The organism is Ensifer sp. Root142, assembly GCF_001426785.1.
GTDB lineage: Bacteria > Pseudomonadota > Alphaproteobacteria > Rhizobiales > Rhizobiaceae > Ensifer > Ensifer canadensis.
Genome location: NZ_LMFK01000004.1, coordinates 1 through 56317 on the forward strand (window position 1 = coordinate 1; position 56317 = coordinate 56317).

Genomic DNA, 56317 nt, shown 5'->3' on the forward strand with positions numbered 1-56317 from the left:
TCGCCCAGCACACCGTTCGAGCCGTGTTTGGTCGACAGCCGCCAGAGCCATTGCGATTCCGTCGCCCAGTCGCCCCACGCCTTGGAGACGAGCCAGCTCTGCAGRTAGGASGCYTCSAGRTGACGCAGKYTGCCGACGTCGCCGGCCAGCACCATCGCCCGCGCCTTCTGCAGCGGCGCGACATTGCGATAGGTCAGGTTGACCATGGTCACCAGCCCCGATCGCTCGGCGGCATCGGCCATTTCCGCCGCCTTGGCGTAGTTTTCCGCCAGCGGCTTTTCGCACAGCACGTGCTTGCCGGCGGCAAGCAATGCCAGTGTCGTCGGGTGATGCGCCTTATCGGGCGTCACATTCGTCGCCGCATCGAACTTGCCCCAGGCAATGGCGTCGTCGAGCGAGGTGAACGTMTTGGCTATGCCGTGTTTCTCGGCAAAGCCTTTGGCGCGCTTGGGGTCGACATCGACCGCTCCCACCATTTCCACGCCTTCGATCTGAGCGAAGGCTTGGGCATGGCTGTTGGCCATGCCGCCGGTTCCAACAACGAGAAGACGCATGATGCTCACCTGTAACCCGCTTCGCCGGCCTGATGTAGCCTGGGCCCACGCTCGACGATCGGCTCCAGCGCCTTTTCGACCGGCACGTTCGGCGCGTCATGGATCGCCGTGTAGCGATTGTCGACGTTGTAGGCCCACTTGACCGAATTGCGCAGCACCTTCTGCACGTTGGCGTCGTGATAGGTCGGATAGGTCTCGTGACCCGGGCGGAAATAGAAGATGTTGCCGGCGCCCCGACGCCAGGTCAGACCCGAACGGAACACCTCGCCGCCGGCAAACCAGGAGATGAACACGGTTTCGAGCGGTTCCGGCACGGAGAACTGCTCGCCRTACATCTCYTCGTTCTCGAGCACGAAGTTCTCGCCGATGCCCTCGGCGATCGGATGACGCGGGTTGATCGCCCAGAGCCGTTCACGCTCGCCGGCCTCGCGCCACTTCAATGCGCAGGGCGTGCCCATCAGCCGCTTGAAGATCTTGGAGAAATGGCCGGAATGCAGGACGATCAGGCCCATGCCTTCCCAGACGCGCTTGGCAACGCGCTCGACGACCTCGTCGCTGACGGCGCCGTGGTCCTTGTGCCCCCACCACAGAAGCACATCGGTCTTCGCCAGTCGCTCCTCGCTCAGGCCATGCTCCGGTTCCTGCAGCGTCGCCGTCGTTGCCTCGATCGAAACGTCCGTGTTCAGCGCCGCCGCGATGGTGTTGTGCATCCCGTTCGGATAGATGCTCCTGACCACCTCATTGGTCTGCTCATGGATATTCTCGCCCCATACGANCCGTGTTCAGCGCCGCCGCGATGGTGTTGTGCATCCCGTTCGGATAGATGCTCCTGACCACCTCATTGGTCTGCTCATGGATATTCTCGCCCCATACGACTGTTTTGATAGGCACGGTCATTCTCCCTGCGTGTTCGCCCGTCACGGGCATGTCGTCTTACGATTGATCGGGTCGCCATGAATTGGCGACCCCGAAGCTTAAGGCCGTCTCAGTGTTCACCAGGGCTTGTCAGGCGGCCCCTCTCATGGGCGCACGGCCCAGGGCCAGCCCCGACGCATCAAAGCGGTGAATGTTGTCGCCGACCGGCGAGATCTGTACGATCTCTCCCGGTTGGTGAAGCGAGGTGCCACCTTCCCGGACGATGACCGGTTCGGCGGAGCCGATATCGAGATAGATGTAGCTGTCGGACCCCAGCATCTCGGAATGCACCACCGTCCCGGACCATTTGCCGTCACCCGCCCTGATTTCCAGATGCTCGGCCCGGATGCCGATCGTGTGGGCGTCGTAGGGAGCAGCAAGAGCGCCCGAGAGGAAGTTCATCTTCGGCGAGCCGATAAAGCCGGCGACGAACACAGAATTCGGGCTCTCGTAGAGTTCGAGCGGCGTGCCGATCTGTTCGACCACGCCATCCCGTAGCACGCAAATGCGATCTGCCAATGTCATCGCCTCGACCTGATCATGCGTGACATAGACCATCGTCGTCTTGTGCATACTGCGATGCAGCTTGGCGATCTCGATCCGGGTCGCGACCCGAAGTGCCGCATCGAGATTGGAGAGCGGCTCGTCGAACAGGAAGACCTTGGGGTCGCGTACGATCGCGCGGCCGATCGCGACGCGCTGCCGCTGGCCACCGGAGAGCTGCCGGGGCAGTCGCTTGAGATAGGGGGTGAGCTGCAGCATCTCCGCCGCCGCTTCCACCCTCTTTTTGCAACTCTCCTTGTCCTTGCCCGCAAGCTGCATGCCGAAAGACATGTTCTCGAAGACCGTCATATGCGGGTAAAGCGCGTAGGACTGGAACACCATCGCAATGCCGCGCTTCGACGGCGTCAACTGGTTGACCACCTGCCCGTCGAAGGAAAGCGTGCCGGACGTGATTTCCTCGAGCCCGGCAATCAAGCGCAGCAGCGTGGACTTGCCGCAGCCGGACGGTCCGACGAAGACCATGAACTCGCCGGCCCGGATATCCATGCTGACGCCCTTGATCACCTCGAAGGCGCCGAAGGACTTGCGCACGTTGCGCAATTGAAGCTCTGCCATGTTTTTCTCCCCTATCCTTTGACGCCGCCGGCCGTGAGCCCGGAAATGATCCGCCGCTGAAAGATCAAAACGAGGATCACCAGCGGCACGGTGACGATGATCGATGCGGCCATGATGTTGCCCCACGGAATTTCGTACTGGCTGTTGCCCGAAAGAAGCGCGATCGCGACCGGCACGGTGCGCTGGCTGTCTGAGGACGTGAAGGTCAGCGCAAACAGGAACTCGTTCCAGGCGGCGATGAAGGCGAGCAGGCCCGTCGTCACCAGCGCCGGCCACATCAGCGGCAGGAACACCCGGGTGATGATCACCCAGGGTGTGGCGCCATCGACGATCGCCGCTTCCTCGATCTCGATCGGCAGATCCCGCATGAAGGTGGTGAGCACCCAGACCGTGAAGGGCAGCGTGAAGATCATGTAGGAAAAGATCAGCGCCAGCGGCGTGTTGAAAAGCCCGACCGAGCGGATGAGTTCGAACAGACCGGCAAGCACGGCGATCTGCGGAAACATCGACACCGACAGGATCGTCAGAAGCAAAAGCCCGCGTCCGCGAAACCGCACCCGTGCCAGCGCATAGGCAGCGGTGACCGCGAGCAGCAGCGACACCGCGACGACGACGGTTGCGACCAGCAGGGAGTTGGCGAGGTTGCGCAGGAAGCCACTGCTCGAGACGATCCCTGCGTAGTTCTCGAAGGAGATCTCAGTCGGCCAGTAATCGACCCGAAAGAGCGCGGTTCCGGATTTAAAGCTCGTCAGGACCGCGTAATAGAACGGGAAGACGGCCATGATGATAATGGCGGCGACGAGGGCATAGAACGCCGTGCGTCTGGTAAGAGTGGCGATCATCAGCGCTCTCCTTCGAGATTGACCCGGCCGAACCACATGTAGGCGACGGTGATCGCCGCAATGATCAGGAACAGCATCGTCGAGGCGGTGGCGCCATAGGCGAACTTGTCGAAGTCGAACAGGTTTTCGCGCGCCAGTACCGACATGGTCTTGGTCTGCGCATTGTTGGGCGTCAGCACATAGATGAGATCGAAGATGCGCAGCGCATCGAGCATGCGGAAGATCACGGCGACCATCAGAGCGGGCCGGATCAGGGGCAGCGTCAGCCGCCAGAAGACCTTGACGGGATGGACCCCGTCGATTTTGGCCGCCTCGTAGATATCCGACGGCACCATCTGCAACCCGGCGAGGATCAGCAGCGCCATGAACGGTGTCGTCTTCCAGACGTCGACGATCAAAACCGCGACCATCGCGGTCTCCGGATTGGCCGTCCAGGCGATCTTCTGGCTGATCAGACCAAGGCCGAGCAGCAGGTCGTTGAGAATACCGAACTGGTCGTTGAGCATCCACGCCCACATCTTGGCGGAAACGATCGTCGGAATGGCCCACGGGATCAGGATCGCCGCCCGCACCAGCCCGCGCCCCGGGAAATGGGCGTTCAGCACCAGCGCCACAACCAGTCCCAACACCGTCTCAATGGTGACGGATAGCGCCGAGAATTTCAGCGTGTTCCAGACGGCGTTCCACCAGGCGGGATCGGCAAGCAGGCCGTTATAGACCGTGCGCCCGCTCTTCAGCGTGATCCAGCTCAGATAGTTCTTGAAGCCTACGAACTCGGCGCCCTCAAGGTTGGTCAGCGACGCATTGGTGAAGCTGAAATAGATGGTGCGCAGCAGCGGCCAGCCCGCCACCAACGCCAACACCAGCAAGGTCGGCGCGAGAAAGACCCAGGCGGAACGAATGCGCTGAGCATTGAGGTCGGAGCCGATTCTGGCACCACTCTCGAGTGTTCCAGGAGGCTCTGCGAGGGAAAGGTCGGTCATGTCTATACTCACCCTTGCCATTCGGCGCACGGCCGAGCGGTTGGCCTGAGAGGAACGGCGCCGCCAAGGCAATTCCGGGGAAAGTGTGAAACTGTTCTCTGTCCGGAATTTCCTGTATTCCAGCGCGCCGGAGTGGCTCGGTGGAGCGAGGGAAGGCCCTGAAGCACTTCCCTCGCCCCCGGGAGGATTACCAGCTGTCGCCCTTCATCTCCGTGAGTTCGACTTCGAGCAGTTCCAGGTTTTCTGCCGCCGTGCCGTTGCCGGACAGCGTGTTGTGAACGGCATTCCAGAACTTGGCGGAAACCTCGTTGTATTTGACCTTGGTGACCGCCGACGGCCGCGGCACGGCACTTTCGAAGATCGGCTTCCAGGCCGGCATGAACGGCTGTGCCTTGGCAATCTCCGCATCGTCGTAAAGAGCAGCAACCGTCGGAAGGTTAGAGAGCTGGATGGCCCGCTGCTTCTGCACCTCAGGCGATGCGAGGAACTTGACGAGAGAAATCGCCGCTTCCTGATCGTCGGAATATTTGGAGACGGCAAGGTTCCAGCCACCGAGCGTCGAGGACGGTTGATCGCCATCAGTCGCCGTCGGCAGCGGCGTGACGGCGAACTTGGCCTTCACCGCGCTGTCGTCACCATTGCCAAGCGCATAGGCATAGGGCCAGTTGCGCATGAAGACGGCGTTGCCGGTCTGCCAGACACCGCGCGATTCTTCTTCCTGATAGGCAAGCGCGCCTTGCGGCGAAATCGTGCCGATCCATCCCTTGATGCGGTCGATGGCTGCCGCCGCCTTCTCGTTGTTGATCGAGATTGTGCCGTCCGGCTCGACGATCTGGCCGCCACCTGAAGATTTGACCCATTCGAGCGCATTGCAGGTCAATCCTTCATAGGCGTTGCCCTGGAAGACGTAGCCCCAGAGGTCTGCCTGGCCGGCGGCGCGTTCCTTCTCCTGGATTTCCTTGGCGGTCGCCGCCAGTTCGTCCCAGGTCTTCGGCGGCGCCTTGCCGTATTTTTCCAAGAGGTCCTTGCGATAGTAGAGCGCCGGCGCATCGGTAAAGGCCGGCAGGGCCACCAGGCGGCCGTTGACGGTCTGCGAGGCAATGATCGACGGGAAGTGCTGACCGACGACATCCTTGGTCGCTTCGGTCAAGTCGACGAACTGGTCGGCGAGCTGCGGCGCCCAGACGACGTCGGTCTGGTAGACGTCGACGTCCTTGTTTCCGGCGGCAAGCCACAGACGGTACTGGCTGAACTGCTCGCTGCTCGACGGCGGCATGGTGACCAGGCTCACCTTGTGCCCGGTTTGCTTCTCGAAGACGTCGAGTTGCTCGCGGATGAAATTGACGTTCTTCCCGGTCGTGTTGGCCGCCAGCGAAAGCTCGGCGGCTACGACGACATCGGCTGCGGCGATGGCCGTGCAAAAACTCAAGGCGCTGAGAATGGCTCTCATGTCGGTTGACTCCTCCTGGTTCCCCTATGCCGCTCGAAAACTCCTCAGTAATTCGAAAGCGGTTTGGTTGGAAAAAGCTGCCAGAAGCAGAAAAATCTGTCAACCCTTTCGAGAAACCCCCTGCAAATACATGGGTACTCAGAATTTTATTATTATGATTCAATATATTGCCGAGTGCATGATCGTTTATGATGGAGACAAGCGGCAAATATGGATTTACGCATGTTCGGTCAAAATTTAAAACGCTTTGGTTATTTGCTCGCGAGGAGATGCATGTGGGAACGCGCCGACAATTGGATTGTTACCGGCGGTGAAGGCGTATATTCCTGCAGGATAATGAGGGCTGAGGATACGAGTATCGCATGAAGCTAAGGGAGTTCGCGCAACAACTGGGCCTTTCGCCGACGACAGTCAGCCGTGCTCTGAGCGGCTATCCCGAGGTCAGCGAGAAAACGCGAACAAGGGTGGCCGAGGAAGCCGCCCGCCTCGGCTATCGTCCGAACATCAATGCTGTGCGGCTCGTCACCGGGCGCGCCGGCGCCATCGGCGTCGTCATGGGGCGGTCCGGTGAATTCCACTTCTCCGAGTTCATGAGTGGCATGGCGGAGAGATTGGGAACCCAGGACATCGACATCCTGGTCAGCCCAATGGACGAGAAAGCCACCAAGGGCGAGATCCAACTCTACAGCCGGCTGGCCGTAAGCGGCCGGGTGGACGCCGTGATTGTGCATTCGCCGGAACCGAATGATGAACGCATCACCTTGCTGCACAGGCTCGGCATGCCCTTCCTGGTCCATGGCCGTTCCGAAACCGACGTGCCCCATGCCTGGCTCGATATCGACAATGAGGGCGCCATTCACCGTGCAACATCACATCTGCTCGATCTCGGGCACCGACGCATCGCGATGATCAATGGGCGCGAGGGCCGAACGTTCTCGCTTCATCGCGACAAGGGATACAGAGATGCATTGCAACAGCGAGGCATCCCGTTTGACCCGCGTCTCGTCGCCCACGGCAACTTTACCGACGAGCTTGGCTTCCGCTTCGCACGTTCCTTCCTCGAGCAGACCCCCCGCCCGACGGCGTTCGTCGCCGGCTCAATGATGACGGCACTTGGAGTATACCGGGCAGCGCGCTCCATCGGGCTCGAAATCGGACGCGATATCTCCGTGATCGCCCATGACGACGTCTTTCCCTATCTGACACCCGAGACCATGGTCCCCTCGCTCTCCGCCACTCGTTCGTCCATGCGCGCCGCCGGCGCGCGCACCGCCGATCTCGTGCTGCAACTGCTCGCCGGCAGACCCGCATCCGAGATCCACGAACTCTGGCCGGTCGAGCTTATTCTTCGTGAATCGACCACGCCCCTCCGCCAAAGCTAACAAGGAACGCTGGCCATCGGCTGCTACAGGCCGGGCTTCGGCAGCTTCTTCGAAGGCTACATCTTGCAATCTTCGGCTATCCCTCCGCGGTTCGACCAGGCAAGAAGGCCGCCGCCCAAACAACGATTCGCAAACCTGGGACCAGGACCTCCAAGGCTCAGTCTCGTCCCTGCGCCAGACGGCAGTTATGCCTCCTTTCTTGCCGAGCTCCGAGCGCTCCGCAACAAACGATCACCGTAATACAGACTGTCCCACCGCCCCTTAAGCCACCTCAAGGTAACAATGCCGGCGCTGCCCTCATAGCCAAAAGCGGGTGGTCTTAGGGGTCGCTCGCATGCCGTCGTGCGCATAGAGACGACCGGGGGCTTCCGGGTGACGAAGGAAGTGGAGTTCCTTGCCGGCCGCGGCGTAGGAATGGGGCGAGAATTGTTCGAGGCACTCGGGGACCCGGTTGGCGGCGTTTGCGGCCTTGACGCCGAACCAGTTCAGAGCGTCCTGCGGGGAATAAGCCTCCGCGACGAGGAGGGCACCGCTCGGCTGAAGGGCCACGGTCAGCGTGATACCCCTCACCTTCCTGAGCTCGAAATTGCGGTTGGGCAGATCCAGCGTCCATTCCGGCGCAAAGCCGATGCCAAGACTGGCCGTCCTGATTGTCAACAAATCAGTTATAAATAGTACTCAACATTGTCGACAATTACGTTGACAAATGCTGTCTGTGTGCGATGGTCCCGGTTAGCAGGCACGAGCTAGGGAGGAGCAGTGTTGATGCAAGGTCCTTGGAAGACCGTCGCGACAGCGTATCCGCTGGGCTTTTTGCGAGTGGCGCACACCCAACACGCTCCGCTGAGCCGATCGGCGTGCATCTTCTCACTCTATCCCCATTCCGCATCGAACGTTCCTCAACCACGTCGATGGTGTTTGCGCTGGCTATCGACTGGCAGCTTATCGACAACAAGATTTGGCGTTTCAAGCGACGCAAGGTGGCGAGTTTGGCAACGATACGGATTTCAACGCTGACAACTTGATTACCTTGCTGGCTAAGGAGCTCGACCGCCAAAGCGTCTGGCGATCGAAACGGGGGCGCTCAGTTCAAGCACGCGTTGCTCATGTTCCCGCTGTAGCGGCAGCCGGTGGCCTCGGGCGATGACCGTCAGGATTGAGCAGATCGTGTCCGCGCCGACAACAAGCCGCGCCACTGGCTGACCCGGCGATCCGACGTATCGGCTGCGAGCCGTCCGTGCCTTTTACGAAAAAGATTCCCGTCAAGGGGATAGGTGACCTCAACCAGGGAGAACTGCAGAATGCTCAAGAAACTGACCCTCGCGGCCGTCATGTCGGCTGCGCTTTCCGCGGCTGGTCACGCGGAAACGCTCAAATGGGGCGCCTCGCGCGACATCTATTCGCTCGACCCTTATTCTTATGGCGACAGCTACACGCTGTCTTTTCTCAATCACGTCTATGAGGGGCTTGTCCGCTTTGACGCCGAACTGAAGATCGAGCCGGCGCTGGCGATATCCTGGGAGACCGTATCGGATACGGTCTGGCGGTTCCATCTGCGCGAGGGCGTGAAGTTCCATGATGGCGCCGACTTCACCGCGGACGACGTGATTGCCTCTCTTACTCGGGTCAGCGATCCGGTGTCCCCGCTCCGCGGCAACCTTCCGGCCTACAAGTCGGCGAAGAAGGTCGACGACCACACTGTCGATATCGAACTGGTCGGACCCTCCCCGCTGCTGCTGAACGACCTGACGAATATCCACATTTTCGACGCTACCTGGCTCACCGACAACAACTCGCTGAAGCCAACGGATGTCGGCAAAAGGATCGAAGGCTACGCCACTTACCACGCCAACGGCACTGGTCCGTTTGAGCTCGAGAGCCGCGCGCCCGACAGCAAAACCGTTCTCGTCAAGAACGCCGAGTGGTGGGACGCGTCGCAGTCCAACATCGATCGCATCGAGTTCACACCGATCATCTCGGCAGCGACGCGAGTAGCCGCGCTGTTGTCGGGCGAGATCAACTTCACCGAGAATGCGCCTGCACAGGATATCCCGCGCCTTGTCGCGCAGCCGGACCTGAAGGTCATGGAGCGCACCGACCTGCGCACCATCATGGTCGGTTTCAACCGCAAACCGAACCTGGCCAACGGCGTCGACAACAAGTTCAACGACCTGCGTGTCCGCCAGGCTGTCGCCCATGCGCTGGACAAGGACCTCATTCAGAAGCGGGTCATGCGCGGCAAGTCGAGGATCGCGGGGACGATCATTGCGCCTGAGATTCCCGGGTATGCCGAAGCACTGGACATGGTGGTGCCGTTCGATCCCGAATTGTCAAAAAAGCTGCTCGCCGAAGCCGGCGCCAGCGATCTCCCCTTCACCCTCGTCTGCACGAACGAGGCCTATATCAACGAGGAGGAGCTTTGCCAGAGTATCGTCAACATGCTGAGCCGCGCCGGTTTCAAGCCGCAGCTCGACATAGGCCCGACGGCTGCACAGGCGCCCAAGCGCACGGGGGGTCTATCTGATGTCTACCTCATCGGCTGGGCGAACGAGCCGATGCTCGACAGCTACTCGATCCTGCTCCAGATGATCGAGACGAGGAGCGACAAGGCGGGCGTTTTCAACTGGGGTGGCTGGAGCTATCCAGATATTGATAGGCTGATCATCCAGGCATCGACCGAAATGGATCGAACGAAGCGGCTCGAATTGCAGACCAAGGCACTCCAGATGGTCAAGGACGAAATGATCATGTTGCCGTTGCACCAGCAGCCAATGGCCTGGGCGATGAGCAATGAGATCGACCGGGTCGCTCAGCTGGCGGACAACAAGCCGCGCCACTGGCTGACTCATTTCGCCGAGTAACCGCCGTGAGGAGCTGGAACGACAGGCGTTCCAGCTCCTGCCCAACTTGCGTTTTCAGCGCGTCCCAATCGCGATCGTGGCGTCGCCAGCCTATTTCGAGCGGCATCCGCTTCCACAAACCCCGTATGGATCGTACGGCGGCTTCTGCCTTGAGCCCACTTCAGAATGTAAAACGTTAGGCAGATGTACGCGACAGGATTAAATGGCAAGATGAACGGCATTTTCACCAAGCTCTGTGCTCCCGATCACACCGCCGAGATACTGCCCATTTCCGAGGGCCTTCACGTCTTTACGGACGGCTCGTATGAACCGACCTCTGCCAAAGGCGGATGGGCATTCGTCGTCTATCGCAATGGCGCGGAAATAGCATCCGAGTTTGGCGGCGCCCGACCTTCCGCCGACAACACAATGGAGTTGACCGCGCTCTTCAAGGCAGCGCTGTGGGTCAACGGCAATGCCTCAGGCGAACGCGCAATCGTCTGGTCCGATTCCGTTTACGCGGTAAATGGCTGCAACAGCTGGCGCCAGATCTGGAAGAACAACGGCTGGAAAAAGATTGTCCCGAATGCGAAGGCCAGAAGCCGGACAATAGCCAATGCCGAGCTTTGGATGGCGATCGATCTTCAGCTGTCTCGCAATCCCCAACTGGCTATCGCGTGGTGCAAGGGCCATTCCGGGCTCGTTGGCAACGAGCGTGCGGATACCCTTGCGGGACTTGCGCGCCAATCTGCCCGGTGCAGCGACCGTTGAAACCGTCAGTGTCTTTCGCCAATTCGGCGATGCCAATGACGGCATTGCCAGGACGGCCAGAGCGTTTCCGCGAAACGCTCTAACGCCATGTTTTACCCATTTCCGGACGGAAAACCGCTTCGCGCTTTTCCTGGAAATCCTCTAATGGCAGGCTTCCGGTGTGTGGGTCATCACAGCAGCCACGGCAGCAGTTGATCTCGTCGAGGACAGATGCACGAGCGTAATCCCCAGCTCGAGAAGAAGCTCGGCAGATTTGAGATCCTGCGTTCCGAGGTTGTCGGCATATCCGCGGATCGTGCATGCAACACACTTCGAGTTGGCGGCAAAACGGGCGTCGCCCAGGTCTTCGGCCTCTTCGGCGACAGCATCGAGCGCACCGGCGACCGTTTCGAGCATGCAGCACCGTTCGCGCATGCTCATGTCTTCAAGCGTTTTTGGGATCCCGACCATGTTATCTCCTTCGCGCCCGGCAGGATGAGCCGCGGCGCTGGTATCACGTTCGAATTCTGGTGTTGCACCTCATATGGAAATCGCAGCGGCTATAAGCAAATCATGCCGGCCATGCGGCTGCTGCATGGCACGCGCAGCAATTCAAAGTGCTACAGCGACCTTTGCGCGTCTAATAAGACGCGCGGCGCTGTGGGGCTGCAGCGGTGTGTGCCACCGCGCGTCAGGTTCCGCCAGGTTTCATCATCACGTGCGTGTGGTATGACGTCTCACGGCCCCAACGTTTTGGGGTCAATCATCAGATTGGGATGCGGTAGCCGGCGAAGCAGAGACATGTTTGAATTGAGTGCTCATTTTACGCTACGCGTGTTGGATCAGGCCGAAGACATCGGCAGCAGACCAGCCACGTCATCTTTGACCCTGGTTGAGTTTGAGTGAGCAACACCCTCTTGAAGTCCTGGTTGTTCGGCGTGGCGTTGTGGCTCGCTGCGGTCTCGGCATTTGCGCTCTATTCCGTCGAAGCGTCGCGGCAGCGGCTGACCGATGAACTGGCGGTGACGGGCCGGACCCTGCACCGCTTGATATCCCAGCGTGCCGCGCAGCACGACGCCCACATGACCAGCCTGATCGCATTGACCAGCGACACGGACCCCACACGATTGGACGCCACCCGGCAGGTGATGGAAAGTGTTGCGCGTTTCTATCCGCGCATCGCCTGGCTCGCGCTTGTTTCGCTCGATGGCAAGGTCGGACTGCAAGGCGCCGCAACGGCGCAAAGTGGCGGTGCACCTAAACTGTTGCTCGAAGTCCCCTCCGGCGGGGGCGAAGATCTTTCCCCGTTGCGCGACGCAATCACGCGACAACAGCGCGGCAAGGGAGGGGCCTATGTCGGCAGTAATGGCCGGTATCTGCTGGCCAAGCGGGCACAGGCGCCTTCGGACACCGCGCTGGTGATTTCCATCGACGCGCGCCATCTGCTGGAGCAGGAGGAACAACCGCGATGGGCGCACGTCAGGCTTACGCTCAACGAGCAGCTGTTGCTCGACCTGCCGGCCGAGGATGCCGTCAGTGGCAACACATCTTTCGTCGCGCCCGCCCATTTCGAATCGACGATCGACAGTGAGAGCCAAAGGATCTCGCTGTCACTCGACCGGCCGATGCCGACTGAGGCGCTCCTGCCTTTGAGACCGTTGATCGGCTTTGCGGCAATGGCCGGACTGGCGTCGTTCGCGCTAGTGTTCGCATTGCGCCAGCGCGCCGCCGTCCAGAAATCCCAGAAGTCGACGCGAGAGGCCGAAGCCCGAGCGCTCTTGCAGGAGCGACAGGCGCTGCTTGCTCATGCTTCGCGTGTCAACGCCATGGGCGAACTGGCGTCAGGCATAGCGCATGAACTGACGCAGCCCTTGACGGCAATGCTCAGCCGCAGCCAGGCGGCGCTCAGATTGGCCGGCACGGACAAGCCCGATATCGGGCTGATCTCAGACGCGCTTGAAGTCAATGTCCGCGAGGCGAAGCGTGCGGGAGAGATGCTGCGGCGGATGCGCGACTACGCCTCCAACCGCACGCCCGAGCCCGTCACCAGCGCGATCAATGGTATCGTTGCCGAAATCGCGGCGCTTACCGGCTCCGATCTTCAGCGACGCGGCATCCAGTTTAGCCTCGACCTGACGAAGGAGCCGCTTGCAGCCGACGTCGATCCGATTGAGCTGGAGCAGGTATTACACAATCTGATCCGCAACGCGGCCGACGCGCTGGAGGGCGCAGGGACCAAAGACGCGCAGGTCGAAATCGAGACACGAGCCATTGGTGACGAGGTAAAGATCATTGTGCGTGATAATGGACCGGGGATCGCCCCAAATGCTTTTCCCAAGCTGTTTCAACCGTTTTTTACGACCAAGCCCGATGGCATGGGCCTGGGGCTCTCGCTGTGTTCGACCCTGATCGAGCGCGTCGACGGCCGAATAGAAGCGGAAAATGCTGCAGGTGGCGGGGCGTGGTTTACGATTACGCTGCCACGTGCGCAGGAACAGGAGCCGCAGTGAGCAAATACCGGGTCTATCTGATCGACGACGATGAGGCGGTACGGACAGCGATCGCCTTTCTGCTCAGCACTTATGGCATCAATGTCGAAACATTTGGCGATCCCCAGACTTTCCTGACGCATATCGATGAGGAGAAGCCGGGATGCCTTATCGTCGATCTGCGCATGCCCTTGGTTTCGGGGCTGCAACTGCACGCGAAACTGGCCTCGCGCGGCATTGATTGGCCGACGATCATGATCACTGGCCATGGCGACGTCGCAGCCTGTCGACGGGCGTTCAAGGCGGGTATCCAGGATTTCCTGACCAAACCGGTGGACGGCGAGGTGTTGGTGGAGGCGCTGCAGCAGGCATTCGCCAGCTTCGATGCACGGCTCGAAAAGCGCGAGGCACGACTGCAGCTCGCACGGCTGACCGAACGCGAGCGGGAGGTTCTCGATATGGTCGCCTTGGGTTGGGCGAGCAAGGAGATCGCGGCAGCGCTCAACATATCGGCACGAACCATCGATGCGCACCGGGCGAAGATAGCCGAGAAGCTTGGCACCAGTTCGGTGGCCGAGTTCGTGCGGCTAACGCTCGCGGATAAGGGACCGGCATAGGTTGTCCTACCTATGCAGGGTGGTGCCATCGCGGATTCAGCAGGCGGGGCCGATTGGATAGTTCTGGTTTCGGAAAAGCGAAACGCTTCCTCCGGAAAAAGGACAGGAACCACGCCATGATCAAGACCCTTCTCGCAACGGCTTCCGCGCTCGTCATCGTCAGCGGCACCGCCCAGGCCGAACTGCTGACCGAAAAGAATATCCCGTCGAACCTGGCCGTCGAGTTCGCCACGAATGCGGTCCAGGCCTGCGCCGCCGACAAGTACAACGTGACGGCAGCAGTGGTCGACCGCGCTGGCGTGCTGCGCGCGCTCGTGCGCGCCGACAACGCCGGACCGCATACGGTTGAGGCGGCTCGCGCCAAGGCATTCACGTCGGCATCCTCGCGCACACCGACCTCGAAAATGGCAGAGAACGTCGCCAAGAACCCGGCCGCAGCCGAGCTGGTCAACATCGAAGGCTTTCTCGTGCTCGCCGGTGGTGTACCGATCAAGGCCGGTGACGTCACGATCGGCGCAATCGGCGTGGGTGGCGCTCCTGGTGGCAATCTCGATGAGGCCTGCGCAGCGGCCGCGATCGAAAAGGCTGCCGGCCAGCTGAAGTAATTCAGAAGCATGTCGCCCAAAAAAGCCCAGCAGTTTTGCGCGACATGGAAAGACAAGGCGCAGAGCGCAGCGACCGAATTTTTGACATCGCGACGCGCTTGGGCGACCGCCGGTAGGACCCGCCCTTCCGGTGCGATCGGCGGCCTTTGCTCACACTCCTATGCATGGTCTCGGCCAGGCTGGCATCGCTCGAACAGCGAAGCCGGCCTGGCCTGCCACTGTCTAGGCGCGGGTAACGGTCGCCATCCAATGCAGGGATCATCCCCCTTGGCGTCCCGGCCGATAAATGCGGCTGCCATCAATCGGCCAACAGAAAAACACCCCCGAACAGACGAGCCTCGTCCTTCCGGTTTCACTAAGAACTTCGGCAGGCAAAGGCAGCGAGAAGAACGGCGGAACGCTTCCGCGATCACCGCTCCAGGCGACGGGCGCCAGTGGCCGTAGCACAGCGACAGTCTTTGCGGCAGCAGCCTTGTCTCATAGAACGGCAGAGCCAGCGTGCGCTGGTGTATCGATGCCCGGGCAACAGAACGGTGTTGCAACTCAGCAACATATCTCACATCAATATTTGCAATTCGAAATTGCGACTTGCGAAGAGAATACTCTCATGCGACGTTGCATTGTCAGCAACCCACACTATAGGAGGCGTGAGATGACATATACTCTCTTTAATATGCGCACTTCTGGTGGATTCGTTGCTGTGCTCGGGATGCATCTCGCATCCTGCGTCGACCCATCGGGTTCACGAAGCGCCTAAACGCTGACTTTCGACGGCTCGGCATTTCCCAACTGACCTACCGCTACCGGCCCACCGCGAGACCATTCGCGTCCAAGCCCAAATCAACTTTTAGAGGACCCGATCGCGTCGCAGCATCGGGATGAACACATGCGTGAAACATCATTTCCGGCCGCCGGCACTCTGCCGGCAGCCCTCGACGAACTGTGCCGTACATTTGGCATCTGGAGAACAACAGCCGGCCTCGTCAGGGCAGCCTGGCGGCATCACCGACTGATCAACCAGACAACCGGCCTCTCCAACCAGATGCGCCGCGATATCGGGCTTCCCGAAGTCCGCGAACCGCCCGACGACCCCTGGATCACTGCGTGGGCATCGCCTCGGTGGGCCCCGTCGCTTCTGATCAACTGAGGTGGAAGGCAACCGCCCAACCCAACGGGCAAGGCGGTTGTCGCCATAGCGCAACACGGGCATGATGCAAGTCGTGCCCGTGACCTGCCGCGCGGACGGCGACGTAGACATCATAGCCGAGCCATCAGGCTCACGCTGGAACCGGCCCATCGACGGGTGGCGCCATCAGCCCCACGTCAGTGGATCGAGACGCAGGTAGAAATCGAGACGCGCACGATCGGGTGCTACAATTCCCAATGTATCAAACAGGATGGCAAAAGCCCGCTGCTCCTGATCCGGACTCGTCCAGCTTTCACGGGCGTTGGCTGTCATCAGCGCCAGATCGGCGTAGCGGTCCGCCGTTCCGAGACGACCGAGATCGATCATGCCGCTGCAGCGAAGGGTTCGAGGGTCGATCATGAAGTTCGGCATGCACGGATCACCGTGACAGACGACCCTGTCACCCGTTTCCTGCTCGAGGCGAACCGCAAGTTCGCGCTCCACGCGCGCCAAAAGTTCGTGGGCGGGTGTCTCCTGATCATCGACCGCAAGAAAATCGGCGTTCACGGCATCCCGGGCCACCACGTCCGCGGCGCGCGCGAACATGGGCGCCAGACCGCGGTCGAATGGGCATTGGCCGGCATCGAGCGCGTGGAGAGAGCCGAGTTGCCAGGCCATGGACGGCCAGGCCTCGAGTAGGTCGGCAGCCGAAAGATCCACTGCCGGGATGCCTTCGATTGCAGAAATGATCAGGCAGGCACCTTCGTCGGCAATGTGCCAATCAGTCACTTCAGGCGTCAGGATGCCTTTGCCCTGCAGCCACAGGAGCCGATCGCGCTCTCCGGAAAGCTCGGCCGACCGGTCCGCCGTCGCGACCTTGGCATAGGCTCGTCCGTCGCTGCGCTGATAGACGAAATCTCCGGACTCTCCCGTGACGACCGGCACCCATTCGAAGGGCGAACGCCCGAAAAATTCATGTGACAAACTCAATGCGAAGACTCCCGCGACCTCAAAAGTGCTTGTGTTAGCTGGGTACCGCCAGCAAAGATTGCAACATCGTAGATCCGACAGATTAGACGCCGTCTGCTGCCTCATGCCCGGCCGCGCCGATCACCGATGGTGGCTTTCCACAGAACGCTGGCCGATGCTCGATCAAACTGACGCCGGCAACGCCGCGCACTTCCAGCACAGGACAGAGGGTAAAATGAACCAGACGCTCGCACTCATCGCTATTGTTGTTCGAGACTATGACGAAGCGATCGATTTCTATGTGAACAAGCTGAAGTTCGCCTTGGTCGAGGACAGCTATCAACCGGAACAGGACAAGCGCTGGGTGGTCGTCAAGCCGGTCGGCGACGGCAATACCTCTCTGCTACTCGCCCGCGCTTCCAGTCCCCACCAGGAAAACTATATCGGCGACCAGGCGGGTGGCCGCGTCTTTCTCTTCCTGCGGACCGCTGACTTTGTGCGCGACTACGCCGATCTGGTGGCACGCGGCGTCGAATTCGTCAGGGAACCCAAGGATGCACCCTACGGGACCGTCGCGGTCTTCAAGGATCTCTACGGCAACCTTTGGGATCTTGTGCAGTTTACGGATGGCAGGCCCTGAGGCCCTCGAGCACGAAGGGTTCCAACGCCACGGACTTCCGCAAGGTTTGCCGCTGTACCTAACGTCGACGACGTCGGAACCGGGCTTGACTACCCATAGCTCGGCGGTTATTGATCCAATCCATAGCCAACGAGTTATTGAATTGTGACGCCACAGCCGCACGAGATCCTGTTCAAAACCCTTGCCGATCCGACGCGACGGGCGCTCTTTGAGCGGCTGTGCCGCGACGGCGACCAGACGGTCGGGGCACTTACGGCGCACGCCGGGATATCGCAGCCGGCCGTTTCCAAACATCTCGGGATCCTGAAGCGCGCCGGCCTGGTGCAAGATCGGCACGAAGGCCGCCTGACCCACTATAGCGCGCAGCACGGCGCGCTTGACCCGTTGATCGGCTGGGCAAACCAGATGGCCGGGTTCTGGCACAACCGCTTCGACGACCTCGAAGACTTGCTCAAAAGGATGGACCAATGACCGAAACATCAACCGAAACGCTCACCGTCATCGTCGAACGGGAGGTACCCTATCCGGCGGAGAAGATCTGGCGCGCGCTCACCCAGCCTCACCTGATCGAGGAGTGGCTGATGAAGAACAATTTCAAGCCAGACCGTGGGCACCGCTTCAATCTGACTGCCGACTGGGGCGCCGTCGACTGTCAGGTGCAGGCGGTCGAACCCAACAAATCGCTATCCTATAGCTGGGACACCAAGGATCTGAAGAGCCTCGTGACCTGGACGCTCACCCCGACGGGCGCCGGTACCCGGCTGCGCATGGAGCAGTCCGGTTTCCGGCCAGATCAGCAGCCGTACTATCAGGGTGCAACGGCCGGATGGCCGAGATTCCTTTCGGCGCTCGAGGCGGTCCTGGGCCGGATGGACTGAAGACCAACCCTATTCTTTGAGTTCGCGCCACGCGGATCGCCCGATCCGTTGCGGCTGGTATTGTGAGGAGGTGCCAATGAACTGGAACAACTGGATTCGTCAAATTCACCGCTGGACGTCGCTTGTCTTCGCAGTGGTGGTCGCCGCCATCTTCATCGCCTTGGGCGTAGGCAAGCAGCCCGCCGAATGGGTCTATTTCCTACCCCTGTTCCCACTCGCCATTCTCGTGCCCACCGGTCTCTACATGTTCGTGCTGCCTTACCTTAGCGGGCGACGCACCGCCGGATAGGAGAAAGCGCGATGGCCAGCAAGACATCCAAGAAGCCGGCGGCGGCAAAGGCAGACAAACCACGCGCCGCGGCACCGGCTCAGGCCGGCGACGTGCCCCTGCTGTCCGGTGGCAACCCGCAGATCGCCAAGGGCTATGGCGACGCCCCCGTCCAGGCCTATATCACCGCGATGCCGGGCTGGAAGAGCGATGTCGGCCGGCGCCTCGACGCGCTGATCGAACGCACAGTCCCCGGCGTCTACAAGGCCGTCAAATGGAACTCTCCGCTCTATGGCATTGAGGGTGAGGGCTGGTTCCTCGGCATCCATGTCTTCACGAAGTACGTCAAGGTGGCGTTCTTCCGCGGCTCGTCTCTCAATCCGATGCCGCCCGGCCAGTCGAAGCACAAGGAGGTTCGCTACCTCGACATTCGCGAAGACGACCAACTCGATGAAGAGCAGTTCACCGACTGGGTAGGGCAAGCCAGCCAACTGCCCGGCGAACGCATGTGACGGCCATGAGGCTGCGTGGCCCGACTCCGTCGATCTTCGGCAGTTCACCGCGCGCGTTAAAGGTTCATTAAGCATAGCTTGAATCGGGCCGCCCGATGCACTTGGGGACGCGCACAGCTTCACCTAAGTACACGCTCCTCACCCGATGCTGGGTGATTGAATGGAGTGACATGATGTCAATGGAAAATGAGGCAGCCGCCCAGGCGCTGGCGCTCGACCGTTCGGTCAGCGATGCCGAAATCAGTATCGCCATCTCCCACGCACAGAACGCGATCGAGGCCGCGGGCGAGACCCAGTCTCCGGGGCTTCGCCGCGCGATGCAGGTCAAGGATGCACTCGAAGGCGCTCTGCGTATCCGCGGTCGGACCACCGGCCGGCCGGTGAACGGATGAATTCCGTAGGTCCCATCCACGGCGGTCCGTTCAAGATCACCGCGCGCGCCCGATAGGTTCCGCACCGCCAAACAGGATTCACGATGCAGCTGATGTCCATGCCGGTTGTCGCCGGCATATCCCTGGGCGTTGCGATCATCACGATCTTCTCCCAAAAGCACCGTGGCAAAGCCGCCGGCGAAAGGGCGCTCGTCTCCCTCGGAAGCTTTCTCGCGAGCCTTCTTGTGCTGTTCATTCTCAACTTCGCGATCTTCTGCGTCCAGCAATCCTAATGCACGTCCGATCGAATCTGTTGAGCGATGCCGGCCGTATCATGTCGCGCAAAGACATGTGCGGCGACACCAGCGCCGCAAACAGCCCTGATGGCGTCCCGTCAACGTCGCGCGCCAAGGCCACGAGGCCACTTGGCCCGTTGACACGGATGGTATGCAGCACCGCGCTTTACGGTTTCCTTATTCCCAAACTCCCTCTTCCCAAGCGATTTTCTATGCACGCTTGGGCTAAGTGTTGCCGCGCCCCGACGCGTGATCAGTCGGTGCGCCAATGAAATATCGGCCGAGGCAGCGCTCGAACGCCACTGCCATGCTTGCGCCGCTTTCGGGTGGCTTGAGACGCCGGCCCCCTTTCCTTTGCGGCGTCACGGCCAGCAGCGATGCCTCAAGGAGCAAACGACAGATCCTATGACGAGTATCAGACGATGAAGATGAGAAACGCATTCAGGCTTGCGCCAAAACAGAGCCGGAGATTGCCCACCGAGTATTTCATTCTGGCGAATGTGCGTTTCGAAGGGCAGGTCGTCGGATACCTCGCCGGACGGCCAATCCGCGAAATAGCGACCGACGGCGGCGGGCTTCGATACCAGTTCGTCGGCGTCGCCGCGCGCAACGCTGCCGGAGGTCCGGACGTACAGTCGCTGCGCAAGGGCGAATGGATCGTTCAACCGGGGCTGGTCTATGCCAGTATCGGCGACGACGTCGTCGCTTCTGCAGACCGCGCCGCCTGACACCGGTCGAAGTGTCGGGGAAGCTATCGAATAGGACCGCAATGTCTATGTAATCTTGGCAGATTAGCTCCGGGGTAGACAATTCGAACCCGGGATCGAACATGCCCTTTTGCAAAGCGCGCGGCACCTTCGCCGCCATCGCTATCACCGCAGCCCTGATTCTGACCGGCTGCGCCTCCACCGTGATGAAGAACTATATCGGCCAGACGGTGGAATCGGTCGTCATCGACTACGGCCCGCCGACCGCCGTTCTTGACCTCGGATGGGATCAGCGCGCCTACCAATGGCGCAAGATCTCCACCAATGTCGTTTCCGGCTCGACGAGCGGCGAGATTCGCGACACGCGGCGCGGCCAGCGCTATGAAGAGACCGTAACGCCGGGCTATGTCGAGGAGCAGGAGTGCTTCTATACATTCTACGCCCGACAGCAGGGCGGCCGCTGGTATGTGACGAACTTCCGTCAACCGAAGCTCGAATGCGAGTGAGCGCTTCAACTCGCCCCCGATTTGAGAAATGATGCATTCGACACCGCGGCTCCGGCGCTTTCGGAACCGCATTCAGGAGAGATCGGCATGCGCATCCTGCTGCTAGAGGACGAGCCCGAAATGGCGTCGGCCCTGAAGGCCGCGCTCGAGCGTCGGCAGGTGATCGTCGATCATGTTTCGACGCTCGCCGACGCCGAGGCCGTGGTCGAGCTCTGGTCCTACGACGTAATCGTACTCGATCGCCGCCTTCCTGACGGCGAGGGCCTCAGCCTCATTCCGAAGCTGCGCGCGCTGCGCGTCGAAGCGCCGATCATGATGTTGACGGCGCTCGGCGCCATCAACGACCGCGTCGCCGGTCTCGATGGCGGTGCCGACGACTATCTCGCCAAACCGTTTGCGGTCGAGGAACTGATGGCGCGCCTTCGTGCACTTGGTCGCCGTCCCGTCACGCTCAAGTCCGACCAGATCATGGTTGGCCGCCTGACCTATGATTTCCGCCATCGCGAAGCGGTCGTCGACGACAAGCCGCTCGACCTTCTGCGGCGGGAAAGGCTGGCGTTGGAGGCGCTGATGCGCCGCCCGGGCCGCACGGTCCTGCGCGCAACGCTGGAAGATTCCGTCTATGCCATGGAAGACGAGATCGATTCCAACGCGCTCGATTCCCACCTTTCGCGGCTGCGACGAAAGCTCGAAGAGGTCGCAGCCGGCGTCGAGATCAGGGCAATCCGCAACCTCGGCTATCTCCTGCGCGCAACGGCATGAGAAAACCTCGCTCGCTTCAATGGGTCCTGGTGCGCCGCCTGATCCTGCTGCAGGCGGCGACGTTCGTCGCCTTTATCGCCCTGCTGGCTGCGATCCTGACGATCGCCCAGCCTCGGCTGATCATCGACAACGAGGCGGCCATCAAGCACCTGTCCGAGGCGGTGGCGCGCGACAAGAGCGGCGGCCTCATTGTGCGCGACACCGAGGAGCTTCGTGCGTTCCGGGAAGACTTCCCCAATCTCTGGTTCATCATCCGCGATGCCGACGGGCATGTGGTCGAGCAAGGCAGCGTTCCGGCCGCCTATGAAGCGGCTGGTGGAGAGCTGTTGAAGAATATCGGCCGCGCGACGCTGCGGTTCGATCAGGGCGACCTTCGACCGGAAGCCGCCCTTGCCAATGTCGACACCGATGTCGGCCGAGTGCAGATCCTTGCCTCCTCGATCTCGTCGCGCGACGAGAACGATGGGCTCGAAGTCGAGATCAACGTGAACGCCGAGATGGCAAAGGATGCCAATGGCAATCCGGACTGGCTTCGCGTGCTGCCGGTCCTGGCGCTGCTTATCCTTTGCCTGCTGCTGCCGATCATCCTGGTGATGGGCGTCGCCACGTTGGTCACCACGCCGGCCGTTGTGCGCCGCTCGCTTGCCGGTCTCGTTGCGACAGCCGATCAGGCCGGGCGGATCGATATCGACAATCGCGCGGTGCAGCTCGAAACCGCCCAGGTGCCGACGGAAATCGCGCCGATGGTGCATGCCTTCAACAACGCGCTTTCTCGTCTGGACGAGGGTTACGACCAACGCAATCGGTTCCTGACAGACGCGGCCCATGAATTGCGCACGCCGATCGCCATCCTTCGCACCCGCGCCGAATTGCTGCAGGAAGATCCGCAGAGTGCGCGGCTAAGGAAAGATATCGAGCGGCTGTCGCATCTGGCCCAACAGCTTCTGGAACGCCAGGTGCTTGAGCACGGCAGCGGCACCCGCGAGGTCGTCGACCTTGTGGCGCTCGCCAAAACGTTGGCCGCCGACTTCGCGCCGCTCGCCTTCGAGGCCGGCTACGAACTGGCCTTCGAGACGAATGCGACGCGGCCAGTGCCGGTCAGCATTCATGTTCAGCAAATCGAGCAGGCGGTCGCCAATCTCCTGCGCAACGCCGTCGAGCATGGCGCCAATCGCGGAACGATCACCGTACTGGTCGACGCCCGCGGCGGGATCGAGATCCATGACGAGGGTCCCGGTATTCCTGAGGACGAGCGAGACCGTGTCTTCGAACCCTTCTACCGCCTGCGCCCGCGTTCGAGCGGCGCTGGCCTCGGGCTCAATCTGGCCCGCGAAATCGCCCGGCTGCATGGCGGTCGTATCGATATCCTCTACGGTTCGTGGTCCGGCGCGCGGATCAGGCTGCAATTGCCGGTGGTCGACGGGCATCACCTCGCGGCGCTTTCGACCACCTCCGCCTGAACAGCACCGGGCGGCAGTCGGTCGGTCGAACAAGGCGTCAACGGCTTTGCAACTTTTCAGATCACTTTTCGCCTTAGCCCTTATCAACGGTCGGCCGATGGTCCACATATGTCTCGGCGTTTCGAGGTCAGCGTTCTCCGGAGCTTCCGCTTCGAGAGCAGCAAGGCCGTCAGAACAGAGTGGAGAATTGCGATGCAGACTTCATCCGAGGCAATGGCCGGACCGCTGCACGACAGCGGCGCCCGTCCCATCGACAGCAAGGGAATTCTCGACTGGCTGATCATGGAGACCCGTGACCAGCGCTTCATCGACAATATTTTCGTGGATCTGTGCGAACGACTGGTCCAGGCCGGCGTTCCGCTCGCGCGGGCCACCCTGCATTTCCGGATCCATCACCCGCAGTGGCTCGGCGCCCGCATCCTTTGGCGCAAGGGCCTGACGGAGGCGGATATCCGCATGTTCGATTATGGTGTCGAAGACACGACGCAGTATCTCAACAGCCCGCTCTATGCCGTCAACAACGGCGCCAGCCAGGTTCGCAAGAACCTCGAGGCGGCAACCGACGATGAGGTGCCGAACTCGCTCTATGAAGAACTCCGTGCCGACGGCTTCACCGACTACGTCGCCTTGCCGCTGGAACACACGCTCGGCAAGCGCCACGTGGTGACCTTCGCCAGTGATCGTAAGGGCGGCTTCGAGACTGTTCATCTCGAGGTTCTCACCAGTCTGTTGCCGGTTCTGGCCCTTGTCAGCGAAATCCGGCTGAAGAACCGGATGGCGCGAACGCTGCTCGAAACCTATGTCGGGCCGCATGCAAGCGAGCAGATCCTTGCCGGTGCGACGACACGGGGGAGCGGCGTGACCGTCAGCGCCGCGATCCTGATCTGCGACCTTCGCGACTTCACCAAACTATCCGACCTCTGGCCGCGCGATGATGTGATCGAGTTGCTCAACGGTTACTTCGATGCCATGTCCGAGCCGATCGAGCGGCATGGTGGCGAGATCCTCAAATTCATGGGCGATGGCCTGCTGGCGATCTTCCCGCTCAGCAATCCGCGGGCCTGCGAAAACCTGCTGCAGGCAATCGGTGAGGCGGAGGTCGCGATCGCCACCCTGAACCAGGAAAATCTGGCACGGGGGCGCGAGGCCCTCGGCTACGGCATCGGGGTCAACGTCGGCGATGTGATGTACGGCAACATCGGCTCTCGCCGGCGGCTCGACTTCACAGTGATCGGACCGGCCGTCAATATCGCTTCGCGCCTAGAGAACCTGACAAAGCAGGCGAAGCGCCCGGTGCTGCTGTCACGCGCCTTCGTCGAATTGGCGGGACGCACGCGCGACATGGAGCATTTGGGCGCCTTTCCCGTGAAGGGCCTCGACGATCCGATTGACGTCTTCGCATTTTCGTCCGGCACCGCTCAGGCGGCGGAATGATCGGTGCAGAGTCTTGGTTTTTGCCAATCGGGCGGGCGCGACCGTTTAAGGCAACCGCTCGCCGACCCAACGCGCGACGGTCTGCGCCATCGTTTTCAGATGATCTGCAGCGGAATAGCCGGAGATCGTCTTGCGTGGTTTGAGATCGTGGTCGCCATCTTCGAGCCAAAGGATTTCTATTGCACCGGACAGGGGGTATCCGGGGACCTCCTCGCGCGTGCCGAATTCGTCGCGCGTGCCCTGGCAGATCAGCGTCGGCGTCTTCAACTCCCCGAGGTGTTTGGTGCGCAGCTGATCGGGCTTTGCTGGAGGATGGAACGGATAGCCGAGGCAAAGCAGGCCGATGATTTTGCCTTCGGCATAGAGCTCGTCAGCAATCATGCTGGCGACACGCCCACCCATCGATTTGCCGCCGATTAGCAACGGGCCGACCGCACCAAGAGACGCCACGGCGGCCCTGAACTCCGGATTGAGCGTTTCGGCGCGCGGTGGCGGTTTGCGGCCGCCTGATCGACGCCCCGCCATGTAGTCGAATTCGAACCGGGCCACACGAAAGCCTTCGGCAGCCAGCGCTTTGGCCGATGCGGTCATCGAAGCCGAATCCATCGGCGCGCCGGCACCATGCGCCAGCAAGATGGTCACCGGCGCATTCTCTGGCCCATCAAACAACATCGTCTTTTCCATCTCGACACCATCCGGCGTATCCGCCAATGAAATGCTGACTTTTATGCTGCGCCAGCGTCTTTTGGTCGACGTGGCTCGTGGGTCAACGTGTTTTCTACTGCATGTTTCCTTAAATCGTATCCGATTTAAGGAAACATGCAGTAATTCAAAGTGCTACAGCAACCTTTGCGCGTCTAAATAAGACGCGCGGCGCTGTAGCATGTCGAGCGCCGTGAGCCAGGGGTGCAGCGTACCATAAGCAGTCACGATCGATTGCCGCAACCAGTCGCGCTGCAACGCACTCAATAGCGGTAGGCAGGCCCCGAAATCGAACTCGTCTTTTTGTCGGGGCGTTTTTGCCTTGTAGAACAACTGGACCTCAACAGCGAGGAACGGTGGATCCCCGCCAGCCGCCATCGCGCTGATCGGCCGGGTCACCAGAGGATTTCGGCGCGAACGCCAGCTTTCCCCATTACTGTGGTCGAACATCAGTTGAAAGCGCCATGGCCCTTGCCGCTCGCCACGGCACCAGACATCGTTTACCGTTTTCGGCAGGCTTTCCGTTTCGCTCCACCGGCGCAAATGCCCCGGCGGATCCGCAGCCCAGCAATCCCATTGCCGAAGAAAGGAACGAACGTGCGCGCTGTCTCTCTGCAGCACGAGGATATCGATGTCGCCGTGACTGCGAAAAGGGCGACCGACGAAATGCTCGATCGCATACCCACCAGCGATCCACCAGGGAAAGGGTGCGGGCGCGAAGAGTACCGCGATGTCTTCGGGCAACAGCGGCTCCCACGGTTTTTCATGTTCCTTCATCCGCAGATCATTCCCGTCTTGCTATTCTGGCCGCTGTGACACTGAACGGAACTTTCTTCGTGACTTGCCTGTTAAAGAACAGTTGAAAGCCGTTCAGGTGCTCAGATGTCCGGCAAGATCGATGCCTTTTCCCGATTTGCCAATGCCGTTTCGAAACAGTCCGGCAAGCCAGGCACATTCGCATTCGCAGTCGGTGCCGTTCTCCTGTGGGCGGCCACAGGTCCGATCTTCGATTTTTCCGAGACCTGGCAATTGGTGGTGAACACGGCGACGACGATCATTACATTCCTGATGGTCTTCGTTCTTCAGAACTCTCAGAACCGCGACAGCGCCGCCCTTCAGGCCAAACTCGACGAACTGATCCTGACCAGCTCGGCCGAAAACGAATATATCGGGATCGAGAAACTTGAGGAACATGAGCTGGAACGACTGACGGAACTCCTGAAGCAGCATGCGCGAGATGCGCACGATCACGCGCTTCACCAGAAAATTTCAAATGCCGTCGGCAAGAAACGCAAACGGCGAGTCGACCCAGCGGCGTGAGACAGCGCGTCGTGTCGCGGCAACCGTGCGGCGCTCGATCTAACCGAGCGGGCTCGGCGCAAATTGCGCCACCAATTCATGTCGATCACCCGGATAAGTCAATCGCACATGGGTGACCGGGGCGCGACCGCTCCAGGTGCGCCGCTCGATGACGAGACAAGCGGCGCCTGTCGAAATGTCGAGCGCCTGCGCCGCGTTGCGTCCTGCCGCCACGGCCCGGATGCGATGTTCGGCCGTACTCCACGGCACCTTTCCGAGCAGCCAGGAACCGGGCGCTGACGTCTCGAAAAGCTCTGTCTCGGCTTCGGGAACAGCCGCCAGGCTGATAAGCCGCTCCTCGAAACAGAAGGGGCGACCGCCGGCGAAATGCCGGCAACTCACTTCGAGCAGTCTTGCAGACGGCGGCAGGTCGAGCCGACCGGCATCGCTGCCCTCGGCCTTGCGGATGCTGCGTTCATCCAGGTGAAAACTGTAATCCAGTCCAAGGGACTGAACCTCCAGCTTGACATCGTGGATTTCCATCACCGCCGACTGCACATGCGGGAAAGTGACGTAGCTCCCCGACTTGCGCCGCCGCTCGATCAGTCCGCGTTTGACCAGTTCGGTCAGCGCCTTGTTCACGGTCATGCGCGAACAGCCATATTGCTCGGTCAATTCATGCTCGAACGGGATGCGATGTCCAGGTGGCCACGCGCCGGAAAGAATGTAACCTTCCACATCACCGAGGATTCTCTGGTGCAACGAAAGCGACTGGGGCTGGTTGCCCACTTCGTCGGCTGGCTGATCGCTCGGAATGTCGGCACCCTCAATGGTTTGCTGTTGCCGGCAAGCTTAAACATTTCCCGGCGCCGCGACAGCCCTCCCCTCGCCCTTTCCCGCTTTTTCGCCAAAGCTTCCTCGGCCCTCGGGTTACGCGACGGGTGGCTGCAGCTTATGTAAGCGGCGCACGCACTTCCAACCGCGGACGCAAATCCTCGCGACACAGCTAACGGCAGCACCAATGACGCTTGCCGAGATCAGCCTCACTTCGGCGGCGTCCACCCCAAGCTGGGCGATAACTGCCCCGCGGCTCGCCCATTCCGGCGCCGGCCTCCACCATACTACCTTATTGTAATTTATGGCTTTATTTTCGTGTTCGGCATTATTCGAAGCCGAGCGTTCAGCCGTTGCCGCCGAGTTGGCTCGATATCGCTTCTTGGACAAGAAGAGCGCGGGCGGTTGACAGCTGTCAACGTTGACGGCCAATCATTTTGGGCGCGTCATAAGCTCCCTGTTTCGCAACGAGGAGACGCAATCAAAAGAAGGTCCAGCGGCAAAGCGGCGTTCGGGCCGGACCCTATGCGACGGCTGCATTGGCCACCGCACATTTTGGGCAACCAGGGTCGTATCAATAAAACAGATGCCAGGGCGTCAGGAAGGCGCGGGCCCATTCCTGATCGCGATCGCGCTCACGATCGTCAGCCGGTTCGTGTGGCGTCAATTCAATGCGCGGCTTTACCGACTGCACGACGGCCTTCGGCGCTGGCGGCTCGAGGTAACCAAGTGTCATCCCGCCGAGATAGAACATGCTGCATCCCTTCCAGTCCACCTGACATCATCCTCATCGCACCACGATCTTGCCACAATTCAACTCGCTGTCAATAGTCGACTAAATCCATATTTTAATAGCCACAGTTTGCGATGGAGCATCAAGGCAGCGTTCTTCTCCCCCTCGGCTGCAAAACAGGTGCGCGCGCCGTTCGCGGGGAGCTGTAGTTGCTGGTTGGAATCGGGCCGACATGTTAACAACCTGGTCGGCCGTCGCACGAGTTGTCCGCGGACAACTGGCGCCATTGCGCGCCCTCCGTTGCTTGAGCCGGCAACACGGCCATTCGGCTATCCATTTGTACATTCAGGCCGAATCGGATCATAGTGCATCTGCGCATATTGCCTCGATATGACAATATTTGCGCAGTTTTTGGAGAACTCGATGTTGCAGCAGAAAATCCACGGCCTCGATGTACAGGAGCATTTGCCAACGCTCCTGGCTGCCGATGCCATGGAACTTGCGCACCAACTCCAGCAGCATCAGAAGAAAATCTTCCCGCCGCAAGCGCAAAAGACGTTGCGACTTTTCAGTCCGGCCGAGGCGGCCGCCTTTATCGGGATCGCCGAAGGCTACCTGCGCCAGATCGCCTCGGAGGGCCATGGGCCCGAGCCGTTGCCGAATGGACGCCGCATGTATGCGATCTCGGATATCGAGCGCATTCGACGTGTTCTCGACGAAGGTGGCAAGTCGGGAAAATACATTCCGCATCGCCGCGGCGACGAGCGGCTGCAGGTCATCTCGGTCATGAACTTCAAGGGCGGATCGGCAAAGACGACCACCTCGGCGCATCTTGCGCAATACCTCGCACTTCGCGGTTACCGCACGCTGGCGATCGATCTTGATCCGCAGGCTTCACTTTCGGCCCTGTTCGGTCACCAGCCGGAACTGGACGTTGGCGAGGCGGAAACGATCTATGGCGCCATTCGCTATGAGAACCCTCGCCCGATCGCAGAGATTGTCCGTTCCACCCATTTGCCCAATCTGCATTTGATCCCCGGCAACCTCGAACTGATGGAATTCGAGCACGAAACGCCGAAGGCCATGACCAGCGGTTCGGCGGAAACCATGTTCTTTGCGCGTATCGGCGACGTGCTGGCCGATATCGAGAGCTTTTACGACATCGTCATCATCGATTGCCCGCCGCAGCTTGGCTTTCTCACCATGTCGGCGCTGTGCGCGGCGACATCGGTGCTGATCACCGTGCACCCGCAGATGCTCGATGTCATGTCCATGTCCCAGTTTCTCTCGATGACCAGCGAATTGATGCGCGTCGTCGAGAACGCCGGCGGCCGGACCAGCTATGACTGGATGCGCTACCTCGTCACCCGGTTTGAACCCAATGACGGTCCGCAAAGCCAGATGACCGGTTTCATGCGCTCCATCTTCGGCAATCGCATGCTGCACAACGCCATGGTCAAATCGACGGCCGTTTCCGACGCCGGCGTGACCAAGCAAACGCTATATGAGGTGGAACGCTCGCAGTTTGTCCGCGGCACCTATGACCGCGCGATGGATTCCCTGACGCTCGTCAATGGCGAGATCGAGGACCTCCTGCGCAAGGTGTGGGGAAGGAAGTAACCCATGGCCCGCAAGAACCTGATCGGTGTTTCAGACAGTCATGCTGCAGATGGCGAGGATAATCGTCCGCTGGCCGGACGGCCGATCATCGGCCTCGATCCCGGCCAGCGACCACACAGCCCGATCGGCGGCATCACCCGGTCTCTGTCGAACATCACGCAGAAGGTGGAGCGAGCTCAAGAACTTGAACGCCAGCTTGCAGAAGGCCTGGCGGTGATAGAGCTCGACCCGGATCTGGTTGACGTTTCCTTCGTCGTCGATCGCCTCGGCGTCGCGGCCGATGTCGAACGCTCGCTGCTCGAACAGATCCGGGATCACGGACAACAGGTGCCGATCCTCGTGCGCCCGCATCCCAACGAGGACGGGCGTTATCAGGTCGCTTACGGCCATCGTCGTCTTGCCGCCACGCGTGAGCTTGGCAGCAAGGTCAGAGCTGTCGTCCGTGACCTCAGCGACGAACAGCTGGTGATCTCGCAAGGGCAGGAAAACAACGCTCGCACGGACTTGTCCTTCATCGAGCGGTCGCTGTTCGCCACCCGTCTCGAAGACCGCGAATTCTCGCGTGACGTCATCATGTCATCGCTTGGCGTCGACAAGGCGGCCCTGTCGAAGATGATTGCGATCGTGCGCCGGCTACCCATCGATGTGATCGAGGCAATCGGTGCCGCGCCGGCCATCGGACGGCGGCGCTGGGCGGAGCTTGCAGAGCTTGTTGAGAACGACGATGAGCTCATCAAGACCAACGCGTTCTTAGGGCGCACTGAATTCCTGGCAAGGGAGAGCGATCAACGGTTTGAGACGCTGTTTTCCTTCCTGAGCACTGTGAAGGCCCGGAGCCAGGCAGTTCCTTGGGTGGCGCCAGATGATACGCGCCCGGTGCGCATCCGAGAAACAAACAGCGAAACGACGCTTTCCTTCAACAAGAAGGTGGCGCCCGGTTTTGCAGATTTCGTGAGGCAGAGGCTCAAATCTCTGTACCTCGAATATCAAGAGGAAACAGGAGACTAACAGAGCAAAAGAAAAAGGCTTCCGAACGACTAGCGCAGCGGAAACCCTTCTCTCGTGTAGCAACTAGAGAATCCCATTTCCGCGAATCACTGTCAAGCGTTTTTAACGTCGTTTCGGCGAACGGACTTCTTTTGCCTTTGAAAAGGTGAAGAGAGATGGAGCGTGGAAATGTGACGACGCCCTTCGGGCGGCGCGCGATGACGCTTGGCATGTTCGCAAGCCAAGTCATCGCGAGCGAAATCGATTCGCAGCAGCCGATCGATAAATGGAAACTGTTTCGGACCGTCTGTGAAGCCAAGGCTGTCGTCGGCGTGTCCGACCGTGCCTTGGCCGTACTCAATGCGCTGCTCAGCTTCTACCCGAAGGTCGAGCTGACGTCAGGCAAGGGGTTGGTGGTGTTTCCATCAAACAACCAATTGGCCCTGCGCACCCATGGCATGGCAGGCACCACACTGCGTCGCCACCTGGCAACATTGGTGGAGGCCGGCCTTATCCTTCGCAAGGATAGCCCAAATGGCAAGCGTTACGCCCGTAGAGATACAAAGGGCGCCATCGGCGACGCCTTCGGGTTCGATCTGTCACCGCTGCTTGCACGCGCCCATGAATTGCAAACGGCCGCAGCCGCAGTCGCTCTGGCCCGACAGGAGGCGCAGCTTGCCCGTGAGCGTCTCAGCCTTTGCCGTCGCGATCTGACCAAGCTCATAGACGTGTTGCGCGAAACCGACCAAACTTCCAACTGGGACAACCTTCAAAGCCGTTATCTTCTCGCCGTCGACACCCTTCCGCGGAAACCTGGCCTCGCTGAAATCGAGCCTGTGCTCAAGCAACTGGACGCGTTGCGCGCGGAAGTGCTCAACCAATTGGAAAAACTGGTAAATCTAAAAATTTCGGACACCAATGATAGCCAAAATGGCTGCCACATACAGAGTTCACATCCAGACTCTTCTACTGAATCTGAACCGGGCTTTGGAAGTGACGCTGTGACGTTCTCGAACTCACGCCAAACGTCCGACAGCATGGCCGTTGTGCAGGCGAGCAATCGGACGGCAATTGCAACAGACGCGGCCTCCCAGACCGAAACACCGGAGGTGACACGGGGTAAAACGCATCAACCTCCGCAAACCTTCCCGCTATCAACCGTGCTGAAAGCCTGCCCTGATATCGTCGACTATGGTCCTGGCGGTAAGGTGCAGTCCTGGCGTGATCTGATGGTGGCTGCCGCTGTGGTCCGTTCCATGCTCAATGTCAGTCAGGGAGCGCATGATGAAGCGTGCCGGGTGCTCGGCCCAGAAGCGGCCGCGACGGTGCTGGCATGTATCCTCCAGCGCTCGCCGCACATCGCGTCTGCCGGTGGTTACCTGCGGGACCTGACGCGGCGATCTATGCGACAGGAGTTCGTGGTTGGGCCGATGGTCATGGCGTTGTTGCGTGCCAATCCCGGCAGTATGGCGCTAGCCAGCTGAGCTAGACCAACGCGGCTGTTTCGACGGACGTTGACAGCTGTCAACTGCGGCTAGTTGTGCGCCTCATTCGGCAATCAATGTCCAATGAGGCGGACTGGTGGCCGACCTGTGCAGGATGTTGAGATCGAGTTTGCCGGGTCCAACACCTCGCAGCAGCCGATCCCGATCCCTGCCAAATTGCAGCGTGCGCGGCGCTGAGTACCGGCTTGCGACGGGCAACGTTAGATCGGTCCCTTGGTGAGTTGACAGCTGTCAACGGTTTCACCTCAGGCCATCCGAATGGAAAATACCACAACCACCAGCCCGCTGCAGATCCGTACACTTAACCTCTATCGACGAGAGGGTCGTCCAGTTCGCGGACTTCTGATCAAGGACTGCCCCACCGGCTCCTGTCGTCCCCGGCAGAAAGATGGCACAAACGCTGAGGCTGCAAGGTGTCTACACCCGCAAGCGGTCCACAACCTCAACCGCGTCCTGAGGCCGTGCAGGCATGAAGCTGCCCAACCGCACCTTCAGACGAGCATTATTCTGTCAGGCATTGCATCGGGTGAGTTTCCCCGCGCGCTCGGGGTGTGACGGGGCGAAACGCGATCTGGCAAAGTTCTAATGCATTGAGGCTCCGGACATGCCGGAGGGTTGCCTTATGAACCGTCGATAGATGTGATTGGTCTTTGGCCTGAATTTGTTGTTACCCCCTGGCGGGGCCGATGTTGACAGCTGTCAACGCATGACGGGCCGTTTTGTCGGAAAGTGTCGCTCCTACACATTCGGCAGCATGAACGAACGCAAGCCGCTGCGTGGGCGCCATGCCCTTCGCGATGCTAAGGCGAGTTAGTTTCGCCAGAGCGAGAAAGCGCCTGCGTGATAGGTTGCGCAATGCCTTTTCGGCCCAGAGAAGGGCAGGGGCCATCTGTCGCATAGACGAGTGTTGACAGCTGTCAACACGCAGACGTTCGTCTGGCATCCCCACCTGCAATGCTGGTTGGGATTATGGCTTCTTCTCGAACCGCTATCCGTCCGCAATCCTGTCCGGCCTGACCTGTCGACTTCGATGACCAAAATCCCTTCACGACCGTCTTTCGAGACGTTAGCCGAATGGAAAGGAAATGCTGCTATGTTGGCAATGCTGGCCTTCCTGCGTTGCGAATGGCCCTCAAGAGCGTACAATGTGATGGTCGAATTCGTCGATTCGAATCCGGTTTGCGCTCATTTTAAGCGCTAAGAAGGCCATTCTAGCCTTCCGTACTGGTCAACGCAGAAACCCGACGACAAACATCCCGGTATCCGCTAAAACGGCATGTCATGTGTGTCGGAAGAAAACTCTCCGTTTTCCTTCCGTTTGCCAGAAATAGCGTGTGATTGTAATGCGATACCAAATCCCGGAATTAGTGCTGCAGACGCTGTTTTCCGCAACGATCGAGGCTGAAGATCGCCTCGCGCGGCTGGATGAGCGTGCCGGACGCCATCCCGTCGCCGAAGGCTTTCGCGAGCGTGGTCAGTTCTTCGACGCGGCCGGTGCCCTCTGGGTTGCCGGCGAGTTGGTCCATGTCGAGGATCTGGTGCTGCATGATGCGCATATGGATGCCCGTGCGCCGACACACGAGTTGACGATCGCGCATGCTGTCTTGCGCGCGCGCCGGAGGATCTGGTTGTCCGACCCTGATTGGGCGCTATCGTCCGCCGGTCTGGCGGTCCTTCGCGGCGAACAAGTCGGCGGCGAGACACCGTCGATCGAGATGGACCGAGGCGTTCCGCCGGGGACGGCGGATGACGATAATGTCATCGCTGACGGCGATGACGACGACAATCCGCTTTCCCTCGAGTTCGCGGAGATCGATGCGGCGATCGCGCGATCGCAACGTCTGCTCGATGAACAGGCGGATGAAGTCGGTGACAGCGGATTTGGGGGGACAGAGCGCCCGTCCGCCTCAGAGCCCAAGGGACAGTTGGGGCTGCTTTTCGATGACGAATGGGACGAGGGCGCGCGGCTCGAGGCGTGGCGATCCCTGATTGCGGCTGCGGACCGAATGCCGGCCTGCCTTGGCGCGGCGATGCTCTTCGATGCCTGGGAGCAGATCGAGCCGCTTCGCAGGCAGCATTGGCTGGGAGGGTTGCTCGTTGGCGCCTACCTGCGCGCGCGTGGTAAAGTGACGTCGCATCTCATCAGCTTCCATACGGGCCTGAAGACAATTCGCCACGAACGGCGTCGTGCAAGAGATCAGGAGGTTCGGCTGAGGGCGTTTCTGGAGGCTCTGGTTCTCACCGGCGAACTTGGCCTCAAGGAGTTGGATCGACTGTTTCTCGCCAAGACCCAGATGGAAATGCGCGTGCGCGACCGTCGCTCAAATAGCAGCCTGCCGGGCCTGATCGAGCTTCTGCTGTCTCGGCCGATCGTTTCCGCCGGGCTGGTGGCGCGTCATGTCGGCGTCACCCAGCGGGGCGCGCTCAATCTTGTCCGCGAACTTGGGGCCAAGGAAATGACCGGCAGGGGGCGTTACCGCGGTTGGGGGATATTGTAGCCGGTTGCGCAGTTGCACGGGCGGCAAACGGTCTTGACCGGATGTTCGGCTCGCCTCGGCTTTGTAGGTCAACTCAGGCGTCAGCTCTTGATCCTTGAACGACGGTGCCACGGTCGACGGCGGGCAGCAAAGATCGCAGCGCAGCCCGATTATTCGGCATAGTCCTACAGGCGATCCGGACCAAAGTTCTTGATCCGGGGGGCATCGAATGCCCAATGACGCTGGCCGCGGCCGTGATGCCGCTTGCTGCTCCCTGCCGGCAATCAGCCGAGCAGGTTGCGGATCGTCCGCATGAAGGCGCGGGCGCCCACCTCGATCAGTGCATCGGGAAAGTCGTAGTCCGGATTGTGCAGGCGAGGGTGGTCCTCACCTGCACCGAGGAAGAACATTGCTGACGGGGCGACGCGGCCGAAAAGGCCGAAATCTTCCGATGCCTTCATCGGCAGGGCGGTCGGGCCTGCGTCGTGGCCAATCCGCTCCTCGCCAAGAGCGCGGCGCAAATGGTCGACGGCCGCCGGCGCGTTGCTGCACTGATGGAAGATATCCTCGTAGGCGATCGACGATGTGAGCCCGCCGGCCGTCGAATGTTTATGGACGAGAGCTTCGGCACGCCTCACCAGCTCACCCATCCGCTCGTCCGTCAGCGTGCGCAATGTTGCCCAGATCTCTGCATGGCCGGGGCTGATGCCGAAGGCGGGTTCGCCGAGGCGCGCGTGGGTCACGGTTACCAGCGTGAAATCGGCATCGAGCGAACCGCCGGCGCCAAGTGCAGTCAACTCACTCAGGAGATGAGCCATGGCGAAGGTCGGGGCGACGCCATCTTCCGGGCAGGACGCGTGCGCGGTCTTGCCCGAAAGCACGATCCTCATGCCGCGCGAGGCGCAATTGACCGGCCCTTCGGCCAGCGCAACGTGCCCCAGCGGTAGGCCGGGAAAGTTATGCAGCGAAAACACAAAGTCCGGTTTCAGTGGCTCGAATTTAGGATCCGCCAACACGGCGGCGGCACCGGCACCATTCTCTTCGGCCGGTTGGAAAAGCAGGATCGCCCGCCCGCGCGCCGGTCTTTTCCGAGAGAGCCCTTTGGCGAGCGCCATCAGGATTGCCATGTGGCCGTCGTGTCCGCAGAGATGTCCCTTGCCGGTGATCTCGGATCGGTGGGGCAGGGTGGAGAGTTCTTCGATCGGCAAGGCATCGAGTTCGGAGCGGATCATCACGGTCGGACCATGGGTCGCTCCCTGATAAACGGCCGCCACCCCATGCCCGCCAAGATCAGTGACAATCGCGTCCGGTTGGCTCGACCCCAGAGCCTGTGCGACCATTCTGGCCGTCTCGACCTCTTCGCCTGATAGCTCCGGCTTGCGATGGAGTTCACGCCGAAACGCGGTGATCTCGTCCAGTTCGCCACCATTCAAAAACATGCGCAATATCCCAACCAGTGTCCGCCTCGGTGGGGCGTGTCGATCGAGCCCCGATATCGGCAGGGAATGTGAAGCGGCGCTCCAGCTCTGTCTAGTCGGGAATGATCAAAATGCCGAGGCCGTTGCGCTAAGATGGGCAGCCGGTCTTCGTCTGTCGGGAGATCAGATCGGCCGACGCCGCTGTAACCCAATCGACTTTCTCCACCGCCCGGAAAGCAGGCGGTGGAGAGATCGAGGAGGGCCGCTAAGGTCCTTATTCTCCCGAGGCGGCGTCCGCCACCAGACGCACCAGCATCTTGCCATGGTTGGCACCCCTGAAGAGGTCGATGAAGGCGGAGGGCGCATTTTCGAGACCGTCGACCACGGTTTCGCGGATTTTGACCTGACCCGCCTTCAGCCAACCGACCATGTCGCGATTGAAGTCGGCCGAGAGGTCGAGATGATCCGAGCCGATCAGGCCCTGCATGCGGATGCGCTTTTCGATGGCGGCGAAGATGTTTGACGGTCCAGGCTGCGGCTGTTCGGCGTTGTAGCCGGAGATCATGCCGCAGAGCACGAAGCGGGCGTTGACATTGGCGACTGCCAGCGCGGCCTCCAGATGCTCGCCACCGACATTGTCGAAGTAGATGTCGATGCCATCAGGCGCCGCCTCTGCAAGCGCTGCGATCAGGTCAGGCGTTTCACGGTAGTTGATGACGGCGTCCACACCCACCTCGTCGATGAGCCATTTCGCCTTGTCGGCCGAACCGACCGAGGCAACGACACGCAAGCCCTTGCTCTTGGCAATCTGGGCGACGATGCTGCCGACCGCGCCGCTTGCCGCCGAAACGAAGATGGTCTCGCCGGCCTTGATCTTGGCGATCCGCGTGAGCCCGGCATAGGCGGTGAGGCCGGGAAAGCCGAGCGCGCTCAGATAGGTCTGCGGCGCGATGTCGGCGTCGGCGATCTTGGTTGCGCCGTTCGCCGCAACGATAGCGTGATCGCGCCAACCGGAGAAATGCACCACCCGGTCACCAATTAAAAATGCCGGATCGTTCGAGCGTTCGACCACGCCGACGGCCGCTCCTTCCAATGCTTCGCCGAGCTTGAAGGGAGGGATGTAGGTTTCGCGATCGACCATGCGACCACGCATATAGGGATCGACGGACATCCAGGTGTTGCGAACGAGCAGCTGGCCGGCCAAGGGCGTTGGCAATGTCGTCTCGACAAGGTCGAAATTGGCGGGGGTCGGTAGACCGTGCGGTCGGCTGTTCAGGCGGATTTCACGCGTGTTGGTGCTCATTGTCGTTCCTTTCGTTGAGGGTCTTGATGGGAGGGGGCGGCGCCTATGAGGCCGGTATGGTCGCGCGGGCGCTGTGTCCGGCGCCAAGCGCTTGCCCGAGTTCGAAGGCGGTTGCGAGGTTGCGCAGGCGGGCCGCCCTGTCGCCGTTTTCGACGTCGAGAAACAGATGCGTCTGCAGGTCGCGAATGCCGCTGAAATGGAAGATCCCGTGTTCGATCTGCGCGGCGATGGCGGTGCGATAGCCGTGTTTCTCGTAGACGCCAGGCTTTGATCCGCCCGTGGCGATCAGGCGCACGGATTTGGTCGCGAGTGGCCCTGAAAATCGGTCCTCCGCCCCAAAGGCCCAGCCGTTGGTGAATACCCGGTCGATCCAGCCTTTCAGGACGGCCGGCATCGACCACCAGTAGACAGGGAAGGCGAGCACCAAAGGACATCGGCGCGCTCGACCCGTAGCTGTTCGCGACGCACATCCTGCGGAACCGGCCCCTCTCCGCGATAAAGCGCCAGATCCGCTTCCGTCATCCGCGGGTCGAATGCCTCCCGAAACAGATCTGCCCATTCGACGGTTGGCGCTTCCTGGCTCTGCACGCCTGCGAGGTAGCGCCCTGCCAACGATGCCGCGAAGGATGGGCTGCGTGGATCGGCTGTTACGATGAGAACATTCACGGCTGATCTCCTGTCTGCTGTATGGCGCTATACAATCAGGCAGTGGATCGATAAAAAAGTTCGATTTTTAGCGCTAAATGATCGAATGGATAGATGTATGTCACCTCGTATCTCCCTGGATCAATGGAAGGCTCTGGTCGCTGTGGTCGAGGCGGGAGGCTTCGCGCAGGCGGCGGAAGCGCTGAACAAGTCGCAATCGACCGTCAGCTACGCGATCCGGCAGATCGAGGAGCGCCTGGGCGTCTCGGTTTTTGAGATCGAGGGCCGCAAGGCGCTGCTGACGCGCCAGGGCCATGTGCTCTACCGGCGCGGCAAATCGCTCGTCGACGAAGCCTCAAGACTGGAGCGCGCGGCGATGAACCTCACCAAGGGTCAGGAGCAGGAACTTCGCCTTGCGGTCGAGGGGCTGTTTCCCACATGGCTCTTGCTGCGCTGTTTGGACCAGTTCGCAGCCGAATACCCGGAGACGCGGATCGAGCTTTTCGAAACCGTCATGGGCGGCACGGACGAAATGCTGCTCTCGGGCGCCGTCGATCTTGCGGTCTGCGCCGATACCCTGCCGGCCGGCCACAGGGGCGAGGTGCTGATGCGCTATCGGGCGATCGCGGCTGCCGCCCCGTTCCATCCGCTGCAACAGATCGGCCGCGAACTGGCAATGGAGGATCTGAAAGGGCACCGCCACCTTGTCATCCGTGACAGCGGGCTGCAACGGGTGCGCCATAGCGTCTGGAATGTGACTGAACAGCGGCTCACGGTCAGCCACAAATCAACATCCATACGGGCGGCCTGCATGGGCATGGGCTTTGCCTGGTATCCGGAAGACTGGATCCGCGAAGAACTGGCCGCAGGCCAGCTCAAGCCCTTGCCGCTCAGGGAAGGGGCGGAGCGCTGGGGCGCGATGTATCTGGTTTATCCCGATCCTGATGGTGCCGGACCGGGTGCCCGCCGGTTGGGCGATATCATCATCCACGCGGCACAGGGCGTCGCATGAGCGATTGACCTGGGTCGAACAGCTATCTTCGGGCGCCACCAACGAGCGAGATCGAGCGCGCCGCGGCGGTCACCAGCGGAGCAAAGCGTTCTTCCGTTTCCTCCGGCGTGTAGCGGCTGCGCGATACCGCGATGTTGATCGCGCCGTAAGGCGTGCCATTGGCATCCAGCACCGGTGCGGCGATCGATAGGTCGCCGTGGAAATATTCCTCGAAGGCGGTGGCGTAGCCCTTGGTCGCCGATTGTTTCAGCTTTGTCTTCAGCGCATCGATGTCCCATGTCGTGTGCGGCGTAAACGGGTAGAGATCCGATTTTTCGAGGATTGCATGGGCGGTCTCCTCCGGCAGGCCCGAGAGGATGGCGATCCCCGGAGCCGTGCAATAGGCCGGCAGCCGCGTGCCGGTGATGACGTCGTTGTTCAGCACGTGACGGCTCATGAAGCGCGACACGAAAACAATGTCGGTATCGTCGAGCACGGTCAGGTTGACGGTTTCTTCGGTGGCTTTGCTCAAGTGCAGAAGATAGGGCATGCCCCGTTCGACGAAGCCGCTGGCGCGCGTGTAGTGATAGCCGAAATCAAGCGCCTTCACCGTCAGCTCAAAGCGCTTGGTATCGGCGTTCTTGCCGAGATAGCCGAGCTTGGCGAGCGTGTGCGTGAAGCGCTGGGCGGCGCTCATGTCGAGCCCGGTTTCCTCGGCGATCTGTGACAGGCTGAGGTTCGGGCGGCGACCGTCAAAGGCTCTGAGAACCCTGAAGGCTTTCTCGACCGACTGCACCAGCAAGGGATCGCGGTCTTCTCCCGGCGTTTCGTTTTCGTCTGTCGCAGCCTTGTTCGCCTTGCGCGCCATGTATCCCCGGTCCCTGCGGTTTCCCACATATCGATAACAGAATCGCCAAGCATCGGAAAAGGTGCTTGACAGCTAAAATAAACCTAATCACACTATGACATAACAATTATCGCATTGCAATAGTTGTTTAATTGCAACGGAGAAAATCATGGACCGCTTCATCCTGACAGAACGGCGTGGCGAGGTCGGCGTCATCACGCTGAACCGCCCCGAAATCCTCAATGCCTGGCACAGCCCGATGCGCCAGCAGCTGGTTGCTGCCTTCACGTCGTTCGAAGAAGACGAGACGGTCCGCGCCATTATCCTGACCGGTGCCGGTGATCGTGCGTTCAGCGCAGGCCAGGATCTGAACGAGACCCGCACGTTCGACGGTGCCCGCGGGCAGGAGTGGGTGGGCGAATGGGAACGGCTCTATGATGCGATGCGCTCGCTGTCGAAGCCGCTGATCGCGGCACTCAACGGTGTTGCCGCCGGTTCTGCGTTTCAGGTGGCACTTCTCTGCGACTTCCGCGTCGCTCATCCGGGCGTGCGTATGGGGCAGCCGGAAATCAATTCCGGCATCGCCAGCACCACAGGCCCGTGGATGATGCGCGAGATGATCGGTCTTTCCCGCACCATCGACCTGACGCTTAGCGGTCGCCTGATGCAGTCGGATGAATGCCAGGCCATCGGCATCATCAACCGCATCGTCCCGCAGGAACACGTCATGGATGAAGCCCTCTCGCTGGCCCGTGAACTCGCCGCCAAGCCACCGGTCGCCATGCGGCTTGACAAACAGCGCTTCAGGGAGATGACAGAGGCTGGTTTCCGCGACTGCCTCGAAGCCGGCGCTCGCATCCAGCGCGAAGCCTACGCCTCCGGCGAACCGGCGCGGATGATGGAACAGTTTCTCGTACGGCGTGCGGCAAGCAAGGCCTGACAAGGGCCAGGCCGCTTATGGGAGGCGGCGCGCAATCCAAAACAAGAGGGTAGAACAATGACCAGCAACAAACGCATACTGATTGACCGCCGCAGCCTGTTGAAAATCGGCGGAGGCCTGGGCGTCGCCCTGGCCGCGCCTGCCGTCTTCACGCGGTCCGCATTTGCCGCCGAAACCCTGACCGTCGCCGATCCCGGCGGCCCCTACAGCCCCGGTTACCGCAAGGCATTCTACGATCCCTTCGAACAGGCGACCGGTATCAAAGTTATCAATGTTGCCCGCGACGCCGAACCGACCGCCCAGTTCCGGGCGATGGTCGAGACGCAGTCCTATAGCTGGGACGTCTGCACGCTGACGCTTTCCGCCCGCGACATTCTCGAAAAGCGCGACCTGCTCGAGCCGATCAACCTGCCGGCAGCCGACGTTCCCGGGCTGATGCCCGACGCCCTGACCGAGCTATGGCTTGGCGTCGACGTCTATTCCACCATCATGGCCTATCGCACCGACCACTTCGACGCGGCCAACGGTCCGAGTTCCTGGGCCGATTTCTGGAATGTCGAGAAATTCCCGGGGCGGCGTGCCCTGCGCAAGAACCCGATCGATACGCTGGAGCAGGCGTTGCTGGCCGATGGCGTGCCGATCGCCGAACTCTACCCGCTCGACATCGAGCGCGCCTATGCCAGCCTCGAAAAGATCAAGCCGCATGTCGATGTCTGGTGGACAGGCGGCGCCCAGTCGAGCCAGTTGATCCAGAGCGGCGAAGTTGACCTGATCGCCCTGTGGAACGCCCGGGCCCAGGCGGTGATCGACGGTGGTGCGCCGGTCAAGATCGGCTGGAACCAGGGGCTCTACTCGATCGAGGGCTGGGGCATTCCGAAAGGCTCGCCGCGTGCCGATATCGCCCGGCAGTTCGTCAAGTTCTGCGCCGATCCGAAGCAGCAGGCGCTCTTTACCGAGTTCCTCGCCTACGGCCCGACGAACCTGAAGGCCTATGAGCATATTCCGGCAGAACGCGCTGCCGCCCTGCCCACCTCCGAGGCCAATCTGAAGGTCATGACCATTGCGCGGGAAGACTGGTGGAGCGCCAACCGTTCCGAAATGACCGAGCGCTTCAACGCCTGGATCCTGGGTTAAGGGGAAATCTGATGCTCGCGAAGCCCGAACAAGCCACTCGCCCAAAACTTCTCGTCGACGGATTGGCCAAGAGCTACGGCGCCACCGTTGCTCTCAAGCCCACGCACGTCGCGGTCCAGACCGGCGAGTTCCTGACGCTTCTCGGGCCTTCGGGCTCCGGCAAGACCACCTTGCTGCAGATGATCAGCGGGCTGGTCCTGCCAACGGAGGGCCGCCTGTTCATCGACGGCAGCAATGAGACGGAAACGCCGGTACACAAGCGCGACATCGGCCTCGTTTTCCAGCACTACGCCCTGTTTCCGCATCTGACGGTCGCCGAGAATATAGGCTTTCCCTTGAAGATGCGCGGCAAGAGCACTGCCGAGATCGACAGGCAGGTCAAAGGCGCACTCGACATGGTTCAGCTCGGCCATCTGGCCGGGCGGTTCCCGCGCGAACTTTCCGGCGGGCAGCAGCAGCGCGTGGCGCTTGCCCGCTGCTTCGTCTACCAGCCGTCGATCATCCTGATGGACGAGCCGCTGGGCGCGCTCGACAAGAAGCTTCGCGAGCATATGCAGTTCGAGATCAAGCGGCTGCACCGGCAGACCGGCGCCACGATCATCTATGTGACACATGACCAGGAGGAGGCACTGGCGCTCTCCGACCGCATCTGCCTGATGAATCATGCCATGGTCGAGCAGATCGGTCCGCCGCAGGAAATCTACGCCCGGCCACGCACCGCCTTTGCCGCCGATTTCATTGGCATCTCCAACATCTTCCGCGGCCGCGTCGAGCTTGGCTCGGGCGGTGTCGCGCACCTTTCGACCCCGAGTGGACGCTTCCGGATCGATGGCACCGGCCTTTCCAACAATGCCGAGATGGCGCTGGTGGTGCGGCCGGAGCATCTCGAACTCGGCTCGACCGGCGCAAACGAGATCAGCGGTCGCGTCGCAGAGGTCGTCTATGCCGGCTCTGAAACCCGACTGCTCGTCGACATCTCTGTCGGTGAGCTGGTCACGGTTCGTGTCCTTCCCGGTAAGCCGTTGCCTGGTATAGGCGACAACATCACGCTGAACTGGGCGCCGGAAGCCGCCGTGTTGGTGACGCCATGACCGCGGCGGCTGTCTCCACTCCGCGCTCTGTGCGCTCCAACCGCTTCCGCTTTGGGCCGCTTTGGCTGGCAGCGCCCGGCCTTGCCTTCCTTCTGATTTTCTTCCTCGTTCCCGTCGCAAGGCTGATGGGCCTCAGCCTCGAGGACGCCGACACCGGCGCGATGACCGCCAGCCACTATGCGAGGATCTTCGAGACCGACGTCTATTTCCGCGTTCTGTTGATCACCTTCCGCATCGCCGGACTGACGACGCTCTTCTCTCTGCTTCTCGGCTATCCCCTGGCCTACTGGTTGTCGCGCTTGCCGGATCGGACGCGCGGCACGATGATCCTGCTCGTGATGGTGCCCTTCTGGACGAGCTACCTCGTCAAGAGCTTTGCCTGGGTCATCGTGCTGGGACGCACCGGGATCATCAACCAGATCGGCCTGGGATCAGGTGTGCTCAGCCAGCCGCTGGAGCTGTTGCACAATGAACTCGGCGTTATGATCGGCATGGTTCATGCCATGGTGCCGCTCGCCATCCTCACCATGCTGCCTGTCATGACCGGCATCGACCGCCGGCTGACGCAAGCATCGGCAACGTTGGGCGCGACGCCTGCGAAGGGCTTCTGGCTCGTCTATTTCCCGCTTTCGCTTCCGGGTGCGGCGGCTGCCGGCCTGCTGACCTTCATCTCCTCGCTCGGCTTCTTCATTGTTCCGGCCCTGCTTGGTGGGCGTCAGCAGACGATGCTCGCTCAATTGATCATCGTCCAGGTTCAGGAAATCCTGAACTGGGCCTTCGCCGGGGCTCTTGCCGCGATGATGCTGCTGGCGGCACTGGTGACGTGCTGGGTTTACGATCGGGTGTTCGGGCTCTCCAGCCTTTCGGGCGAGCCGTCCGACGGCAAGGCCGGCAAAACCGGTTTCCTGCGCGCCCTTGGCCTGGCGATCCTCGATCGGGTGGCGAGCATCAGCAGCGCCATTGCGTCCGGCAGCCACCGGCTGTTGGGAGCGGCGGTTTCAAGCCGCATGCTCGGCATCTACAGCGTCTTGCTGTTCGCCTTCCTGATGCTGCCGACGCTCGTCGTCCTGCCGATCGCCTTTACCAGTTCGCAGTTCCTCGAGTTCCCGCCGCCGGGATATGGCCTGGAATGGTTCCGGACCTATTTCACCTCCGACCTCTGGGTCGCGGCCACCATCCGCTCGTTCGGCGTCGCCTTCGCGACCGCCATCGTTGCAACGGTGATCGGTGGCTTTGCGGCGCTGGCGCTTGCCCGTTCGCGTTCGCGCTGGCGCGGCATCATCTTCGCCTTCTTCCTGGCGCCGATGATCGTGCCGCGTATCGTCATTGCCGTCGGCCTGTTCTACCTCTTTGCCCAGATGGGACTTGTTGCCACCGACCTTGGCCTGGTGATCGGTCACACGGTGCTGGCGCTGCCCTTTGCCTTCGTCGCCATTGCCGCTGTGCTGAAGAGCTACGACTGGCGGCTCGACCAGGCTGCGGCAACCCTTGGGGCAAATCGGGTTCAGGCCCTGCGGTTCGTGACCGTGCCGCTGATCAAGAGCGGCCTGACGGCAGCGTTCCTCTTTGCCTTCATCACCTCGTTCGACGAGCTGACCGTGGCGATCTTCGTCAGCGGCGGCGTCAAGACGACCCTGCCGAAGCAGATGTGGGATGACATGATCCTGCAGCTCAACCCGACGCTCGCGGCGGTTTCGGTCGTCGTCTTCATCGTCGTGACAACACTTCTCCTGGCGGCGGAAAAACTCCGCCGCTCCACCTGACACCATATCCGAGATCCTCCTATGACCGTATCTCTCGAAGGCTTCCTCGGAAGCTTCACGACCAAGGCTGCCCGCAAACCGGAACAGGTGTTCGCCCGTTTCAATGGCGAGCCGATCACCTTTGCCGCCCTCGATACGATGTCGGCAGCACTTGCCGCCGACCTCCGCCAACGCGGCCTGAAATCCGGTGACCGCGCCGCCGTGATGATGCGCAATTCGCGCCTGTCGCTGGCCGTGCTCTTCGGACTTGCCAGGGCCGGTGTCGTCTGGGTCCCGGTCAACGCCCAGCTTCGCGGCGAAGGCCTGCGCTATATCCTGGAGCATTGCGAGCCGGGCGTCGTCATCTGCGACGCTGAGCTTGCCGAAACCATCAATGAAAGCGGTGCTGCTGTGCCCGCTGCCGGGATAATCCTTGCAGGCGAACAGGCTGGCCCGGCGTCGCTGGAAGCAATTCTGTCGTCGGGTGGTGTCGCTTTCAATGAGGAGCCGCCTGCGGCCGACGATCTGTTTGCGATCATGTATACTTCCGGCACCACCGGCCGACCGAAGGGCGTGCTGGTGACCCACGGCATGATCCGGCTTGCGGGCGAGGCGGTGCGCACGCTTTCGGTGGGAGGGCCGGGCGACGTCTTCTTCGTCTGGGAGCCGCTCTATCATATCGGTGGCGCCCAATTGATCGTGCTGCCGATCATCGAGGACCTGTCGCTCGCCATGGTCGACAAGTTCAGCGCCAGCCGCTTCTGGGATCAGGTGCGCACCTATGGTGCCACCCATATCCACTATCTCGGCGGCATTCTGCAGATCCTGCTGAAGCAGCCGGAAAGCGAAGATGACCGCAAGCATCCGGTGCGCATCGCCTGGGGCGGCGGCTGCCCGAAGGAGGTCTGGCCGCAGTTCAAGGAACGCTTCGGTGTCGAAATGCGCGAATGCTACGGCATGACGGAGGCCTCCAGCATCACCACCTGCAACGCCACCGGCGTCGTCGGCGCCGTCGGGCAGCCGATGCCCTGGTTCTCGGTCGATATTCTCAACGAAAAGGGCGAGCCGGTGCCGGCAGGCGACAAGGGCGAGATCGTCGTGCGCACCTCGCTTGAGGGCGCACTGTTCAAGGGATATCTGCGCAATCCGGAAGCGACGGAAAAGACCCTTCGCAACGGTGCGCTTCATACTGGCGATTCCGGCTCCTTCGATGTCGACGGCAATCTCTGGTTCCACGGTCGGCTCACCGACAGTGTGCGATGCAAGGGCGAAAACGTCTCCGCCTGGGAGGTCGAGCATGTTGCCGCCGCCTACCCAGCGGTCGAGGATTGCGCCATGATCGGCGTTGCCGCCGATGTCGGCGAGCAGGACATCAAGCTCTTCGTCAAGCCGAAACCCGGCAGCGCCATCGATCCGATCGATCTGTCAGGATGGCTGGCCCATCGGCTCSCGCCCTACCAGAACCCGCGCTACATTGCCGTCGTCGACGAATTCGAGCGCACGCCGAGCCAGCGCATCATGAAACACCGGCTGCCCGCCGGTCTCGACAATTGCTGGGATCGGCTGGCACGACAGTAGGACCGAGGTGTCTAGGGCGAACACGGCGAATGAAGAGAGGCGACGAGATGGAACAGTCAGAGGAAATCGTGTTGGTCGGCTGCGGCAACATGGGTTTTGCCTTGCTCGAAGGCTGGCTTGATCGGGCCGGTATTCCTGCAGCCCAAATTCATGTGGTCGAGCCTGCGGAATCTCTTCGCCACCGCGCCGCCGCGCGTGGCGCAACGGTTTATGATGATGCGGCCGGCTTGCCGGCTGCCTTGCGGCCGCGCGCCGTCATAATCGCCGTCAAGCCGCAGGTCGTCGGCTCGATGCTTGGCGCCTACCGCCGGTTCAGGGACACGTCGGTGTTTGTAAGCATCGCCGCCGGCGTGCCGATCTCGACCTTCGAGAATACCCTGGGCAACGCCGCGATCGTGCGCGCCATGCCCAATATGCCGGCCTCGATCGGCATGGGGGTGATTGCAGCCTTTGGCAGCACTCACATCGACGACAATCAGACGGGTTTTGTCACCGATCTTCTGGCGGCCGTCGGCAGTGTTCACTGGCTGGCGGAGGAACGGCTTGTCGATGCGGCAACGGCGATATCCGGTTCCGGGCCGGCCTATCTCTTCCATTTCATCGAGTGTCTGACCGGCGCGGGAATTGCCGGCGGCCTGCCGCCGGAAACCGCTCTTGCCTTGGCAAAGCAGACGGTCATTGGCGCCGCTGCTCTTGCCAGCACCAGCGCATTTTCGCCGGCAGAGCTGCGCCGGCAGGTGACCAGCCCGAACGGCACGACCGCCGCCGCGCTCGATGTCCTGACGTCTGAGCCAAGTCTGGCCGATCTGGTGAAGCGGGCGGCCGCGGCTGCGCATCGCCGGGCGTTGGAACTGGCCCTCGGCAACTGATCGCCAGCCGAGGATGTTTCCGCATCAGGGCGTGGTAAACGACGAGTCGCGCACGCCCGGAATGTGAAACGTCTGCTGGAAATAGGACCGCAGCGCCTGCATCGGCGGCGTGAATTCCGCTCCCCGCCGCCAGGCAAGGCCGACGTCCATGGCCGGCACAGGATCGCGCACGTTGATCGTCTCGATGCGCCGGCCCTCGAGCGACCAGGGGCGATGGACCATGTCGGAGAGTATGGCAACGCCCTGGCCATTGGCGACCAGCGAGCGCACCGCCTCCACCGACGAGGTCCTGAGGATGACGCGCGGCTGGTAGGTCGACGTGCTCCAGTATTTCAGCGACGAATGCGCCGCCTCGTCGACCGTCAGCATGATATAGGGCTCCTCGGCGATCTCGCGAAAACCGACGCTGTCACGTTGCAGCAGCGGATGCTGGGCCGGCACCCAGAGCCGTCGCGTCGAGCTCATCAGCTTTTCGGTCGTCAGCGCCGGATTGAGGATGTTGGAGGTCAGAAGAACCGCCATGTCGTAGCGGTTGGTGAGCAGACCCTCTTCGATCGATTCCCGCTTGAGCTCGAACAGTTGCAGCTCGAGTTTCGGAAACAGCCGTCGCAGCCGCTCGATATGTTGCGGCAGGAAGTAGCCGATGACGGTATAGGTGGCGGCGATCGCAAGCGTGCCCTCGACGGCGCTGCTGACGACGTTGAGATGCGTCGCCTCGTCCACTTTCTTCAGGATCTCATAGGCGTGGGACAGGAACTCCCGTCCTGCCATCGTCAGGTCCATACCGCTCGGCGTGCGCAGGAACAGGTTGGCGCCGACGATGCGCTCCAGCTCCTTGATCGCCGTGGTCACCGCGGACTGGGAGATCGAGAGATCGACCGCCGCCTGGGATATCTGACCAAGTTCTGCCGTCGCGACGAAATAGCGAAGCTGGCGAAGACTGATCGACAAAGCCCATCTCCCATCTGATTATTTTATACAGCGGCTCGGAAAATCAGAAAGTCTGCCACGTCTTTGAGCAGTCGTCTGGTCATCCCTCAGGCATTTCACCGTAGGCCGCTCTAAACACGCTAATTTTCGCAGGCGTTTTTTGCAACTGAGAATTCTGAAATTCAGATATTTGACATGTGAAAATAGAATTTTTCAAATGCTCTGTTTCACCCTAGCGTTCCCCGGAGGTTAGGGTTGCCGGGAGAGCAATCTCCAGGAGAGCGACCTGCAACAGAGGGATGAGGCATTGCTCGACGTCGTCGATATCAATTGCGACATGGGAGAAGCATTCGGCCGCTGGCGCATCGGCGATACGGACGATGCGGCACTGATGCCGCTGATCAGCTCCGCCAATATCGCCGCCGGCTTCCATGGCGGCGATCCCAACCTGATGGATGAGACGGTTCGGCTCGCCGCCGAACATGGCGTCGGCATCGGCGCCCATCCCGGCTATCGCGACCTGCAGGGTTTCGGCCGCCGCAAGATAGCAGGCACGGCCCGCGAGCTCGTCAACGACATGGTCTACCAGGTCGGCGCGATCCGCGAATTCGCCCGCCGGCACGGTGCGCCCCTGCAACATGTGAAGCCGCACGGGGCGCTTTACATGGAAATGGCCGTCAACCGCGAACTCTCCCAGATCTTCATGCAATATATGCGTACGGTCGCGCCGAACGCCTTCGTCTTCTGTATGGCCGGATCGGCGACGGAGCTTGCCGCACAGGAAATCGGCCAGCCTGTCATTCGCGAGTTCTACGCCGACCGCGACTATGACGACAGCGGCTCGATCGTCTTTACCCGGGATGCCGGCCGGCCGGATGCCGCGGCGATCGCCCGCAAGGTCGTTCGCGCCTGCCGCGATGGCCGGGTGCGCACCATCACGGGCGCCGATATCGCGGTTCCGTTCGAATCCATCTGTTTTCATTCCGATACGCTCGGCGCGCTCGATATCGTGCGCCTCATGCGGGAGGGGCTGAGTGCCGAGGGCATTCGCATCGCTCCCGTCTCTCAGGTCAAAACCAGATAACATAGCGGAGGCAACCATGAGCAAGCACGAAATCCGATCGCCCCTTCCAGGAACCTTCTATCGCTCGTCTGCTCCGGATGTCCCGCCCTTCAAATCGGATGGCGATGATGTTTCTTCCAGCGACGCCATCGGCCTGATCGAAGTCATGAAGACCTTTCAGGAGATCCAGGCCGGTGTCGCGGGCGGCAGCATCCGCTTTCTCGTCGACAACGAAGAACCTGTGATGGCCGGCCAGGTAATCGCCGAGGTCGAACAATGAAACTCCGCTCGGTCCTTATCGCCAATCGCGGCGAAATCGCCGTCCGCATCATCCGCGCCGCCAAGGCGCTCGGTATCCGCACGGTTCAGATCTATAGCGCCGCCGATGCCGACATGCTGGCCGTCAAGCTTGCCGACGAGGCGATCGAGATCGGACCGCCGGCGCCGAAGAAATCCTATCTCGACATCGCGGCCGTGATTGCGGCGGCCAAACGCGCCAATGTCGATGCGGTTCATCCCGGTTATGGCTTTCTGTCGGAGAACGGCGATTTTGCCGACGCCGTGGTTGCCGCCGGCCTGATCTTCATCGGGCCATCAGGTGATGCGATCCGCCTTCTGGGTGACAAGGTCGCCGCCCGTGCCGTTGCCGAGAAGGCCGGCGTGCCCACCGTTCCCGGCAGCGACGGTCGTATCTCCAGCCTTGCCGATGCACATCAAGTGACCGAGCGCACCGGCTTTCCCGTGATGATCAAGGCGGCAGCCGGCGGCGGTGGCCGTGGCATCCGTATCGTCAACAATGCGGTCGAGCTGGAGACACAGTTTCCCCAGGCATCGGCCGAGGCGCTGGCCTCCTTCGGCGACGGCGGGCTCTATCTGGAAAAGGTCATCACCCACGCCCGCCATGTCGAGGTCCAGATCCTCGGCGACGGCAACAACGTCGTGCATTGCTTCGAGCGCGAATGCTCGCTGCAGCGCCGCCGACAGAAGGTCTGGGAGGAGGCTCCGTCCTTCCTGCTTCCGCCCGAGGTCAGGCAGAAACTCTGCGACAGCGCCGTCGCGTTGGCGCGCTCCGTCGGCTACCGCGGGGCCGGAACGGTGGAATATCTCTACGACGACGAGACCCGCCAGTTCTATTTCATCGAAGTCAACACCCGCATCCAGGTGGAGCACCCGGTGACCGAGATGATCACCGGCATCGATCTGGTCGAGGAGATGTTCCGCATCGCCGCCGGCGCGCCGCTCTCTGTCCGCCAGGCCGACATCGCCGTCAAGGGCCATGCCATCGAGTGCCGGATCAATGCCGAGGACCCGAGGCGCGGTTTCATGCCGGCGCCAGGCAGGATCGAAAGGCTCGACGTACCCGAGGGGGAAGGCATCCGTTTCGACACTATGCTCTACGAAGGCTACGTCATCCCGCCGTTCTACGATTCATTGCTCGGCAAGCTGATCGTCTGGGGCGAGAACCGAACGGCGTGCCTCGTCCGCCTTTCGCAGGCGCTGGCGCAGCTCACGATCGAGGGCGTGCCGACCACGATCCCGTTGCATCGGGCATTGGCTGCCGACGCGCAGATCGCCAAGGGCGCCTTCCATACCCGCTTTCTCGAGACATGGCTTGAAACTGAATTTGCCGCCGATGGCGGCCGTGCCGCGGAGGTCGCATGATGCCGACACGATACACCTTCGGAGGCGACGAGCACCTGTTCGTCGAATGCAGCGACGAGATGTCGTTGGAAGCCTTCTTCAAGAGCCTCTCCATGGCCAACGGTGTCAAGGAGAGCGGCATCAAGGGGATCACCGAGATCTGCCCGGCCAATGCGTCCTTCCAGATTAAATATAACCCGGATCAGATCAAGCCCGATGATGTGCTGAGGGAAGTGCGGGCGATCGAGGGTGCGGCCGAGCGGGCTGAGCCTGTCATCCGCACCCGCATCGTCGAAATCCCAGTCTTCTACAACGACCCCTGGACGCACGAGACGCTGATGCGCTTTCGCGAGCGCCACCAGGAACCGTCAGGAACTGACCTCGACTATGCCACGCGGATCAACGGCTACGGCGACGTCGACGATTTCGTCGCCGCCCATTCCGGTTCGCCCTGGTTCGTGTCGATGGTCGGCTTCGTTGCCGGCCTGCCGTTCATGTACCAGATGGTCGAACGGCAACGGCAGATCCAGGTGCCGAAATATCTGCGCCCGCGCACCGACACGCCGCGGCTGACCGTCGGCCATGGTGGCTGCTTCGGCTGTATTTATTCGGTGCGCGGTGCGGGCGGCTACCAGATGTTCGGCATCACGCCGATGCCGATCTTCGACCCGACGCAGACAACCAGCTATCTCCGCGATTTCATGGTGTTCTTCCGTCCGGGCGACATCGTCAAGTTCAAACCGATCGACCGCGATGCCTATGAACAGGCGGTCGAGGATGTCGACAAGGGGCGCTTCAGCCCGCCGGTCCGCGAGGTTAGCTTCGACCTGCGCGAGTTCCAGAAGGATATCACTGGCTACAACACCCGGCTGGAGGGCATGCTCAATGGCCATTAAGGTTCTGCATCACGGTCTGGCAACCACCGTTCAGGACCTTGGCCGTCCCGGTTATTTTCATCTCGGCATACCGCTCGGCGGAGCGATGGATCGCTACGCGATGCGCGCTGCCAATCTGCTGGTCGGAAACGAAGAGGGTGCTGCCGGCCTGGAGGCGGTATTCCTCGGGCCCAAGCTCGAATTTACCGAAGACACGCTGGTTGCGGTGACCGGAGCCGACATGCCGGCAAAGGTCGACGGGGTGGAGCAGCCGGGATGGACGGCTTTCCCTGTTCGCGCCGGACAGACGCTGACCTTCGATTTCCTCAAGTCCGGTGCCCGCATCTATATCGCCGTTGCCGGCGGCATCGATGTGCCGCTGGCGCTTGGCAGTCGCTCGACCTACCCGATCGGCGCGCTCGGCGGTTACAACGGCCGGCCGCTGGCACCAGGTGACGAACTGCCGGTTGGTGCCGGCAATGGCTCCGGTGAGGCTCGCTCGGTCGACCAGCAATTGCGGCGGCTGCCGGCCGCACCCGTCGCCCTGCGTGTCCTGCCCGGTCTCTACTGGGACCGGCTTTCCGACGAGGCGAAACAGAGCTTCTTTGCCGACGAATGGAAGGTGGCGCCCGAAGCCGACCGCATGGGCTACCGCTTCCGTGGCGGCCGCAAGCTCTCCTTCGTCGAGCGCGAACAGCCGTTCGGTGCCGGCTCCGACCCGTCCAATATCGTCGACAGTTGTTATCCCTATGGCTCGATCCAGGTCCCCGGCGGAACCGAGCCGATCATCCTGCATCGCGATGCGGTTTCCGGCGGCGGCTATTTCATGCTCGGAACCGTGATCTCGGCCGATATGGACCTGATCGGCCAGATGCAGCCGCATACACCGACCAGGTTCGTGGAGGTGACGATGGATGAGGCATTGGCGGCTCGGGCTGAGGAAACCGCGCGGCTGGAAGCGCTGCGCGCGTCGCTGAGCTGACGGTTCAGGGGAAACGGAGGGAAAGATGGAGCGCGGGCATCGAAGCAAGAGATCGGCAGCCGCGCTCAATGCCTCGGGTCGCAATTGCGAGCGGCTATTCGACCACGCGTGTCAGATAGGCGGCGGTGACGCTCGGGCCCGGAATGATTGCGACGATCTTCATCTGCGCGATCGTGCGGTTCATCGAGGCGTCGATATGGTTTTCCAGCATCGCGGCTGCGGCCGCGGTCGCGCCGCGCGTCATCAACTCCACGATCAGCCGGATTTCGGCGATCACCGCGGGATCGCCGGGAAGGCCCAGTTGCCGCAGCAGCCGTTCGGTCGCGGTGACGGGCAGCAGGTTGTTGCGGATCAGTTCGCGCAGCCGTTCGTTCGGCATCGCGAGCACGCAGCATTCGGTAAACTGCGTGCGGATGTCCTCGAGGCTCTGCCAGGCGTCTGCCGCCTGCGCGCCGTCGAGTTCCGTCAACCGGACGAAGAGGGCTGCAAGTCGGTTGCGATCGATATGGCCGGCGCCGAGCGCAAGCGCCTGCGGTTCGAGCAGACGGCGCAGCATGAAATGGTCCTTGACGGTCTGTGCCGTCAGCGGGCCGGCAATCCAGTGCGAACTCTGGTTCTTGCGCACCAGCCCGCGCTCGCGCAGCCGCGTGAGCACATCGCGCACCACGGTACGGCTGACGCTGAAGTGGTTGGCGAGTTCGTTTTCGATGATGCGATACTGGCCGAAGATGACGCAGCCGGCGACGTCGTTCTCGATCTCGGTGTAGATGCGCTCCCAGGACGAGCGGCTTTGCAGCGCCTCGTCGGCGTGTTGCGGGATGGTGAGCCCGAGCGATTTGATGTCGGTGCGGTTGGGTTCGATCGCGCGGCCGGGTGGGCCGACGAGATAGCCGCGCCCCTTGAAGCGGTGGACGAGCCCGTCGCTTTCCAGTTGCAAGAGCGCACGCTGAACCGGCGCACGCGATATCTGCAGGATCTCGGCAATCGGCCCTTCGAGAAGAACGAGGCCGGGCGGCAGGATGCCTTCGGCGATGTTGCTGCGCAGAACGTCCTCGGCAATTTCGTAGCGGCGCTGGGTATTCTGGCCGAGGCGTGGCTCGCTCATGCGGTCGGGCGTCTTCCGTTTGGCTGGCAATTTCGTCCTCTTTCTTTACGCCACTTGCCGGGGAATGTGACAGCTGAAAATAAATGCATTTTGCATACACGTTGGCAAATTAAATGTGCATTTGTTTGCGGCATTTGGTGTTGATGGGGTGGATGCCGGCTGCCGGTGAATGGATTTTCGGTGAGTCAGGCGCAATCCGGTAGCGCCCACACGGAAGGGTGGAATCGTTCTTCCTTCGGGATTGCAGGGTGTTTAGGGCGGCTTGATGCGTATTCTAGCCTGGATGGCTGCCAGCGGAGCGAAGCCGTATTTCATTCCGGTCTAAATGACGAATAAAAGTCTATTGCATACAAAAATCATTCATGTCATTGTTCGTGACATGCAAGCGCTCAGAAGAAGCGTGCAGGTGGAACTTATTTTTTGAACCGCAAAGGACCTTCATCCCCGAAGCGCATGTGACCATGCGCGAACGCGATCGCATGTCCGTTCGGATGCCTCGTCGGCTCCGGCGACGGCGAAGCTTTGGGTGGAGAACGTCCGGACGGCAAACTGGCAGGAAACCAATGTCGACGGTCCTTCAGCTCAAGAACATCACCAAAACCTACGGCGACATGCGCGCGCTCAACGGCATCGATCTTGCCTTGCCCGGCGACGCCTATATCTCGCTTCTGGGGCCGAGCGGCTCCGGCAAGACGACGCTCCTGAGGGTCATTGCTGGTTTTGAACATCCGGATGGCGGCGCCATCCTGTTTGACGGCAAGCGCATCGACACCGTGGCGCCGCACAAGCGCGGCATCGGCTTCGTCTTCCAGAACTTCGCGCTCTTCCCGCATCTCTCCGTCGCGCAGAACATCGCCTTCGGCCTGGAAAACAGGGAGGACGAGCCGGTCACCGACCGGCGCGTCGTCGAAGCCAGGGTGCGCGACATTATCAGCCTCGTCGGACTTTCCGGTCTGGAAGGCAGGGCCGTCACCCAGATCTCCGGCGGCCAGCGCCAGCGCGTCGCCTTGGCGCGCACGCTGGTCACCGAGCCGCGCATGGTGCTTCTCGACGAGCCGCTCGGCGCGCTCGACGCCAATCTGCGCGCCAGGATGCGGGCGGAGTTGAGGGCTATCCGCGAGCGCTGCGGCGTCACCTTCCTGCATGTGACCGGCAGCGAGGCCGAGGCCTTGGCCATGGGCGACACGGTGCTGGTGCTGGAAAGCGGCCGCATCGCCCAGTCGGCGGATTCAGACACCGTCTACAACAGGCCCGCCTCTCCGGCGGTTGCCCGCTTTCTCAACTGCTACAATCTCTTTCCCGGGCGGATCGAAGGCGGCGCCTTCGTCGGCGGCGTCGGCCGGTTTGCGCTTGGGGCAGCGGCGCCGACGCGGGCGACGTCGCCGGCCTATGCGATCCGCTACGATCGTGTTTCGGTCCGGCCGCCCGAGGCAGCCATCACTGAGGACGAGATCCGCATTGAGGCCAATTTCGTCGCCAGCGAATATTCCGGCGCGGCGGTCAATTCCTTCTTCGCGCTCGATGACGGCCGGGTTTTCGAGGTCGAAAGCCATCTCAGCCATGCAGCGCCCGAGACCTATGCCGAAAAGGGCCGCTACGCGCTCGTGTGGAAGCGGGAGGACGCCCTTGTCTACGTCTGAAATCCTTTTGGAAAAACCCGGCGCCTGCGCGCCGCACCGTTCCTGCCCGGAGAATGAGAGATGAGCATGATGGCCGTTGCGGAGCAGACGGAAACAGAGACCGTCGCCGAGAAGAAACCACCGGGAAAAGCGCTTTGGCTGCTGGCACCCGGTGTCATCTGGATGACCCTGTTCCTCGTCCTGCCCATGCTGATGATGGTCTATGTCTCCTTCTGGACGCAGACGACCTTCACGATCGAACCGACGCTGACGCTGAAAAGCTGGATTACCTTCTTCACCAGCGACACCTATCTTGGGGCGCTGTGGACGACGGTGCGCATCTGGCTGATCGTGCTCGTTGCCACCGTGCTGGTCGGTTATCCCGCAGCCCTTTTCGTCGGGCTGTTCGTCAAGAACAAGGCGCTGCAGACGGTGCTTCTGGTGCTGTGCGTCATCCCCTTCTGGACCTCGTTCCTGATCCGCGTTCTCGCCTGGCGGCCGATGCTCGGCAAGGAGGGCGCGATCAACATGATCCTGATGAACCTCGGCATCACCGACGCGCCGATCGAGGTGCTGCTGTTTTCCGAACTGTCGGTGATCATCGGCATGACCCAGATCTACTGCGTCTTCATGGTCGGTCCGATCGCCTTCATGCTCGGCCGTATCGACACCTCGATCATCGAGGCCGCGCAGGATCTCGGTGCCGGCTTCTGGCGGATCTTCCGCACGATCATCCTGCCGCTGTCGATGCCGGGCGTGGTCGTCGGGGCGATCTTCGTCTCCGTCATGGTTCTCGGTGAATTCGCAACCTCGGCCGCCCTCTCCGGCCGCAAGGTCAACCTGCTCGGAAACATCATCGTCACCCAGGTCGGTTCGCTGAAATGGGCCTTCGCGGCGGTCGCCGGGGTCGTG

General features: G+C 61.3%; 59 protein-coding genes and 2 pseudogenes (1 of these 61 cut by a window edge). 40 read left to right on the forward strand and 21 right to left on the reverse strand.

The features are described from left to right. From ASD52_RS07375 to ASD52_RS07400, 7 genes and pseudogenes are all read right to left on the reverse strand, one after another. Positions 1-554, reverse strand: a 554-nt coding sequence (locus ASD52_RS07375; RefSeq protein ID WP_162254152.1) for a Gfo/Idh/MocA family oxidoreductase, incomplete at its 3' end; no start/stop codon positions are given. A 5-nt stretch (positions 555-559) separates the two neighbouring features. Beyond that, positions 560-1329, reverse strand: a 770-nt coding sequence (locus ASD52_RS07380) for a ThuA domain-containing protein (RefSeq protein WP_057223722.1), incomplete at its 5' end; no start/stop codon positions are given. Between the two features lies 1 nt (position 1330). Further along, positions 1331-1445 (reverse strand): annotated as a pseudogene (locus ASD52_RS39055) (trehalose utilization protein ThuA); the annotation flags it as partial. Positions 1446-1559: 114 nt separating this feature from the next. Further along, positions 1560-2588 (reverse strand): ABC transporter ATP-binding protein, encoded by a 1029-nt coding sequence (locus ASD52_RS07385; protein WP_057212620.1) that lies wholly within the window; start codon positions 2586-2588, stop codon positions 1560-1562. Between the two features lie 11 nt (positions 2589-2599). Further along, positions 2600-3430 (reverse strand): carbohydrate ABC transporter permease, encoded by an 831-nt coding sequence (locus tag ASD52_RS07390; RefSeq protein WP_057205807.1) that lies wholly within the window; start codon positions 3428-3430, stop codon positions 2600-2602. Continuing rightward, positions 3430-4413 (reverse strand): sugar ABC transporter permease, encoded by a 984-nt coding sequence (locus tag ASD52_RS07395; RefSeq protein WP_057205809.1) that lies wholly within the window; start codon positions 4411-4413, stop codon positions 3430-3432. The genes ASD52_RS07390 and ASD52_RS07395 overlap by 1 nt, the downstream gene beginning before the upstream one ends. Before the next feature lie 187 nt (positions 4414-4600). Beyond that, complete coding sequence (locus tag ASD52_RS07400; RefSeq protein ID WP_057205811.1) at positions 4601-5863, reverse strand: ABC transporter substrate-binding protein; 1263 nt, start codon at positions 5861-5863, stop codon at positions 4601-4603. Between the two features lie 362 nt (positions 5864-6225). Here ASD52_RS07400 and ASD52_RS07410 point away from each other — a divergent pair, with 362 nt between their 5' ends. Beyond that, positions 6226-7245: a substrate-binding domain-containing protein gene (locus ASD52_RS07410; RefSeq protein ID WP_025429608.1), complete on the forward strand. Its 1020-nt coding sequence runs from the start codon at positions 6226-6228 to the stop codon at positions 7243-7245. 558 nt (positions 7246-7803) lie between these two features. Here ASD52_RS07410 and ASD52_RS39820 read toward each other — a convergent pair. Next, a pseudogene (locus ASD52_RS39820) lies at positions 7804-7905 on the reverse strand (LysR family transcriptional regulator); the annotation flags it as partial. 116 nt (positions 7906-8021) lie between these two features. Here ASD52_RS39820 and ASD52_RS38200 point away from each other — a divergent pair. The 3 genes from ASD52_RS38200 (at position 8022) to ASD52_RS07425 (ending at position 10856) form a co-directional block, all read left to right on the forward strand. Continuing rightward, entirely contained in the window at positions 8022-8270 is a 249-nt protein-coding gene (locus ASD52_RS38200) for a hypothetical protein (protein WP_146160911.1), read from the forward strand. A 276-nt stretch (positions 8271-8546) separates the two neighbouring features. Continuing rightward, positions 8547-10106 (forward strand): ABC transporter substrate-binding protein, encoded by a 1560-nt coding sequence (locus tag ASD52_RS07420; RefSeq protein ID WP_057212630.1) that lies wholly within the window; start codon positions 8547-8549, stop codon positions 10104-10106. Between the two features lie 210 nt (positions 10107-10316). After that, complete coding sequence (locus tag ASD52_RS07425; protein ID WP_057205818.1) at positions 10317-10856, forward strand: ribonuclease H; 540 nt, start codon at positions 10317-10319, stop codon at positions 10854-10856. A gap of 141 nt (positions 10857-10997) precedes the next feature. On the opposite strand, the gene ASD52_RS07430 is transcribed toward ASD52_RS07425, so the two are convergent. Continuing rightward, on the reverse strand, positions 10998-11306 hold the full coding sequence (locus tag ASD52_RS07430; RefSeq protein ID WP_057205820.1) for a hypothetical protein: 309 nt from the start codon (positions 11304-11306) through the stop codon (positions 10998-11000). Between the two features lie 431 nt (positions 11307-11737). On the opposite strand from ASD52_RS07430, the gene ASD52_RS07435 reads away from it, so the two are divergent. From ASD52_RS07435 to ASD52_RS07450, 4 genes are all read left to right on the forward strand, one after another. Then, a complete protein-coding gene (locus tag ASD52_RS07435) occupies positions 11738-13345 on the forward strand; it encodes an ATP-binding protein (protein ID WP_156612942.1) in 1608 nt (535 codons plus the stop codon). After that, positions 13342-13941, forward strand: coding sequence for a response regulator (locus ASD52_RS07440; RefSeq protein WP_057223728.1), 600 nt, complete (start codon positions 13342-13344; stop codon positions 13939-13941). Before ASD52_RS07435 ends, ASD52_RS07440 begins: the two co-directional genes overlap by 4 nt. A 116-nt stretch (positions 13942-14057) precedes the next feature. Beyond that, complete coding sequence (locus ASD52_RS07445; protein ID WP_057223730.1) at positions 14058-14546, forward strand: heme-binding protein; 489 nt, start codon at positions 14058-14060, stop codon at positions 14544-14546. 886 nt (positions 14547-15432) lie between these two features. Next, on the forward strand, positions 15433-15693 hold the full coding sequence (locus ASD52_RS07450; protein ID WP_063991816.1) for a hypothetical protein: 261 nt from the start codon (positions 15433-15435) through the stop codon (positions 15691-15693). A gap of 165 nt (positions 15694-15858) precedes the next feature. On the opposite strand, the gene ASD52_RS07455 is transcribed toward ASD52_RS07450, so the two are convergent. Continuing rightward, positions 15859-16662 carry an APH(3'') family aminoglycoside O-phosphotransferase gene (locus ASD52_RS07455; RefSeq protein ID WP_057223732.1) on the reverse strand — a complete coding sequence of 268 codons (804 nt, stop codon included), beginning with the start codon at positions 16660-16662 and terminating at the stop codon, positions 15859-15861. A 214-nt stretch (positions 16663-16876) separates the two neighbouring features. On the opposite strand from ASD52_RS07455, the gene ASD52_RS07460 reads away from it, so the two are divergent. From ASD52_RS07460 to ASD52_RS07515, 12 genes are all read left to right on the forward strand, one after another. Continuing rightward, on the forward strand, positions 16877-17281 hold the full coding sequence (locus tag ASD52_RS07460; RefSeq protein ID WP_057223734.1) for a VOC family protein: 405 nt from the start codon (positions 16877-16879) through the stop codon (positions 17279-17281). Between the two features lie 144 nt (positions 17282-17425). Then, positions 17426-17752 (forward strand): metalloregulator ArsR/SmtB family transcription factor, encoded by a 327-nt coding sequence (locus ASD52_RS07465; protein ID WP_025429617.1) that lies wholly within the window; start codon positions 17426-17428, stop codon positions 17750-17752. Next, entirely contained in the window at positions 17749-18159 is a 411-nt protein-coding gene (locus ASD52_RS07470) for an SRPBCC domain-containing protein (protein ID WP_025429618.1), read from the forward strand. The genes ASD52_RS07465 and ASD52_RS07470 overlap by 4 nt, the downstream gene beginning before the upstream one ends. A gap of 76 nt (positions 18160-18235) precedes the next feature. After that, positions 18236-18448, forward strand: coding sequence for a hypothetical protein (locus ASD52_RS07475; protein WP_025429619.1), 213 nt, complete (start codon positions 18236-18238; stop codon positions 18446-18448). An 11-nt stretch (positions 18449-18459) separates the two neighbouring features. Further along, on the forward strand, positions 18460-18939 hold the full coding sequence (locus tag ASD52_RS07480) for a DUF1801 domain-containing protein (RefSeq protein WP_025429620.1): 480 nt from the start codon (positions 18460-18462) through the stop codon (positions 18937-18939). 173 nt (positions 18940-19112) lie between these two features. Then, a complete protein-coding gene (locus ASD52_RS07485; protein WP_128090555.1) occupies positions 19113-19331 on the forward strand; it encodes a hypothetical protein in 219 nt (72 codons plus the stop codon). A gap of 83 nt (positions 19332-19414) precedes the next feature. Next, complete coding sequence (locus ASD52_RS07490) at positions 19415-19603, forward strand: hypothetical protein (RefSeq protein WP_057212641.1); 189 nt, start codon at positions 19415-19417, stop codon at positions 19601-19603. 431 nt (positions 19604-20034) lie between these two features. Beyond that, positions 20035-20334 (forward strand): hypothetical protein, encoded by a 300-nt coding sequence (locus ASD52_RS07495; RefSeq protein WP_051509308.1) that lies wholly within the window; start codon positions 20035-20037, stop codon positions 20332-20334. 101 nt (positions 20335-20435) lie between these two features. Next, positions 20436-20819 carry a hypothetical protein gene (locus ASD52_RS07500; RefSeq protein WP_057223736.1) on the forward strand — a complete coding sequence of 128 codons (384 nt, stop codon included), beginning with the start codon at positions 20436-20438 and terminating at the stop codon, positions 20817-20819. A gap of 87 nt (positions 20820-20906) precedes the next feature. After that, complete coding sequence (locus ASD52_RS07505; RefSeq protein ID WP_057212644.1) at positions 20907-21581, forward strand: response regulator transcription factor; 675 nt, start codon at positions 20907-20909, stop codon at positions 21579-21581. Beyond that, complete coding sequence (locus ASD52_RS07510; protein WP_057223738.1) at positions 21578-23041, forward strand: HAMP domain-containing sensor histidine kinase; 1464 nt, start codon at positions 21578-21580, stop codon at positions 23039-23041. Before ASD52_RS07505 ends, ASD52_RS07510 begins: the two co-directional genes overlap by 4 nt. Positions 23042-23254: 213 nt before the next feature. Further along, positions 23255-24475, forward strand: coding sequence for an adenylate/guanylate cyclase domain-containing protein (locus tag ASD52_RS07515; protein ID WP_244494186.1), 1221 nt, complete (start codon positions 23255-23257; stop codon positions 24473-24475). Positions 24476-24520: 45 nt separating this feature from the next. Here the strand turns inward: ASD52_RS07515 and ASD52_RS07520 are convergent, their stop codons facing one another. Together ASD52_RS07520 and ASD52_RS07525 are read right to left on the reverse strand one after the other, a co-directional pair. Beyond that, the gene (locus tag ASD52_RS07520) at positions 24521-25159 is read right to left on the reverse strand and encodes an alpha/beta family hydrolase (protein WP_025429628.1); all 639 of its coding nucleotides are present in this window, start codon (positions 25157-25159) and stop codon (positions 24521-24523) included. Between the two features lie 153 nt (positions 25160-25312). Continuing rightward, the gene (locus ASD52_RS07525) at positions 25313-25954 is read right to left on the reverse strand and encodes a hypothetical protein (protein ID WP_025429629.1); all 642 of its coding nucleotides are present in this window, start codon (positions 25952-25954) and stop codon (positions 25313-25315) included. 105 nt (positions 25955-26059) lie between these two features. Here ASD52_RS07525 and ASD52_RS07530 point away from each other — a divergent pair, with 105 nt between their 5' ends. Next, positions 26060-26497: a low affinity iron permease family protein gene (locus tag ASD52_RS07530; protein ID WP_057223740.1), complete on the forward strand. Its 438-nt coding sequence runs from the start codon at positions 26060-26062 to the stop codon at positions 26495-26497. Positions 26498-26536: 39 nt separating this feature from the next. Here ASD52_RS07530 and hutC read toward each other — a convergent pair whose 3' ends face one another. Continuing rightward, positions 26537-27265 (reverse strand): histidine utilization repressor, encoded by a 729-nt coding sequence (gene hutC, locus ASD52_RS07535; RefSeq protein WP_057206141.1) that lies wholly within the window; start codon positions 27263-27265, stop codon positions 26537-26539. Between hutC and ASD52_RS39060 the strand changes: the two genes are divergently transcribed. Then, a complete protein-coding gene (locus ASD52_RS39060; protein WP_162254151.1) occupies positions 27155-27436 on the forward strand; it encodes a hypothetical protein in 282 nt (93 codons plus the stop codon). The genes hutC and ASD52_RS39060 overlap by 111 nt on opposite strands. Before the next feature lie 448 nt (positions 27437-27884). Here the strand turns inward: ASD52_RS39060 and ASD52_RS07540 are convergent, their stop codons facing one another. Continuing rightward, positions 27885-28085, reverse strand: coding sequence for a hypothetical protein (locus tag ASD52_RS07540; RefSeq protein WP_244497436.1), 201 nt, complete (start codon positions 28083-28085; stop codon positions 27885-27887). A gap of 381 nt (positions 28086-28466) precedes the next feature. On the opposite strand from ASD52_RS07540, the gene repA reads away from it, so the two are divergent. The 4 genes from repA (at position 28467) to ASD52_RS07560 (ending at position 34653) form a co-directional block, all read left to right on the forward strand. After that, positions 28467-29663, forward strand: a complete 1197-nt coding sequence (repA, locus tag ASD52_RS07545) for a plasmid partitioning protein RepA (protein ID WP_025429634.1) — start codon at positions 28467-28469, stop codon at positions 29661-29663. Positions 29664-29666: 3 nt separating this feature from the next. After that, positions 29667-30671, forward strand: a complete 1005-nt coding sequence (repB, locus tag ASD52_RS07550) for a plasmid partitioning protein RepB (protein ID WP_057223744.1) — start codon at positions 29667-29669, stop codon at positions 30669-30671. Positions 30672-30826: 155 nt separating this feature from the next. Next, complete coding sequence (gene repC / locus ASD52_RS07555; protein WP_057223747.1) at positions 30827-32134, forward strand: plasmid replication protein RepC; 1308 nt, start codon at positions 30827-30829, stop codon at positions 32132-32134. Between the two features lie 1364 nt (positions 32135-33498). Continuing rightward, a complete protein-coding gene (locus ASD52_RS07560; RefSeq protein ID WP_025429638.1) occupies positions 33499-34653 on the forward strand; it encodes an RHE_PE00001 family protein in 1155 nt (384 codons plus the stop codon). Between the two features lie 263 nt (positions 34654-34916). Here ASD52_RS07560 and ASD52_RS07565 read toward each other — a convergent pair whose 3' ends face one another. The 4 genes from ASD52_RS07565 to ASD52_RS39240 all read right to left on the reverse strand — a co-directional run bounded on the left by ASD52_RS07565 (position 34917) and on the right by ASD52_RS39240 (position 38019). Further along, on the reverse strand, positions 34917-36071 hold the full coding sequence (locus tag ASD52_RS07565; protein ID WP_057223748.1) for an amidohydrolase: 1155 nt from the start codon (positions 36069-36071) through the stop codon (positions 34917-34919). Between the two features lie 253 nt (positions 36072-36324). Further along, positions 36325-37353, reverse strand: a complete 1029-nt coding sequence (locus ASD52_RS07570) for an NADP-dependent oxidoreductase (RefSeq protein WP_057223750.1) — start codon at positions 37351-37353, stop codon at positions 36325-36327. A 43-nt stretch (positions 37354-37396) separates the two neighbouring features. Further along, a complete protein-coding gene (locus ASD52_RS39235; protein ID WP_200954012.1) occupies positions 37397-37777 on the reverse strand; it encodes an NAD(P)H-dependent oxidoreductase in 381 nt (126 codons plus the stop codon). After that, on the reverse strand, positions 37732-38019 hold the full coding sequence (locus ASD52_RS39240) for an NAD(P)H-dependent oxidoreductase (RefSeq protein ID WP_200954014.1): 288 nt from the start codon (positions 38017-38019) through the stop codon (positions 37732-37734). Before ASD52_RS39240 ends, ASD52_RS39235 begins: the two co-directional genes overlap by 46 nt. 97 nt (positions 38020-38116) lie before the next feature. Between ASD52_RS39240 and ASD52_RS07580 the strand changes: the two genes are divergently transcribed. After that, positions 38117-39010: a LysR family transcriptional regulator gene (locus tag ASD52_RS07580; protein ID WP_057223754.1), complete on the forward strand. Its 894-nt coding sequence runs from the start codon at positions 38117-38119 to the stop codon at positions 39008-39010. A 22-nt stretch (positions 39011-39032) separates the two neighbouring features. On the opposite strand, the gene ASD52_RS07585 is transcribed toward ASD52_RS07580, so the two are convergent. Then, entirely contained in the window at positions 39033-39857 is an 825-nt protein-coding gene (locus tag ASD52_RS07585) for an IclR family transcriptional regulator C-terminal domain-containing protein (RefSeq protein WP_025429642.1), read from the reverse strand. A gap of 148 nt (positions 39858-40005) precedes the next feature. On the opposite strand from ASD52_RS07585, the gene ASD52_RS07590 reads away from it, so the two are divergent. Genes ASD52_RS07590 through proC form a run of 6 tightly spaced genes read left to right on the forward strand, consistent with a single transcriptional unit; the run spans position 40006 to position 47190 of the window. After that, positions 40006-40776 (forward strand): enoyl-CoA hydratase/isomerase family protein, encoded by a 771-nt coding sequence (locus ASD52_RS07590; RefSeq protein ID WP_057223756.1) that lies wholly within the window; start codon positions 40006-40008, stop codon positions 40774-40776. Between the two features lie 57 nt (positions 40777-40833). Next, positions 40834-41910 (forward strand): ABC transporter substrate-binding protein, encoded by a 1077-nt coding sequence (locus ASD52_RS07595; RefSeq protein WP_025429644.1) that lies wholly within the window; start codon positions 40834-40836, stop codon positions 41908-41910. An 11-nt stretch (positions 41911-41921) separates the two neighbouring features. After that, positions 41922-43001 (forward strand): ABC transporter ATP-binding protein, encoded by a 1080-nt coding sequence (locus tag ASD52_RS07600; RefSeq protein ID WP_025429645.1) that lies wholly within the window; start codon positions 41922-41924, stop codon positions 42999-43001. Further along, on the forward strand, positions 42998-44764 hold the full coding sequence (locus ASD52_RS07605; RefSeq protein ID WP_057205839.1) for an ABC transporter permease subunit: 1767 nt from the start codon (positions 42998-43000) through the stop codon (positions 44762-44764). Before ASD52_RS07600 ends, ASD52_RS07605 begins: the two co-directional genes overlap by 4 nt. Positions 44765-44785: 21 nt before the next feature. Then, complete coding sequence (locus ASD52_RS07610) at positions 44786-46321, forward strand: AMP-binding protein (RefSeq protein WP_057223758.1); 1536 nt, start codon at positions 44786-44788, stop codon at positions 46319-46321. 47 nt (positions 46322-46368) lie between these two features. Continuing rightward, the gene (gene proC, locus ASD52_RS07615) at positions 46369-47190 is read left to right on the forward strand and encodes a pyrroline-5-carboxylate reductase (protein WP_025429648.1); all 822 of its coding nucleotides are present in this window, start codon (positions 46369-46371) and stop codon (positions 47188-47190) included. Between the two features lie 24 nt (positions 47191-47214). Here proC and ASD52_RS07620 read toward each other — a convergent pair whose 3' ends face one another. Next, positions 47215-48141, reverse strand: coding sequence for a LysR family transcriptional regulator (locus ASD52_RS07620; protein WP_057223760.1), 927 nt, complete (start codon positions 48139-48141; stop codon positions 47215-47217). Between the two features lie 286 nt (positions 48142-48427). Between ASD52_RS07620 and ASD52_RS07625 the strand changes: the two genes are divergently transcribed. From ASD52_RS07625 to ASD52_RS07645, 5 genes are read left to right on the forward strand one after another with little or no spacing between them, the layout of a single operon-like run. Continuing rightward, complete coding sequence (locus ASD52_RS07625) at positions 48428-49204, forward strand: 5-oxoprolinase subunit PxpA (RefSeq protein WP_025429650.1); 777 nt, start codon at positions 48428-48430, stop codon at positions 49202-49204. A 16-nt stretch (positions 49205-49220) separates the two neighbouring features. Further along, entirely contained in the window at positions 49221-49463 is a 243-nt protein-coding gene (locus ASD52_RS07630) for an acetyl-CoA carboxylase (RefSeq protein ID WP_057205843.1), read from the forward strand. Beyond that, positions 49460-50845, forward strand: a complete 1386-nt coding sequence (locus tag ASD52_RS07635) for an acetyl-CoA carboxylase biotin carboxylase subunit (protein WP_057223761.1) — start codon at positions 49460-49462, stop codon at positions 50843-50845. Before ASD52_RS07630 ends, ASD52_RS07635 begins: the two co-directional genes overlap by 4 nt. Then, positions 50845-51720: a carboxyltransferase domain-containing protein gene (locus ASD52_RS07640; protein WP_057223842.1), complete on the forward strand. Its 876-nt coding sequence runs from the start codon at positions 50845-50847 to the stop codon at positions 51718-51720. Before ASD52_RS07635 ends, ASD52_RS07640 begins: the two co-directional genes overlap by 1 nt. Beyond that, positions 51710-52681, forward strand: coding sequence for a biotin-dependent carboxyltransferase family protein (locus tag ASD52_RS07645; RefSeq protein ID WP_057223763.1), 972 nt, complete (start codon positions 51710-51712; stop codon positions 52679-52681). Before ASD52_RS07640 ends, ASD52_RS07645 begins: the two co-directional genes overlap by 11 nt. Positions 52682-52775: 94 nt before the next feature. Here the strand turns inward: ASD52_RS07645 and ASD52_RS07650 are convergent, their stop codons facing one another. Beyond that, positions 52776-53786, reverse strand: a complete 1011-nt coding sequence (locus ASD52_RS07650) for a GntR family transcriptional regulator (protein ID WP_057223765.1) — start codon at positions 53784-53786, stop codon at positions 52776-52778. Positions 53787-54349: 563 nt separating this feature from the next. Here ASD52_RS07650 and ASD52_RS07655 point away from each other — a divergent pair. Both ASD52_RS07655 and ASD52_RS07660 read left to right on the forward strand, forming a co-directional pair. Continuing rightward, positions 54350-55426: an ABC transporter ATP-binding protein gene (locus ASD52_RS07655; protein ID WP_025429656.1), complete on the forward strand. Its 1077-nt coding sequence runs from the start codon at positions 54350-54352 to the stop codon at positions 55424-55426. A gap of 60 nt (positions 55427-55486) precedes the next feature. Next, positions 55487-56317: the 5' portion of an ABC transporter permease gene (locus tag ASD52_RS07660; protein ID WP_025429657.1), read on the forward strand. 69 nt of this gene lie beyond the right edge of the window; only the first 831 of its 900 coding nucleotides appear in the window; the start codon lies at positions 55487-55489; the stop codon falls past the right edge of the window.

Coding starts and splice junctions, on each gene's coding strand:
- ASD52_RS07420 (WP_057212630.1), top strand. CDS start 8,547: ATGCTCAAGAAACTGACCCTCGCGGCCGTCATGTCGGCTGCGCTTTCC.
- ASD52_RS07430 (WP_057205820.1), bottom strand. CDS start 11,306: ATGGTCGGGATCCCAAAAACGCTTGAAGACATGAGCATGCGCGAACGG.
- ASD52_RS07640 (WP_057223842.1), top strand. CDS start 50,845: ATGCCGACACGATACACCTTCGGAGGCGACGAGCACCTGTTCGTCGAA.
- ASD52_RS07485 (WP_128090555.1), top strand. CDS start 19,113: ATGTCAATGGAAAATGAGGCAGCCGCCCAGGCGCTGGCGCTCGACCGT.
- ASD52_RS07580 (WP_057223754.1), top strand. CDS start 38,117: ATGTCACCTCGTATCTCCCTGGATCAATGGAAGGCTCTGGTCGCTGTG.
- ASD52_RS07515 (WP_244494186.1), top strand. CDS start 23,255: ATGGCCGGACCGCTGCACGACAGCGGCGCCCGTCCCATCGACAGCAAG.
- ASD52_RS07525 (WP_025429629.1), bottom strand. CDS start 25,954: ATGAAGGAACATGAAAAACCGTGGGAGCCGCTGTTGCCCGAAGACATC.
- proC (WP_025429648.1), top strand. CDS start 46,369: ATGGAACAGTCAGAGGAAATCGTGTTGGTCGGCTGCGGCAACATGGGT.
- ASD52_RS07595 (WP_025429644.1), top strand. CDS start 40,834: ATGACCAGCAACAAACGCATACTGATTGACCGCCGCAGCCTGTTGAAA.
- ASD52_RS07470 (WP_025429618.1), top strand. CDS start 17,749: ATGACCGAAACATCAACCGAAACGCTCACCGTCATCGTCGAACGGGAG.
- ASD52_RS07600 (WP_025429645.1), top strand. CDS start 41,922: ATGCTCGCGAAGCCCGAACAAGCCACTCGCCCAAAACTTCTCGTCGAC.
- ASD52_RS07605 (WP_057205839.1), top strand. CDS start 42,998: ATGACCGCGGCGGCTGTCTCCACTCCGCGCTCTGTGCGCTCCAACCGC.
- ASD52_RS07630 (WP_057205843.1), top strand. CDS start 49,221: ATGAGCAAGCACGAAATCCGATCGCCCCTTCCAGGAACCTTCTATCGC.
- repA (WP_025429634.1), top strand. CDS start 28,467: ATGTTGCAGCAGAAAATCCACGGCCTCGATGTACAGGAGCATTTGCCA.
- ASD52_RS39060 (WP_162254151.1), top strand. CDS start 27,155: ATGCTCGAACGGGATGCGATGTCCAGGTGGCCACGCGCCGGAAAGAAT.
- ASD52_RS07590 (WP_057223756.1), top strand. CDS start 40,006: ATGGACCGCTTCATCCTGACAGAACGGCGTGGCGAGGTCGGCGTCATC.
- ASD52_RS07505 (WP_057212644.1), top strand. CDS start 20,907: ATGCGCATCCTGCTGCTAGAGGACGAGCCCGAAATGGCGTCGGCCCTG.
- ASD52_RS07500 (WP_057223736.1), top strand. CDS start 20,436: ATGCCCTTTTGCAAAGCGCGCGGCACCTTCGCCGCCATCGCTATCACC.
- ASD52_RS07475 (WP_025429619.1), top strand. CDS start 18,236: ATGAACTGGAACAACTGGATTCGTCAAATTCACCGCTGGACGTCGCTT.
- ASD52_RS07570 (WP_057223750.1), bottom strand. CDS start 37,353: ATGAGCACCAACACGCGTGAAATCCGCCTGAACAGCCGACCGCACGGT.
- ASD52_RS07445 (WP_057223730.1), top strand. CDS start 14,058: ATGATCAAGACCCTTCTCGCAACGGCTTCCGCGCTCGTCATCGTCAGC.
- ASD52_RS07585 (WP_025429642.1), bottom strand. CDS start 39,857: ATGGCGCGCAAGGCGAACAAGGCTGCGACAGACGAAAACGAAACGCCG.
- ASD52_RS07510 (WP_057223738.1), top strand. CDS start 21,578: ATGAGAAAACCTCGCTCGCTTCAATGGGTCCTGGTGCGCCGCCTGATC.
- ASD52_RS07480 (WP_025429620.1), top strand. CDS start 18,460: ATGGCCAGCAAGACATCCAAGAAGCCGGCGGCGGCAAAGGCAGACAAA.
- repB (WP_057223744.1), top strand. CDS start 29,667: ATGGCCCGCAAGAACCTGATCGGTGTTTCAGACAGTCATGCTGCAGAT.
- repC (WP_057223747.1), top strand. CDS start 30,827: ATGGAGCGTGGAAATGTGACGACGCCCTTCGGGCGGCGCGCGATGACG.
- ASD52_RS07450 (WP_063991816.1), top strand. CDS start 15,433: ATGCGTGAAACATCATTTCCGGCCGCCGGCACTCTGCCGGCAGCCCTC.
- ASD52_RS07400 (WP_057205811.1), bottom strand. CDS start 5,863: ATGAGAGCCATTCTCAGCGCCTTGAGTTTTTGCACGGCCATCGCCGCA.
- ASD52_RS07530 (WP_057223740.1), top strand. CDS start 26,060: ATGTCCGGCAAGATCGATGCCTTTTCCCGATTTGCCAATGCCGTTTCG.
- ASD52_RS07390 (WP_057205807.1), bottom strand. CDS start 3,430: ATGATCGCCACTCTTACCAGACGCACGGCGTTCTATGCCCTCGTCGCC.
- ASD52_RS07410 (WP_025429608.1), top strand. CDS start 6,226: ATGAAGCTAAGGGAGTTCGCGCAACAACTGGGCCTTTCGCCGACGACA.
- ASD52_RS07460 (WP_057223734.1), top strand. CDS start 16,877: ATGAACCAGACGCTCGCACTCATCGCTATTGTTGTTCGAGACTATGAC.
- ASD52_RS07565 (WP_057223748.1), bottom strand. CDS start 36,071: ATGTTTTTGAATGGTGGCGAACTGGACGAGATCACCGCGTTTCGGCGT.
- ASD52_RS07385 (WP_057212620.1), bottom strand. CDS start 2,588: ATGGCAGAGCTTCAATTGCGCAACGTGCGCAAGTCCTTCGGCGCCTTC.
- ASD52_RS07425 (WP_057205818.1), top strand. CDS start 10,317: ATGAACGGCATTTTCACCAAGCTCTGTGCTCCCGATCACACCGCCGAG.
- ASD52_RS07655 (WP_025429656.1), top strand. CDS start 54,350: ATGTCGACGGTCCTTCAGCTCAAGAACATCACCAAAACCTACGGCGAC.
- ASD52_RS07650 (WP_057223765.1), bottom strand. CDS start 53,786: ATGAGCGAGCCACGCCTCGGCCAGAATACCCAGCGCCGCTACGAAATT.
- ASD52_RS07635 (WP_057223761.1), top strand. CDS start 49,460: ATGAAACTCCGCTCGGTCCTTATCGCCAATCGCGGCGAAATCGCCGTC.
- ASD52_RS07490 (WP_057212641.1), top strand. CDS start 19,415: ATGCAGCTGATGTCCATGCCGGTTGTCGCCGGCATATCCCTGGGCGTT.
- ASD52_RS07495 (WP_051509308.1), top strand. CDS start 20,035: ATGAGAAACGCATTCAGGCTTGCGCCAAAACAGAGCCGGAGATTGCCC.
- ASD52_RS07645 (WP_057223763.1), top strand. CDS start 51,710: ATGGCCATTAAGGTTCTGCATCACGGTCTGGCAACCACCGTTCAGGAC.
- ASD52_RS07560 (WP_025429638.1), top strand. CDS start 33,499: ATGCGATACCAAATCCCGGAATTAGTGCTGCAGACGCTGTTTTCCGCA.
- ASD52_RS07395 (WP_057205809.1), bottom strand. CDS start 4,413: ATGACCGACCTTTCCCTCGCAGAGCCTCCTGGAACACTCGAGAGTGGT.
- ASD52_RS07520 (WP_025429628.1), bottom strand. CDS start 25,159: ATGGAAAAGACGATGTTGTTTGATGGGCCAGAGAATGCGCCGGTGACC.